Consider the following 55,090-nt stretch of genomic DNA (forward strand, 5'->3'; position numbering starts at 1 on the left):
GCTACATCAGCCCCATGGAGTTCGAGGCACGCGCTATGCTAGCTTAACCTGCTGTCCACGAAACCGGTAGCAGGCCAAGCGGGAAAGTCCGGTCAGCACCTCCACCGCAGGGCGGCAAAGAATCTTGCAATTAACCATGTGGTTAAGCCCTCTCCTTCGGGGCAAGCTGCCGGGACTTACTGACTACATCTTGTGCGTTCCGGTGTCAAGCACACTGCTGGCGAGCTATGGCAACCACCTTCCCGCCATCTTCGCCGCGAATGAAACGGCCCCAAGCCTCTGCCATGCCGCGCCGCCGCTCGATCATGTCCGAGCGCCGATAGGCCCGCTCCACTTCGCTGCCGACGGTATGGGCCAGCGCGATTTCGGCCATGTCGCGTTCATAGCCCCGTTCCGCCGCCCAATCGCGGAAGGTGCTGCGCAGCCCGTGCGGCACGGCTGGGCGTTTGTTGCGCGGATCAAGGAAGCCGTCGCGGCCCGCCTTCACCTCGGCTTCCTGCATCCGCCGCATGACTGCCGATAGCGTCATGTCGGACAGCATCCCCCCACGCGGGGCAGGAAAAACCAGCGCGCCCGCGTCGGGCCTTTGCCAATCGTCCGCATCGCCCGCGCCCGACACTTCGCGAAGGATTGCCACCGCCTCGGGGGTCAGCGGCACGCGATGTTCCCGGCCTGCTTTCATCCGTGAAGCCGGAACGGTCCAGACTGCTTGCCGTGTAGCAAGTGTAGCACGTGTAGCACCGGGGGCCGGTTCAAATTCGATTTCGCCCCACGTCATGCCGCGCACTTCGCCAGAGCGCGCGCAGGTCAGCGTCAGGAATTGCAGCGCCCGCGCCGCCATGCCTTCGCGGCGTGCCAGTTCCTGCCACCAGCGCGGCACGTCAGAGAGCGCCAGGGCGGGTTGATTTTCGGCCTTCGCCACCTTGGAAGGCTTTGCCAGCAGTTCGGACAGGTTGCCCGCCCAGCGGGCCGGATTGTCGCCCGTGCGATGCCCGGCCACGGTCGCCCAGCTTAGAACGGCCTCGATCCGCCCGCGCAGCCGGGATGCGGTTTCGTTCTTGTCCAACCAGATCGGTTCCAGCACGCGCAGGACGTCGTGCCTCTCGATTGCCTGCACCTTCATCTTGCCCAGCACCGGGGCGGCGTAGGTGTCCAAGGTCGCGCGCCATTGCTTCCGGTGTTTGTCGTTCCGAAACTCTGCCGATTTCTTCGCTAGGAAAGTTTCCATCGCTTCCGCGAAGGTCAGAGCGTCCCGGCCCTTGCGCTTTTCGGCCAGAGGGTCGCCCCCATCCAGCGCGATTTGCTTGTTCGCGGTCGCCTTGCGTCGTGCGGTCGCCAGGGACACAAGCGGGGGACTGCCCAAGCCGATTTCCCGCCGCTTGCCGTTCACGCTGATACGTTGCACCCAAAAGCGGGACCCGTTCGGTTCAACGCGAAGGTAAAGCCCGATGCCGCCGCCGTCGTGGTATTTGCCGGGGGCCAGGTCCGCGCCCAGCTTCGCCGCCGTGAGTGTGTTAGCCTTCCGCCGCTTCGGTTGATCCGACATTTAAACTTCCCCCTTTTCTTCCCCCAGTAAGGTCTAGAACAAGCTAGATTTTGCCGGAACAACTAGGACAATGAAAGCAGAAAAGCATTAATAAACATTGGCATGTTTGGCGTTGTCTGGAACGTGCGAGAATGCATTATGGCGGCCTCTCTCTCCGCCACTTACCCACCTCTACAGCTTTGATTCAGCTGGCAAGTCGTCGTCGCGGATGTCACACTGCTGTCGCCCTTAGGTCAGTTAGCCCATGCTGAATCGGCCGGAACAATCCAGCCAGGCGACGGTCCAAGATCTGAACATCTTCCAATTGCGCGTAATGTTCCGGAAACCCTCTGGCCGCGCCCCAGCATACGGCGCGCTCAAGGGAACCTTACACCTCCGCGTTCCCTTCATCGCGTAGCGAAAATCCTGACCTTACGAAGGCGAAGCGGCCTTGGGAGCTCTACTGGGCACCACCCTACAGGAAAGCGAAGCCAATACCGGCCCACCCCGCTGGACGCCTCAATCCCCGGCCAGCAGCGGGCGCAGGCTGGAATCGATCACGCGCTGGGTCACCGGGCCGGCAAAGCGGAACAGAACCGTGCCATCGCCATCGACGACAAAGGTTTCCGGCACGCCATAGACGCCCCAATCCAGCGCCATGCGCCCCGTCGCATCGGCGCCGATCGCCTGATAGGGGTTTCCAAGCTCGGCCAGAAAGCCCAGGGCCTTGTCCGGCTGGTCCTTGTAATTCACGCCATAGACCGCGATGCCCTCATCAGCCAGGGCCTGCAGATGCGGATGTTCCACCCGGCAGGGCGCGCACCAGCTGGCCCAGAAATTCACCAGCTTCAGATCGCCATCGCGCAGATCGGCATCGGTGAAGGGCGCGCCCTCGCCCAGGGCCGTCAGCTGCACCGGCGGGGCGGATTTGCCGGCAAACGCCGTTGGCAGCTGGTTCGGATCCTCGCGCCCCATGCCCCAGATAAACAGGCCCGCCAGCCCGGCAAAGACCAGCGGCGGCAGCAACATCAGCGGCTTAACCATCGCGCCGGCCCATCCGTTCTTCCTGCGCCTGCAACGCGCGTTTCACCCTTGCGCCCTGCCACAGGCTGACACCGACAAGCGCCACCAACAGCGCCAGTGTGGCGCCATATGAGCCCAGCACCGTAACCGCATATTTCCCCAGATCCGGCATCATGCCATCCGCTCCCTTGCTTCCAGCGCCTTCAGGCGACGGGCGCGGATCTCGGTCCGGGTGCGAACCAGAACCAGCGCCACGAACAACAGGATGAACCCGGCAATGCACACCAGAAGCGGCAGCCAATAGACATCCGAGATGTTTTCTTCCTTGTCCAGCGACAGCGTCGCACCCTGATGCAGGCCCTGGTTCCAGAAATTCACCGCATAGCGCGACAGCACCGCGAACACCGACCCCACAAGACACAGCACCCCGGTCAAATCGGCGGCCGTGTCGGGATTGTCGATCGCCCCCCACAGCGCGATATAGCCCAGATAGAACAGGAACAGGATCAGGAAGGACGTCAGCCGCGGGTCCCATTCCCACCAGGTGCCCCACATCGGCTGCCCCCAAAGCGCGCCGGTGATCAGCGCGATCAGCGTCATCACCATGCCCACGGGGGCGGCGGCCTTGGCTGCCAGCGCGCTGACATGGTGGCGCCGGATCAGCCAGACCAACGAGGTCACCAGCATCATCACCCAGATGTTGATCGCCATCATCGCGGCGGGCACATGCAGGTAGATGATCTTGACGGTGGACCCCTGCTTGTAGTCATCCGGCGTCAGGAAGAACCCCCAGACCAGCCCCGTGACCAGCGTCAGCGCCGCCAGCGCCGCCACCCAGGGCAGCAGCCAGGCAGAGGTTTCCATGAATTTTTTCGGGTTGGCATATTCCCAGATCGACATGGGTTCTCGCTACTTTCCTGTTACTTGGCGCTCAAGTCACTATCACGAGAGCGCCGCGCGTCTCTAGCGCAGATTGACGCGGATCGCCGCGGCCGAGGCGAAAGGCACCAGCGCCACGGTGGCCGCGGTGATCCCCCCCAGCATCAAAAGGGGCGTGGCGGTTGCCATGTCACCGGCACCGCGTCGGACCAACTCGGCCCCGAAGATCAGCGTGGGCACATAAAGCGGCAGCACCAGCAGCGACAGCAACAGCCCGCCGCGCTTCAACCCCACCGTCAGCGCCGCGCCGAACGTGCCCAGCACAGACAGCGCCGGCGTGCCAAGCGCCAGCGACAGCACCAGCCACCAGACCGCCGCCCCGTCCAGATGCAACAGCACACCAAAAACCGGCGCGGCCACCACCAGCGGCAGTCCCGTGGTGATCCAATGCGCCACCGCCTTCATCGTCACCACGCCTTCCAGCGGGATCGGCGCAGTGGCCAGCAGATCCAGCGAGCCATCCTCGAAATCCAGCGCAAAGATGCGGTCCAGCGACAACAGACAGGCCAGCAGCGCCCCCAGCCACAAAATCCCCGGCGCGATGCGGCCAAGCATGCCGCCCTCGGGGCCGACGCCAAAGGGCACCAGCGTGACCACGATCAGAAAGAACGCAAGCCCCAGACCAAAGCCGCCCCCCGCCCGCACCGCAAGCCGAAGATCCCGGAACAACAGCGCAATCATGCCCGCCCCCCGCCAAAGTCGCCACTGCCCGCTTCTTCTTGGCCCAAATACTCCCCGCGGAGCGTCCCGCCCCCGCCGCAGATCCCCCGCCCGGTCATGCGCCCATCACTCATGCAAATGCCTCATCAAAGCCGCCGGTGATGCCGCCCTCTTCGGGGCTGCGCGCCTTGTAGGGGGCCAGGTCCAGAACCTCGGCCTCGGGGATGCCCAGGTCGATATGCGTGGCCATCAGCGCCGAACCACCGCCCGCCAGATGCGCGCGCACCGCCTCTGCAAACAGCGCCACCGAATCGACATCCAGCGACACCGTCGGCTCATCCAGCACCCAGACCGGCCGCCCGGTCACCAGCAGCCGCGCCAGGCCCAGCCGGCGCTTTTGCCCGGCCGACAGGCTCATCGCCGCGCGGTCGGCCAGGGCGCGCAGGTTCATCCGCGCCAGCGCCGGGGCAATATCGCCCGTGCCATAGACCGCAGCCCAGAACCGCAGGTTTTCCGTCACGGTCAAGGTGGCCTTCAGCCCATCGGCATGGGCGGCATAGGCGATCGCCTCGGGCGGCACCGACACCTGCCCCGCCAGCGGCGGCTGCAGCCCCGCCAGCGTGCGCAACAACGTGGTCTTGCCAATGCCATTGGGCCCGCGCAACACCAGCGCCCGCCCCGGCTCCAGCCGGAAGCTCAGCCCCTCCAGAACGGGAAGGCCGCCACGGCTGACGGCAAGATCGGTCACGGTAAGCGCATTCATGCCTTTGCCTTATCGGATGCAGGCCGCGGCGGAAAGGGTCACGGCGCGGTTTCGCCCGGCATGGGATAAAGCGCCGCAGCCACGCGCCGGCCTTCGGACAACAGCACATTATAGGTGCGCGCCGCAGAAGGCGTGGACATCGGTTCCGCCATCAACCCGATGCCTTCCAGCGCCGCCACGAAAGTGCGCGGCAGATGGGCGATCTCAGGGCCCGTGCCAACGAAGACCACATCGACCAGCCCCTGCAGCGCGCGCAAAGGTTCCAGATCACCATAGCCCGCCCAGTCACAGGCCGCCTCGGCCCGGATCAACATGCCGCCGCGATGCACCTGCCCCGCGACCCGGAAGAACCCCGGCCCATAGCCGTCGATGGGCAGGGCCGCGCCGAAATTCGTCTCAATCAGCGGCATCGGTCTTTTCCGTGAAGAACCGCGCGTCGCCGTCGTCCTTCTTCTTCGGATCGCGGTTCAGGCCCAGGAACAGCACGATGTTCTTGGCCATGAAGACCGACGACCAGGTGCCGATGATCACGCCAAAAGTGATCGCAAAGACAAAGCCGCGGATCACATCGCCGCCCAGGATCAGCAGCGCGATCAGCGCGATCAGCGTGGTGCCCGAGGTCATCACCGTGCGCGACAGCGTTTCATTGACCGACAGGTTCATCACATCGCGCAGCGGCATCGTCTTGTATTTCATCAGATTTTCGCGAAGCCGGTCGAACACCACCACGGTGTCGTTGATCGAATAGCCCAAAATCGTCAGCAGCGCCGCGATGGTGGCCAGATCAAACCGGATCTGCAACAGCGCAAAGACCCCCATGGTCACGATGACATCATGCACCAGCGCCGCCACCGCGCCGATGCCGAACTGCCATTCGAAGCGCAGCCAGATATAGAACAGGATCGCCGCCATCGCCCCCAGCACCGCCAGGATCGCGGTCTGCACCAGTTCGCCCGACACTTTCGGCCCCACCGATTCGACCGAGGCGAAGCGGATCGACGGGTCCGCCCCCTGCAACGCCGCCTCGACCGCGGCGACCACCTGCGGCGTGACCGATTCCGCCCCCTCTTGCGCCTGAATGCGGATCATCGCCACATTCTGATCGGGGCCGAAGGTCGGGTCAAAGACCTCGGTGATGGACACATCGCCCAGGTCCAGCGGTGCGATCGCCTGGCGATAGCCGCCCACATCCACCGCCGCCGTGCTTTCGGTGCGGATCGTGGTGCCGCCGCGGAAATCGATGCCGAAGTTCAGCCCCATCACCAGCACCAGGATGACCGAGGCGATCATCGCCACGACCGAGATGCCAAAGGTCAGCCACTGGGCGCGGAAGAAATCCCAATTGGTGGTCTCGGGGACAAGTTTCAGACGGAATGCCATGGTCGTTGCCCCCTATACCGTGATCGTCTTGGGCCGGCGCCAGTCGAACCAGATCACCAGCAAAAGCCGTGTCACGAAGATCGCCGTGAAAACGGATGTGACGATGCCGATGCCCAGCGTCACCGCAAAGCCCCGCACCGGACCGGATCCGACCATGAACAGGATCGCCGCGGTCATGAAGGTGGTGAAGTTGGCGTCGAAAATCGCCGACATGGCTTTTTCATAGCCAAGTTCTATGGCGCGGGCCGGGCCCCGCGCGGTCTTCAGCTCTTCGCGGATGCGTTCGAAGACCAGCACATTGGCATCGACCGCCATGCCGATGGTCAGCACGATCCCCGCGATGCCCGGCAGCGTCAGCGTGCCGCCGATCATCGACAGGATGCCAAAGATCAGCGCGATGTTCAGCCCCAGCGCGACCGAGGCCATCGCCCCGAACAGCCCGTAGCTTGCGATGATGAAGACCACCACCGCGACCAGCCCGACCAGCGCCGCAACGCGCCCCGCGTCGATGCTGTCTTGCCCCAGCTCGGGGCCGATGGTGCGTTCCTCCAGGAAGGTCATTTCCGCCGGCAACGCGCCCGCGCGCAGCAGAACGGCCAGGTTAGTCGCCTCTTCCACGGTGAAATTGCCGGTGATGATGCCCGACCCGCCGGGGATGTGCGAATTGATCCGCGGCGCCGAAATCACCTTGTCATCCAGAACGATGGCGAACAGCTGGCCGATATTGTTGGCGGTATAGTCGCCAAAGGCCCGCGCCCCGGTGGGGTTGAAGCGGAAGGCCACGGCCGGAAAGCCGTTCTGGTCCACATCGGGGCGGGCATCGACCAGATCCTCGCCGGTGACGACGGGGCTGTCTTCCAGGATGTAGAAGGCGCCGTCGCGTTCGGCATCGGGCAGGATCACATTGCCCACGCCCGGATTGGCCGATCCGTCGCCGGTCGATCCGATCACCGGATGGAAGGTCAGCTTGGCGGTGGTGCCGATCAGCGCCTTCAGCTCTTCGGCGGACCCGATGCCGGGCACCTGGATCAGGATGCGGTCGCTGCCCTGGCGCTGGATCGTGGGTTCGCGGGTGCCCACCTCATCGACGCGGCGGCGGATGATCTCAAGGCTTTGCTGGATCGTGCGGTCGTCGCTGGCGGTGCGTTCCGCCTCGGACAAGGTTACAACAATCTGATCGCCCTCGGCACGCAGCACGATATCGGTCTGGCCCACCCCGGTCAGGGTGACGACCGGGCTGGCAAGGCCCCGGGCGATTTCCAGCGCGCGCGCCATCTGCGACGGCTCGCCGATCTGGATGCGCAGCTCATCAGGGGCTGAAGGGGCGCGGCGCACCGCGCCGATCGTGGCGCGTTCATCGGCCAGCGCGCGGCGCATCTCGGGCCACAGCCCGTCCATCCGCGCCTTGTAGACATCGGCCACCTGCACCTCGGCCAGAAGATGCGCGCCCCCGCGCAGATCCAGGCCCAGGTTCACCAACCCCGAGGGCAGCCAGTCGGGCCAGGCCGCGCGCGCCACTTCCTGTTCAGGCGTCAAAAAGCCTGCCCGTTCGGCGGCGGCGATGGCATCGTTATGCCCTTCAACGCGCGAATAGAACAGGTTCGGCGTGGCGGTGATCACGCCCAGAAGGCAGATCGCTATGATCAGCAGGCGCTTCCAAAGCGGAATTTGCAGCATGGCGCGGTCGGGTCCCCCGGTCGGTTCTGGTCGGTTCTGGTCGGATGCGTCAGGCTCGGTTCCCCGGCCGGCCCAGCCAGGCCGGCGCGGTCCGATCGTGTCAGCTCAGCCGGCGTTGGCGGCAGGCTCGGTCTTGCTCAGAACCTGGACGACGGTGGATTTCACCACGCGCACCTTGACGCCCTGAGCGATTTCCACTTCCAGCTCGCCATCTTCGCGCACATGGGTCACCTTGCCGATGATGCCGCCCTGCGTCACCACCTGATCGCCCCGGCGCAGCGCCTCGACCATGGCGCGGTGTTCCTTGACCTTCTTTTGCTGCGGACGGATCAGCAGGAAATACATGATCACGAAGATCAGGATCAGCGGGATGAACTGGCCGAAGGCAGCGGCGCCACCGGCGCCACCGGCGGCCTGGGCAAAAGCGGGGGATGCGAACATGGGTTTTCCTCTGTCGTTTTCTTGTCGTTAGGGGCGGTCTTGCGGTTGCCCAGTCAGCGGCCCGCGACCGGCCCGTCAATCCGGCGGCACCCTAGCCGCCCCCCTGCCCCTTGGCAAGGCATCCAAGGGCATCCGAGGGACCGGCCACAGGCCCGCGCGCGCGCCTTGTGCCAGATAGGAAGCGCGCCGCGCCACCGCAAGGCGCGAGGGCCCCCATCACCCCACCGGCAGCGCGCGTTCCACCAGCCGGGCAAAGAATGAGGCGCCCAGCGGCGCGGCCTCATCGTTGAAATCATAGGCCGGGTGATGCAGCCCCGCGCCGGGCCCCGTGCCCAGGAACAGATAGGCGCCGGGGCGGGCCTGCAGCATGTAGGAAAAATCCTCGGCCCCCATCTCGCGGCCCGCATTGTCCTGCACCGCATCCGGCCCCGAGATTTCGCGCGCCACCGCTGCGGCAAAGGCCGCGCGGTCGGGGTCGTTCACAGTGGGCGGATAGCCGCGGTCATATTCAATGCGCGCGCTGACGCCATAGGCCGCGGCATGGCCCTGCACGATTTCATGGAACCGCTTCTCGGCCATGTCGCGCACCTCGGGGGTAAAGGACCGGATCGTGGCGCAGAACCACCCCTCTTCGGGGATGATGTTCGAGGCCGTGCCGGTGTGGATCTGGGTGACGGAAATAACCAGTTCGTCCAGCGCGAACAGGTTGCGGCTGACGATGGTCTGCAGCGCGCCCACCATGCCGACGATGGCCACGACCGGATCGGTGCAGTCATGCGGCGTGGCCCCATGCCCGCCCTTGCCAGTCACGTAAACCCAGGCCGTATCGACCGCCGCCATCAAGGGCCCGGGCGTGGTGTGGAAATGTCCCAGCGGCACGTTCGGCGCATTGTGGATGCCATAGACCTGGGTGATGCCAAAGCGGTCCATGATGCCTTCGCGCACCATCACCTCACCGCCGCCGCCCTCTTCCTCGGCGGGTTGAAAGATCAGTGCAACTGTGCCCGCGAAGTTGCGGGTTTCACACAGATATTTTGCCGCGCCCAGCAGCATGGCGGTATGCCCGTCATGGCCGCAGGCATGCATCTTGCCGGGCCGGGTCGAGGCGTGATCGGCGCCCGTCGTCTCCTCGATCGGCAGCGCGTCCAAGTCGGCGCGCAGGCCGATCACCGGCCCCTCTGCCCGCCCGCGGATCAGCGCCACCACCCCCGAGGTCGCGATGCCCTGATGGATCTCATCCACCCCGAAGTCGCGCAGCCGCGCCACGACGAAGGCCGCCGTTTCATGGCAGTCGAATTCCAGTTCCGGGTGCTGGTGCAGATGGCGTCGCCAGGCGGTCATCTCGGGGGCGAGTGCAGCGATGCGGTTGATCACGGGCATTGTGGACTCTTGTCGTTGGGTCGGGCTAAGCCCAGATCATCCGAAAGCAGGGGCAAGGGCAATGGCGAAACCGATCGACCCGATCATCTTTGACGAAACCGGCGGGGCCGAACATCAGATCGCGCGGCTGGCACGGATCATGCAAGCGCTGCGCGACCCGCAGACCGGCTGCCCCTGGGATATCGAGCAGGATTTCGCCTCGATCGCGCCCTACACGATCGAAGAGGCGCATGAGGTCGCCGATGCCATCGCGCGCGAAGCCTGGGGGGAACTGGAGGGCGAGCTGGGCGATCTGCTGCTGCAGGTGATCTATCACACGCAGATGGGCGCCGAGGCGGGACGGTTCGATCTGGGGTCAGTCACGCGGGCGATCTGCGCCAAGATGGTGGCCCGCCATCCGCATGTCTTCGGCACCGACAGCCGCGACAAGACCGCCGCCCAGCAGACCGAGGATTGGGAAAAGATCAAGGCCGCCGAACGCGGCGCCGCGGGCGTGCTGGATGGCGTGGCGCTGGGGCTGCCGGCGCTGACGCGCGCGCTGAAGCTGCAAAAAAGGGCGGCACGGGTCGGGTTCGACTGGCCGTCCACCGATGAGGTTCTGGCCAAGATCGTCGAGGAAGCGGGCGAGTTGGTCGAGGCCCGCGAGCGGCTGGGCCCCGAAGCGGTGGCCGAGGAATTCGGCGATCTGATGTTTGTCATGGTGAATCTGGGCCGGCACCTGGGGGTCGATGCCGAGGCGGCCCTGCGCGCGGCGAATGGCAAATTCACCCATCGGTTCAAGTATATCGAGGATGAACTTCAAGCTATTGGCAAGGCGCCCGCCGACAGTGACCTGGCGGAAATGGACGCGCTTTGGAACGCCGCCAAGGCGCGCGGCATCCGCTGAGGCCGGGGGCTGCGCGCCCCCGGACCCCCCGGAGTATTTCGGCCAAGAAGAAGGGGCAATGGCGCGCGGGCAGCGTTTAGAACAGCGCCTTGCGCAGCATGTTCAGCGCGACGATGGCCAGAAAGCCCGCAAAGATGCGTTTCAGCGGCTTGGGGTTGAGCCGGTGTGCCAGCGCCGCGCCCCAGGGTGCGGTGATCGTGGTCATCGCGATCACGATCAGGAAGGCCGGGACATTGACCGCGCCCAGCGTATAGGGCGGGGCTTGGGGAACCGGGGTGATCAGGAAGGCGATCGCCGCGGGCAGCGCGATGGTGATGCCAAAGCCCGCCGCCGTCGCCACCGCGCGGTGGATGGCGATGCCATGCAGCGTCATCAGCGGCACCCCGAACGATCCCCCGCCGATGCCCATCAGCACCGACAGAAAGCCGATGACCGGCGCAATCGCGGCGCGGATCCCGCCCGTGGGCATCTGCGTTCCCAGCCGCCAATCGGCCCGGCCAAAGGCCATGTAAAGCGCGATCAGGAACACCAGCACGCCAAAGATCACCTGCAGCGTGGGCGTGCGCAGCTGCGCCACGACCATGACCCCCACCAGCGCGCCGATGGCGATGCCCGGCGCCCAGGCGCGCAGGATCGACCAATCCACCGCGCCCTTGCGGTGATGGGCCAGCACCGAGCGCGCCGAGGTCACGATGATCGTGGCCAGCGATGTCGCCAGGCACACCTGCATCAGCTGATCCGAGCCATGGCCCATGCCCTCGAACAGGTAGAAGAAGGCCGGCACCAGAACGATGCCGCCCCCCACCCCCAGAAGGCCCGCCAGCACGCCCGCGAAGGCGCCCACCGCCATCAGCGTCAGGACAAGGGGGGCAAGCGTGGCAAGATCGGGCATGGGAATCCTCTGGCGTGTTTCACGCAGCTTTAGCGTGCCGGCAGGACCTGGGCCAGAGCCTTGTCGTAAACCGCAAGATCCGCGCCCTCGCGCGTGGCGCCCTCGGACAGGACGCGCCGCCAGCCGCGCGCGCCGGGCATGCCGTGGAACAGGCCCAGCATGTGGCGCGTGATCTGATGCAGCCGCCCGCCCGCGGCCAGATGCGCCGCGATATGGGGCTGCATCGCCTGCGCCACCGCGAAGGGATCGGCGGGGCTTTCGTCGCCAAACAGGCGCGCATCGGCCTGACCGAGGATATGGAACGGCTCATGATAGGCGGCGCGCCCGATCATCACCCCGTCCAGCCCCTGCGCCAGCAGCGCCTCGGCCGCGTCAAGGCTGGTCACCCCACCGTTGAGCGAGATGTGAAGCTGGGGGAATTCCGCCTTCATCCGCAGCACAAGGTCATGATCCAGCGGCGGGATTTCGCGGTTTTCCCGCGGCGACAGGCCCTGCAGCCAGGCCTTGCGCGCATGGATGATGAAGCGGCTGATGCCTGCGGCAGCGACCGTGTCCAGAAACCGCGGCAGCACCGTTGCCGGGTCATCGTCATCGACCCCGATGCGGCATTTCACGGTCACCTCGACCGGGCTGTTGGCGATCATGGCGGAGACGCATTCGGCCACCAGATCGGGCGTCTTCATCAAGACCGCGCCGAAACAGCCCGATTGCACCCGGTCCGACGGGCAGCCGCAATTGAGGTTGATCTCATCATAGCCCCAATCAGCCGCGATCGCGGTGGCAGCCGCCAGTTCCGCCGGGTCAGAGCCGCCCAGTTGCAGCGCCACGGGATGTTCGGCAGGGCTGTAATCCAGCAACTGGGCGCGCTTGCCATGAACGATCGCAGGCGCCGTGACCATTTCGGTGTAAAGCAGCGCATGGCGGCTGATCTGGCGGTGAAACAGGCGACAGTTGCGGTCGGTCCAATCCATCATCGGCGCCACGGACAGCCGCGCCGCCTGCCGGACCGTGGCCTTGCGGGCCGATGCGTCTTTCACTGCTGTTGCCATCGTCCTTGCCCCCGGGGCCGCCCTGCTGCCTGATGCGCCCCATTTCGGGCCGCGGGTCTGGCGGGCTTCTAGCCGCGCGGGGGCGCAAGGTCAAACCCCGGCGGGGGGAACTGCGCCGCCGATCAGGGCGCGGGCGCCGGGCCGATCAGCTTGCGATAGATATCAACCAGCGCCTGCGCCTCGGCCCGGATGTCGAAATGCGTCAGCGTATGGTGCCGCGCCGCTTGGGCAAAGGCGGACCGGCGCGCGGGATCCGCGATCAGCCCGGCCACCGCGGCGGTGATCGCCGGGGCCGAGCCGGGGGGCACGACATGGCCGGTTTCCCCTTCGGCGATCAGTTCGCGAAAGGCGCCGACATCGGTGGCCACCACCGGCACACCGCAGGCCATCGCCTCAAGCGGGGTCAGGCCGAACCCTTCCCAGCGTTGCGGGGCGACATAGATATCCAGCGCGCGATACCATTCGGCCATGTCCCAGACGGGCACCTCGCCGGGAAAGACGATCCGGTCCGCCAAGCCCGCCGCGCGCACCCGCGCCTTCAGCCCCGCCAGGAAGGCCTGATCCTTTTCCGTGGCCCGGCCCAGCATGACCGCATGGACCGTGTCGAACCGCGCGCACAGATCGATCGCCGCCTCGACGAACAGATCGGTGCCCTTTTGCGCGCGGATGCGGCCATAGCAGCCCAGGATGATCCCGTCGCGCGGCAGGCCCAGCCGGTCGCGCAAAGCGCCGCGATCGGGGGCCGGGCTGAAGCTGTCGTTGTCGATGCCGTGATAGATCACCTGCGAGGGCCGTTCCAGATAGGCGGCCGTCTTTTCCGAGGTCGAAACCACCGCATCCATCCGCCCGATCAGCCAGCGCGTCAGCGCGGTGTGATGGCGCTGCGAGGCCGATGTGAACAAAAGCCGCAGCCGCTTGCGCAGCACATGGCGCAGGACCAGCCCGGCGATCATCTCGACATTGCGCCGCGCATGCCAGACGCGCCAGCCCGACGGGCCGCGCCGCGACATGGTCAACAGCGACCGGATCGGGATCTGCGGCACCTCGGGCGGCAGGTTGGGGGCGACGGCGGCGATGCGGATCATGCCCGCCTGGATCGGCACCAGCCGCACCACGGTGGCGGTCACGCCCGACAGGCGGCGCTTGAAATTCGGGACGATGACGTCAAGGTCGCGGGCATTGGTCATCAGGTCACCTTTCGGTCTGGTCCGGGCCACCGGGGGGCAGATAGCGGTCGATCAGCGCCAGGGCGGCCGCCGTGGCGCTGGGTTGGGCGCGCAGCACGGCGCGCGCGGACGCCGTCAGGGCGGCATGGGCCGCGCCGTCCTGCAAGGCGCGCAGATGATCGGCAATATCCTCGGGCGTGGCGGCGGACCGGGCCGCCACAGCAGCCGCCAGCTTGGCGTAGATGCCCGCGAAATTGAACACATGCGGGCCGTGGATGACCGCGCAATCCAGCAAGATCGGCTCATAGGGGTTGTGCCCGCCGACGCGCGCCAGCGATCCGCCCAGAAAACAGATATTGCACAGCCGATACCACAGCCCCATTTCCCCGATCGTATCGGCGATATAGATCGCGGTCTGCGCATCCGGCAGCTGCCCCGCGGATCGCAGCGCGACCGCCCTGCCCGCTTCGGCCAGCCGCGCGGCCAGCGCGGGGCCGCGTTCGGGGTGGCGCGGGGCGATGATCAGCACGGGCGCCTCGGGCCCGGTGCCAAAGGCCAGATCGTGGGCCCGCAGCAGCGGATCTTCCTCGCCCTCATGGGTGGAGGCCGCCAGCCAGCAGCCCCGCCCCGCCAGCGCCCTGCGCATCCGGTCCAGATCGGCGGGATGGGCGGCGGGGGGCGGCAGTTCCTCTTTCAACGAGCCGCTGACCTGCACCCGCGCAGCCTCAACCCCCAGATCGCGCATCAGCGCCGCGGTGCCCGCTTCCTGCACCAGAATGGCGTGAAACGGCGCCAGCAGCGCGCGCGCCGTGCGCGGCCAGCGCCGCCAGCGCGCCGCCGTCCGATCCGACACCCGCGCGTTCAGCAGCAGCATCGGCACCCCGCGCCGGTCGGTTTCCTGTAACAGCCGCGGCCACAGCTCGCTCTCGATCCAGATCGCCAGATCGGGACGCCAGTGATCCAGAAACCGGCGCACCGCGGCGGGCGTGTCAAAGGGGGAAAACTGATGGATCGCGCGGTCCGGCAGCCGCGTGGCCAGCAGCTGCGCCGAGGTCAGCGTGGTGCTGGTCACCAGAACGCGGGCGTTTGGCCGGTCAGCCAGCAGCCGGTCGATCAGGCCCAGGATCGACAGCGTTTCGCCGACGCTGGCGGCGTGAAACCAGATCAACGGCCCCGGGGTGCGCGGGATCGTGCTGATCCCCTGCCGTTCGGCGGCGCGATCGGCGCTTTCCTTGCCCTGACACAGGCGGCGGCGCTGCGCCAACCGATAAAGCGGCCCGGCAACGGCGCTGAGGCCGAGATAGGCCCACAGGGCGGGTGTCCTGGCTTTCATGCGCATCCCGTCGTTCCGGCTTTGGCAGCCTGCGCAATCTAGGCCCGAGCGGCGGGCGAGGCAACCTTTGCCCCGCCTTAAGAAGGCCGCGCCCCGGCGTCAACCCGCCGATCACGGCCCGGCCCTTCCCCGTCCCAGCCCGTCCCCGGCCCCGCCTTGTTAATGCCCGGCCCAGACCGCGCCGGGCACAAAGACCTCGCCCCGCGCCAAAAGCCGCGCGGTGCGCAGCACCCCGGCCGAGCGCAGCTGAAAGCCATCCGGTCCGTTGTCGTAATCGACCGTCACATCCATCACGCCTGCGGGATGTTCCAGCAGCACCAGCGCGGGCTGACCTTCGGGCGTGGTGAACAGCCCTTCGGCCACGGTGCCCGGCGTCAGCACGCAAGATGCCAGACATTGCGAGCCCGTCACCGCCAGCGTCGGGTGGCAGTTCCACGGCATGAAATAGCGCGTGGCGATGGTGCCGCCCGCGCGCGCCGGCGCCAGCAGGCCGAATTTCGGCGTGACCGATTTCGACACATCGCCCATCCCCATCAGCGCGCCGGCCTGCAGGCGGATCGCCTCCATCCGGGCAAAGAACGCGCGGTTGGCATCCAGTTCGGCCACGGTTTCATACCCCGTCAGCCCGAAATCCGCCGCGCGGGCGATGACCATCGGCATGGCGACATCCATGCAGGTGACCTCGATCCCGTCGATCCGGTCGCGCAGGTTTCCGGTCGGCAACAGCTTGCCGGTGGCCGATCCGACCACATCCATGAAATTCAGATAGATCGGCGCCGCCGTGCCCGGCACCCCGTCGATCGCGGCGGGGCCGTCATAGCGCATCTGCCCGCCGGGGGTCTGCACCACCGCCTCGACCAGCGCGCCGGTATTGACCGAATGGATGCGGATGCGCGTGGTGTCGCCGGTGGGCGCGACCAGCCCCATCTCGATCGCGGCGGGGCCCACACCCGACAGGATGTTGCCGCAGGTCGGCTTGAAATCGACCAGCCGATCCTCGACCGAGACCTGGGCGAAGAAATAATCGACATCGGCATCCGCCCGGTCGGACCGTGACAGCATCGCGACCTTGGTCGTCACCGCCGCGCCGCCGCCCAGCCCGTCGATGTTCAGCGGATGGCCCGATCCGGTGACCGCGATCAGCACCTGCGCCAGCGTGTCCAGATCCTGCGGCAGGTCGGCGCGGTTGAAATACGGCCCGCGCGAGGTGCCCCCGCGCAGAAAGTGAAAGGGCATGGCGGTCTGGGTCATCACGGAGTCTCTTTCAGCAGGGTGGCAAGATGGTCGGCAAAGGCGCGCGTTCCCAGCGCGCCGCCCAGATCGGGGGTGCGGGTTTCGGCCCGCGCCAGCGCCTGATCCAGCGCCGCGTCAATCGCTTCGGCGGCGGCGGGCTGGCCCAGATGGCGCAACAGCATCGCGGCCGACGCGATCAGCGAGGTCGGATTGGCCAGATCGCGGCCCGCAATGTCGGGGGCCGATCCGTGCTGCGCCTGCGCCACGGCGTAATCCGGGCCCAGGTTCAACGAGGCCGCCAGCCCCAGGCCCCCCGACAGTTCGGACGCCAGATCCGACAGGATATCGCCGAACATGTTGGTGGTGACGATCACGTCAAAGCGCGCGGGGTCACGCACCAGCAGCGCGGCGGCGGCATCGACCAGCACCTCTTCATAGGCGATCTGCGGATGGCGCGCGGCAACGGCGCGCACCTCATCCAGGAACAGCCCGTCCGACAGGCGCATCACATTGGCCTTGTGAATGGCCGCCACGCGCGGGCGCGCGCGCCCCGTCGCCAGCGCAAAGGCCGCCTCGGCAATCCGGCGCGAGGCCCGGGCCGTCACCTTGCGCAGCGCCAGCGCCACGCCCGGTTCGGGCATGAATTCGCCCCCGCCCTGATGCATGTTGCGATCGGCGTAGAACCCTTCAAGGTTTTCACGCACCACGATCAGATCGACCTCGGGGCGGATGGGGCGCGGCACGCCGGGGCGTGACCGCGCCGGGCGGATGTTGGCGTAAAGCTCCAGTTCGCGCCGCAGCACGCCCGAGGGGTTGCGCCCGCCCTCCGCTACCGGCGGGTAGGCATTGTGCGACACCGGCCCCAGGATCACGCCATCGGCCGCGCGGGCCGCCGCGATCACCGGCTCGGGGATGGTGGTGCCACTGGCCGCCAGCGCGGCAAACCCGATCTCGGCCCGGTCCACCTGCAGCGCCAGACCAAAGCGGTCGGCCACGGCGCGCAGCACGGTTTCGGTGGCGTCGGTGATTTCCGGACCGATGCCATCGCCGGGCAGGACAAGAAGTCGGATCATCGCATCACCGGAAGGGCCAGGGCAGATCGACCAGATCCTGCAACAGACCCGCGGGGAAGTTCAAGGCCAGCGCATTGGCCAGCACCAGAACGAAGCCCGCCGCACAGGCCGTCAGCACGCCCGTGCGCAGCCATCCCGCACCCGCCCGCACCCGCAGGAAGACCGCGAAAAAGCCGATCATCGCCAGGAAAAAGCCCACCAGCGCCGTGCCCGCAACCAGCCCGCCGATCCAGGCCAGACCGCCCCACAGGCTGCCGATGCCGGGCTGGCCGACATGATCGCCCGTCAGTTCGGCATCGAAATGCGAGACATGGCCGCGATGCCCGCGCCACAGTTCGGGCACCAGGATCGCCGACATCACCAGCCCGATCACCGCCACCGCGCCGGGGAAGACCGCGCCCAGGAAGCTGTGACCCAGCGCATCGGACAGCGCAAAGACGAACACCCCGGCAATGGCCAGCGCGAAGGCCAGCTGCGGCAGGCGCGATTTCACGCCGCCCTCGCCCTCGGGCAGATCGGCATCGGCGGACACGACATGGCCGGTGTCATCCACCCGCCGGCGCAGGCCGAACACCACCGACGCCAGCGTCAGCAGGCCGATGATGATGACGCCCGGGCGCGCCACGAAGCCCCAGTCGTAGAATTGCAGCGCCTGGTAAAAGAAGGTCTCGGCCTGCGGGGCCAGCACATAGCCGATCAGCAGCGCCGGGCGCGGCCAGCCAAAGCGCTTCATGAAGACGCCCAGCAGCCCCAGCGACAAAAGCGCCACCAGATCGGCCAGATCGCGCGTCGCCTGGAAGGCGGCAAAGGCGATCAGCGCGATCATGAACGGCGCCAACAGCTGGAACGGGATCTGCGTCAGCCGCGAAATCGGCAGCGCCAGCAACAGGCAGATGCCCGCGCCCATGATATTGGCCACCGCCAGCGACCAGATCACCGAATAGGTGATGTTCAGATCGGCGCCCACCATCGCCGGCCCGGGTTCAATCCCCAGCAGGACCATGCCGCCCAGGAACACCGCCATCGACCCCGACCCGGGGATACCGAACAGCATGGTGGGCAACAGCGCGCCGCCCTGCATCGCGTTGTTGGCGCTTTCGGGGGCCACGACGCCGCGGATATCGCCCTTGCCAAAGGTTTCGGGGTTCTTGCAGGTCTGCACCGCATGGCCATAGGCGATCCAGTCCACCACAGACCCGCCCAGACCCGGGATCGCGCCGATCATGCAGCCGATCCCCGAACAGCGCATCGACAGCCAGATATTGGCCCACCAGTCGCGGAACCCCATCAGCCAGCCCGCGCCCAGCGGCGGGCTGGACGAAATCGCCGCATTGCGCCGCAGCAGATCGGAAATCTCCGGGATCGCGAACAGACCCAGGCCGATGATCACCAGCGGAATGCCGTCATACAGATAGTCAAAGCCCAGGATCATGCGGAATTCGCCCGTCGCAGGCGCCCCGCCGATCGAACCGATCAGCAGCCCCACCGCACAGGCCGCAAGCCCCTTGGGCAGGCTGCGCCCGGCCAGAACCGCCACCATCGACAGGCCGAACAGCGCCAGCATGAACAATTCGGCCGAGCTGAACATCAAGATCAGCGGCCGCGCCACCAGCACAAAGCCCGTCAGCACGATCGCGCCAAAGATGCCGCCGAACATGGACGATATGAACGCCGCCGACAGCGCCCGCGCCGCCTGACCCTGGCGGGCCAGCGGAAAGCCGTCCTGCACCGTGGCCTGGCTGGCCGAAGAGCCCGGAATCCCCATCAGCACCGATGAGAACGTGTCCGAGGTGGGGATCACTGCGACCAGACCGATCAGCATCGCCAGCGCCGAAATCTCATCCATGCCATACAGGAACGGGATCAGCAGCGACAGGCCGGCAATGCCGCCCAGCCCCGGGATCACCCCGATGACAAGCCCGACGGACACGCCAAGCAGCATGTAAAGCAGGTGTTCAAAGCTCAATAGCGCGGAAAGCGCCGCCAACAGGGTCTCGGCCACGGGGTCCTCCGGGGTTGGTGGGGTCGAAATGCGAAGGGGCGGCCCGCAAGCCGCCCCGCCGCATCCGGGCTTAGTCGCCCAGTTTCACGCCATAATCGGCGGCCAGCAGGTCAACCACGCGCTGGCGGTTTTCGGGCGAAATGCTGGTGCCCTTTTCGAACAGCGCATCGGCCAGCGCGCCGGTGACCTGGCCATAGGTGCCCAGAACCGCTTCGGCATTGGCGATATAGTCGGGATCGGCCTTCATCGCCTCGAAGGCGGCCTGATAGGCGGCCACGATCTCATCCGAGGTGTCCTTGGGCAGGAACACCATCTTCTGCGCCGGGAAGCCCGCGGTGAAGAAGGCGAAATAGGCCTCATAATCGGGGCCTTCGGGGGCCTTGCCGGTCATCAACTGATAGGCTTCGCCGAAATGCGGCAGATCGGGGAAGGTCGGGTCGCGGACCAGATCGCCCGCCTCATTCAGCGCGCCCCAGGAAAACAGCGGAACCGCCTGGCCGGCCTCGACCAGCGGCACGACGTTCTTCAGATAGGCCGAAGAGGTCTGATAATCGATGTTGGTCTCGCCCCGTTCAAAGGCCAGACGGCCATCGCCCCGGCCCTTGAAGCCAAAGACGTGCTGCACATCCAGCCCCAGCAGGCGCAGGCCCAGCAGCGGCACCAGATCCAGCGAGGTCGCGCCCTGGCTGGCATAGACCAGCTTCTGACCGGCCAGCTTGGCGATATCCTCGGGCTTTTCCAGGCCCAGTTTCGGCGATGTGTAGACGACGCCGCCGGTGGGGCCGGCCATCGCGATCTTCCAGTCCTTGTATTCATAGCGCACGCGCGGATCGCCCAGCAGATAGGGGAACTGCGTCGACCCCGAGGTGCCCAGGATCGTCAGCCCGTCGGGCTTGGCGCGCGCGGCAAACAGGTTGGTGCCCTTGGTCGAGCCGCCACCCGGTTCGTTCACCACCACGACCACCGGATTGCCGGGCAGGTATTTCTGCAGCAGGGGCGCATTGAACCGCGCCCAGGTGTCCGAGCCGCCGCCCGCCGAGAAGGGGATGATCCATTCGATCGTCTTGCCCGCAAAGCTCACCTCGGCCTGTGCCGGGGCGGTCATGCCAAGGGCAGCCGCCGCGCCAAGCGCCAACGAAAGCGCGCCGCGGCGCGTCAGTGTGAAGATATTGGTCATGTGTCCTCCCAGACCGTTAAACCAGGGGGCGCCCTGCCGGACCGGCCCTGCCTGACACCGCAGCCCGCCCCCCCAATTCGACCGCACTTGAACTTTCCTCGATCGCGCGGCTTGATGGCCGTGCTTAGTTCACATTCCTGTCAGAAAGCTGTCGGAGTCAGAAAGATGCGTGTGGCCCTGATCGAGGATCACGAAAGCCTCGCCCGGGGCATCGAAAATGCCTTGCGCGATCAAGGCTATGCGGTGGATTGGCTGGCCGACGGGCTGGCCGGGGCGCAATTCCTGAAATCGGCCGGGGCGGATGTGGCGATCATCGACATCAACCTGCCGGGGATGAACGGGCTGGATCTGGTGCGCGAAATCCGCGCCCGCGGCGACAGTCTGCCGATCCTGATTCTGACCGCGCAGGGCAAGACATCGGATCGCGTGAAGGGGCTGGATGCGGGGGCCGATGACTATCTGGTCAAGCCCTTTGAAACGGCCGAACTGCTGGCCCGCATCCGTGCCCTGTCGCGCCGCAGGCCGGAGCTGTCACAGCCCGCCGAAACGGTGGGCCGACTGGTCTATGACCGCGCGGGCCGCATCCTGACCGGCCCAGACGGGCCCATCGACCTGCCCCGGCGCGAACGGGCGCTGTTTGAATGCCTGCTGGAGGCCAAGGGCCGCATCATCGACAAGGACCGTCTGGCCGACAGCCTCTATGGCACCGGCGCCGAGGTCGATACCAACGCGGTCGAGCTGCTGATCTCGCGCCTGCGCCGCAAGCTGGAGGGCAGCGGCGCCGCCATCCGCACCGCGCGGGGGCTGGGCTATATGCTGCATGATGACAGCACATGAACCGCTGGTCGCTGCGCACGCGGCTGTTCGCGCTGATCGTGGTGCCGCTGATCCTGGTGGCGGGGCTGACCGTCGTGGGCCGCCAAATCAGCGCCGAACGGCTGTCACAACGGCTGTATGACAACACCCTGCTGGCCGTCGCGCTGACGATTTCGCGCGATGTCGTGCTGAGCGAGGGCGACATCCTGACCGAGGATCTGCTTGAATCGCTGACCAATTCGCTGGGCGACGCGGTCTATTACCGCATCACCGGCCCCGATGGCGCCTTTGTCACCGGCTATTCCAACGCCCCGCGCGCCACCCAGGACATCGAGGTGCCCGGCGGCATCCCGCGGTTCTACAACGGCACCTATCAGGGCCTGCCGGTGCGGGTTGTGGCGCTGCGCGAATTCTTCAGCGAACCGGGGCTGGATGGCTGGGTCACGGTCGAGGTCTGGCAGACCACGCTGCAGCGCCGCGCGCTTAGCCGCGATCTGCTGCAACAATCGATCCTGCGCATGGGCGCGCTGGTGGCGACCGCGGCGGCGCTGGTCTGGTTCAGCATCAACCTCGGCCTGCGGCCGCTGTCGTCGCTGTGCGAGGCGGTGGAACGGCGCACCCCGGATGAGCTGCGCCCGATCCGGCGCTGGGTGCCGCGCGAATTGCAAAGCCTGTCGGGCGCGATCAACGGGCTGATCGGGCGGCTGTCGGCGGCGCTGCAGGTGCGCGACGCCTTCATCTCGGACGCCGCCCATCAGCTGCGCAACCCGATCGCCGCGATCCAGTCCCAGGCCGAAGCCGCGATGACCGCCCCCGATGAGGCCGAATTGCGCGCCCGCGTCGCGGCGCTGGCGACAACCGCGCGCGCGACGGGGCGGCTGACCAATCAGCTTTTGTCGATGGAAAAGGTGCGCGGGCGCGCGATCAAGCAGTTGCAGGCCCAGACCGATCTTGTGGCGCTGGTGACCGACCGGGTGCGCAGCTTCGCCGAGGCGCAGATGCCGCGCGGCGTGGCGGTGGGGCTGGACATCACCGGCCAGCCGCGCCCCGTGCAGGCCGATCCGGTGATGATCGAGGAGATGCTGCAAAACCTTCTGGACAATGCCGCGACCTATGGCGCGCCCCCGGATGTCTGCCCCGGGGCCGAGATTTCCGTGACGCTGGATTTCACCCCCGATCAGGTCCGCCTGATCGTGCGCGACACCGGCCCCGGCATTCCGGCGGCCCTGCGCGAGCGGGTCTTTGACCGTTTCTTCCGCGTCGATGACCGCGCCCCCGCAGGCAGCGGTCTGGGCCTTGCCATCGTGCGCGGCGTCGCCGAGGCGCATGGCGGCCACGCGCGCATCCTGGACACACAGACAGGCCTGGCACTAGAGGTCGTCCTGGCGATCTGAGCCGGGCCCAACGGCCACCACCCCGCCCCTGCGCCCCGGTCGCCCTGCAACACGACCGCCCTTGCACCGCCAAGGCAAGGTCGATTGGCTTCGATCATAGGAAACAGAACGACGGGGGGCGCTGCCCCCCTTTTGGCGCGGGCGCGCCAATTCACCCCCCGAGGTATTTGGGGCAAGATGAAAGGGCGCCGTTGCCTGGGCGCGGTCTTCAGGGGCGGTGGTTGCGGGTGATCTGGCGCAGCATGCCGTGCAGGGTTTGCACATCGGCGCGGGTGAAGGGCATACGCGACCACATGTTGCGCAGGTTCAGCTTCATGTTCGGGGCCTTTGCGGGGGGGAAGAAGAAGCCCGCCGCTTCCAGCCGCTGTTCGAAATGATCGCCCAGCTTTTCCACCTCAAGGCGGCTGGCGATATCGGCCCCGGCAAGGCCCGGGTCGATGGCGGGCTGCGCGGCCTGCGGACGGATCCATTCATAGCCCGTCAGCAGCACCGCCTGTGCCAGGTTGAGCGAGGGGAATTCCGGGTTGACGGGCACGGTGATGATCGCATTGGCGCGGCTGACATCGTCGTTTTCAAGGCCGGTGCGTTCGGGGCCGAACAGAACACCCACCCGCGCGCCCTGCCCGATCAGGGCCCGGGCGTGATCCATCGCGCTTTCGGGGGTGTAGATCGGCTTGGTCAGTTCACGGCTGCGGGCGGTGGTGGCGAAGACGAAATCGCAATCGCCGATCGCGGCGGGGACATCGGCAAAGACGCCGGCCCGGTCCAGCACCCGCCCCGCAGCACCCGAGGCCATGGCGACCGCGCGCGGGTTGGGCCAGCCGTCGCGCGGCGCGACAAGCCGCATCCGGTCCAGCCCGAAGTTCAGCATGGCGCGGGCGGCCGCGCCGATGTTTTCGCCCATCTGGGGCCGGACAAGGATGAAGACGGGTTGATCATGGGACATGGCGGTTCCTTTCGGGCGCCGCCATAAGCCCGCGCGGGGCCACTGGCAAGGGCGGGCGGCTTGCGCTAGGAAGGCATCAGACCTTGGAAAGGAGCCCCGAATGGCCGCCGAAGACCGCCCGCAGCTCTATCTGATCACCCCGCCCGCCTTTGAGGCCGAGGTCTTTGCCGACCGTCTGGCCCGGGTGCTGGACAGCGCCGAGGTGGCCTGTATCCGGCTGGCGCTGGCCACCCGGGATGAGGACCTGATCGGCCGGGCCGCCGATGCCTGCCGTGTCGTCGCCCATGAACGCGATGTGGCGGTGGTGATCGAGAACCATCTGAAGCTGGTGGAACGCCACGGGCTGGATGGGGTGCATCTGTCGGACGGGGCGCGCAACCTGCGCACCGCGCGCAAGGAGCTGGGGGCGGATGCGATCATCGGCGCCTATTGCGGCCAGTCGCGCCATGACGGGATAAACGCGGGCGAGGCGGGGGCGGATTACGTCTGCTTTGGCCCGGTGGGCGAAACCGTGCTGGGCACGGGCGCACGGGCGGAACGCGATCTGTTCGCCTGGTGGTCCGAGATGATCGAGGTGCCGGTGGTGGCCGAAGGCGCGCTGACGCCGGCGCTGGTGGCGGAGTTTGCCCCGGTCACCGATTTCTTCGCCATCGGCGAGGAAATCTGGTCCGCCGAAGACCCGGTGGCGGCCTTGCGCGCACTGACCGCGGCGATGGGGTGATGGCGTCCCGCGCCGCCGATGGGCGGCGCGGGACAAAGCCCTCAGGCGTTTTCCAGCGCGTTCACGATGGCGCCGAAATCGGCCGCCGTCAGGCTGGCGCCGCCCACCAGCGCGCCATCGACATTCGATGTGGCAAAGATCCCGGCGGCATTCACGGGCTTGACCGAGCCGCCGTAAAGGATGCGGATCTGCGTCCCCTCGGCGCCGAAGCGGCCCAGCAGTTCGGATCGGATGAAATCATGCACCTCGGCGATCTGGGCCAGCGTCGGGGTGCGCCCCGATCCGATCGCCCAGACCGGTTCATAGGCGATGACGGTGCTGTTGCCGGTCGCCCCGTCGGGGGTCGATCCGAACAGCTGGCGGCCGATCACCTCAAGCGTGGCGCCGCTGTCGCGTTCAGCCCCGGATTCGCCCACGCAGATCACCGCGACCAGCCCCGCGCCGCGCGCCGCCTGCGCCTTGGCGCGCACCATCGCATCGCTTTCGCCATGATCGGCGCGGCGTTCGGAATGACCGACGATCACATGGCTGGCGCCCGCATCCGCCAGCATCCGGGCCGAGATATCGCCGGTATGCGCGCCCGCCTCGGCCATGTGGCAATCCTGCCCGCCGATGCGGATGGGGGCGGCCCCGACCGCCGCGCAGGCGCGCGAAATCAGCGTGGCGGGCGGGCAGATCAGCACCTCGCATCCCGGTTCGGGATGGGCCCGCAGCAGCGCCGCAAGCTCGGCCAGGGTGTCGCCCGTGCCGTTCATCTTCCAATTGCCCGCCGCCAGCTTTCTGCGCATCGTCTGTCCCTTTGTTCTTGTCTGGCCCCGAGTCTGACCGCAGCGGCGCGCCGGTGCAAGGGGCCGGACGGCGCGCCGGGCCGGACCTTGTCTGGCAGATCGTTGCGGGAAGGCGGGGCCGCCCGGGTGGCCTCAGCCCCCGGTCGCGTCGCCGAATTTCACCGATTCGCCGCAGCCGCAGGATTCGGTGACATTGGGGTTGCGGAACCGGAAGCCCGATTCCAGCAGGCCCGTTTCATAGTCGATTTCCGTGCCCAGCAGGAACATCTGCGCCATCGGCGCGATCAGCACCCGGGCCGGGCCGTCCTCAACCACGATGTCCATCGGGCCCGCCTCGGCGGCCACTTCCATCGTGTATTCCATGCCCGCGCAGCCGCCCTTCTTGACGCCGATGCGGAAGCCGGCGGCATGTTCGCGTTCCATCAGCCGCGCGATCTGGGCGATGGCGGCGGGGGTCAGGGTGACAGGGGGTTTTCCGGGAATGGCAAACATCATCGGCTCCGGCAAATGAAGGGGGGCTTACATGAAGCCCAGTTCCAGACGCGCCTCATCGGACATCATATCCATGCCCCACTGCGGCTCAAACGTCATCTGGACATTGACCTGTTTCACCCCGTCCAGCGGCTCGACCGCATCGGCGACCCAGCCGGGCATTTCACCCGCCACCGGGCAGCCCGGCGCGGTCAGGGTCATGACGATGTCCACCTCATTCTGGGCATTGATGTCGATCGTGTAGATCAGGCCCAGGTCATAGATATTGACCGGAATTTCCGGGTCGAACACGGTCCGGCAGGCCTCGACCACGCTGTCATACAGCGGATGTTCGGTGCTTGAGGGGCGGATCAGCGGCGTGCCTTCAACGGGCGCGGCGGTATCTGGGGTCATGGCTATGTCTCGCGCGATTGTCGAGAAAACATATAGGGAATTCCGCGCCAAGGTCCAGAGGGGCGCGAAAATGCCGCGCAGATCGGGGCGCAAAGCGCGGGTTTTGCTTGGCAAGGGCCGCGAAATCTCTATTCAAGGCGGCTGATCGCGACAGGAGGCCCCGATGGTGCAACGGTTCGGTTTCGAGGTGAAGGCGCGCGACGGGCGGGCGCGCACGGGCGTGATTTCCACCCCGCGCGGGCAGATCCGCACGCCTGCCTTCATGCCGGTGGGCACCGCCGCCACGGTCAAGGCGATGCTGCCGGATTCGGTGCGCGCAACCGGGGCCGACATCCTGCTGGGCAACACCTACCACCTGATGCTGCGCCCCACCGCCGAACGCATCGCGCGGCTGGGGGGCCTGCACCGCTTCATGAACTGGGACCGGCCGATCCTGACCGACAGCGGCGGGTTTCAGGTCATGAGCCTGGCGGGCCTGCGCAAGCTGACCGAGGAAGGCGTGCGGTTTTCCTCGCATATCGACGGGTCGAAACACATGCTGACCCCCGAACGCAGCATGGAGATCCAGAAGCTTCTGGGCTCCGACATCGTGATGGCTTTTGACGAATGCCCCGCCCTGCCCGCCACGGATGAGGAGGTCGCCAAGTCGATGCGCCTGTCGATGCGTTGGGCGCAGCGGTCGCGCGACGCCTTTGGCGACCGGCCCGGATACGCGCTCTTCGGCATCATGCAAGGCGGCGTCACCCGCGACCTGCGCGAGGAATCGGCCACCGCCCTGAAACAGATCGGCTTTGACGGCTATGCCATTGGCGGGCTGGCCGTGGGCGAGGGGCAAGAGGCGATGTTCGGCGTGCTTGACTACGCCCCCGGTTTCCTGCCCGAAGACAAGCCGCGCTACCTGATGGGTGTGGGCAAGCCCGATGACATCGTCGGCGCGGTGGAACGCGGGGTGGACATGATGGATTGCGTCCTGCCCTCACGCTCGGGGCGCACGGGGCAGGCCTGGACGCGCCACGGCGTCGTCAACATCAAGAACGCCCGCCACCAGGATGACCCCCGCCCGCTGGATGCCGATTGCACCTGCCCGGCCTGCCGGAACTATTCGCGCGCCTATCTGCACCATGTCTATCGCAGCCAGGAAATTATCGCCTCGATGCTGATGACCTGGCACAACCTGCATTACTATCAGGAACTGATGGCGGGCCTGCGCGGCGCCATCGCGCAAGGCAGGCTGGCCGATTTCGTGCGCGAGTTTCACGCCACCCGCGCCGCGGGCGATATCGAACCGCTGTAGACCGCAGAAAGGGGCCCGCGATGCAGACGCTCTGGCAATCCCCGACGGACCCGGCCTTCGTGCAGGACCCCTACCCGTTCTACGAACGCCTGCGCGCCGCGGGGCCCTTCGTGCACTGGGGCGATTATGACCTGCCCGTCACCGCCAACGCCGCGGTGGTGGGCGCGGCGCTCCGCGACCGCCGGCTGGGGCGCGAGGCCCCGGCCGAACTGGCCCCCCCGATCCCCGAACACCTGGCGCCCTTCTACGCGGTCGAGGCCCATTCGATGCTGGAACTGGACCCGCCGCGCCACACAAGGCTGCGCGGGCTGGTGCTGCGCGCCTTCACCTCACGCCGGATCGCGGGGCTGGCGCCGGAAATCGCCACGCTTTGCCACCGGCTGATCGACGCCCTGCCCGCGGGCGGCTGCGATCTGATCACGGGCTTCGCCCAGCCCCTGCCCGTCATCGTGATCGCCCGCCTGCTGGGCGTGCCCGAGGATCGCGCGGGCGACCTGCTGACATGGTCCAATGCGATGGTGGGCATGTATCAGGCCCGCCGCAGCCGCGCCACCGAAGAGGCCGCCGTGGCCGCCACGCAGGACTTCGTGGCCTTCCTGACCGACTATATCGCCCACAAGCGCCGCCACCCCGCCGATGACCTGATCAGCCATCTGATCGCCGCCGAGGACAATGGCACCACCCTGTCGACCGAGGAACTGATCGCCACCTGCATCCTGCTGCTGAACGCGGGCCACGAAGCCACCGTGCACACCATCGGCAATGGCGTGAAAACCCTGCTGGAACAGCGCAGCCAAGCCGCCATCCTGACCGTCGACCAGATCCCGGGCACGGTCGAAGAAATCCTGCGCCACGACCCGGCCCTGCACCTGTTCACGCGCTGGGTCCATGCCGATCTGGACCTGTCGGGCCAGACCTTCCGCCGCGGCGATCGCATCGGGCTGCTGCTGGCCGCCGCCAACCGCGACCCGAACCTGTGGGACGCGCCCACCCGGTTTGACCCCACCCGCCCGGTCCGGACCCATTTCAGCTTTGGCGCAGGCACGCATTTCTGCATCGGCGCCCCGCTGGCCCGGCTGGAACTGCAAACCGCCCTGCCGATCCTGTTCCAGCGCCTTCCCGGCCTGCACCTGACCGCGCCACCGCGCTATGCGGACCTCTATCACTTCCACGGGCTCGAGCGGCTGGACATCGCCTGGTAAGGGCTGCTTCTTCTTGGTCCCAATACTCCGGGGGTCTGGGGGCAGCGCCCCCAGCCTTGGGCCTGCGGACAGGGGGGGGGGGGGGGGGGGGCCGGCCCGGCCCCCGCGCGGGGCGGAGGGGATGCAGGGAGGGGGGGGGGGCGGGCGGGGGCCCCCGGGGGGGTTGGCGGGGGGCTCCTCCGCCCCCCCCCCCGGGGGGGGGCGGGGGCCCCCCCCCCCCCCCCTTGGGCCTGCGGACAGGCCGGGGGGCCAGCCCCCCGGACCCCCCGGAGTATTTTTGCCAAGAAGAAAGGGTTACAGCGGCAGCAGTGTCGTGGACTTGATTTCCTCCATCGACAAAAGCGCGGTCACGTTGTGGATCTTCACCTCGGCAATCAGCGCCTGGTAGAATTGATCATAGGCGCGGGCGTTCTTGACGCGCACCTTCAGGATATAGTCGATGTCGCCCGCAAGACGGTGGGCCTCAAGCACTTCGGGGCGGGCGCGCAGGGTGGCCAGGAACTTGCGTTGCCACTCCGCCTCATGCTCCGAGGTGCGGATCAGCACGAAGAAACAGGCCTCCAGCCCCAGCGCCTCGGGGTCGAGCAGGACGGTCTGGCGACCGATCACGCCCATGTCCTTCATCTTGCGGATGCGATTCCACACTGGCGTCTTCGACGACCCCACCTTGCGCGCAATGTCGTCCAGCGACTGGCTGGCGTCTTCTTGTAGCTGGGTCAGGATTTTCCGATCCATGTCGTCAAGCCGGACAGTCATTCGCAAATCCTTGTCATTGCGGGAAACGGGTTTCTGATGGCCGGAATTATGGAACAGGGTTCCTTATTTGCAAGGGGGAATGGCCTGGATAGGGGAAAATTTCCTATACTGGGCGCAAGCAAAGGGGGCTATTCACATGGCGGAACGCGACAGATCGGCAGCGGGGCGGCAGCAGGCGCCGGGCCATGTGACCTTTGCCGGCGCGGGGCCGAGCGATCCCGATCTGCTGACGCTGGGCGTTGCGCGCGCGCTGGCGCAGGCGGATGTGATCTTGCATGACCGGCTGGTCAGCGCAGCGGTTCTGGCGTTGGCCGGGCCGCAGGCGGTGCTGGTGGAAACCGGCAAAGAGGGCTTCGGCCCCGGCATGGCGCAGGACGACATCACCGCGCTGATCCTGGGGTTTGCACGCGCGGGCCGCGATGTGCTGCGGCTGAAATCCGGCGATGCGGGGATTTTCGGGCGCCTGGGTGAAGAACTGGATGCGCTGGAGGCCGCGGGCACCGGCTTTACCGTCCTACCCGGCATAACCGCCGCCTCGGCCGCGGCTGCCGCCATCGGGCAAAGCCTGACGCAGCGCGGGCGCAATGCCGATCTGCGCATCATCACGGGCCATGACATGGCGGGCTTTGCCGAACAGGACTGGCGCGCGCTAGCCCGTCCCGGCGCGGTCGCCACGATCTACATGGGCAAGCGCGCCGCGCGGTTTCTGCAAGGCCGCCTTTTGATGCATGGCGCGGACCCCGCCACGGGGTTGAGCCTGGTGGAAAACGCCTCGCGCCCCGATCAGCGGGTGATCGCCACCACGCTGGCCCGCCTTCCCGCCGACAGTGCCGCGCTGACCGGCCCCGCCGTCATTCTGCTGGGCCTGGCGCCGCGTGCGGCCGCCCTGCCCGCCGCCCTGCCCCATTCCGCCTATCAGGAGACCGCCCGATGAGCCGCCGTTTCACCCCCAAGGTCGTCACCGCCAATGATCTGCGCGCAGGCGACGTGATTTACCTGACCGCCGATGGCCGCTGGTCGCGCCAGCATCATGAGGCCGAGTTGCTGGAGGATGAGGCCATCGCCGATCTGCGCCTTCTAATGGCGCTGGGGCATGGCGACCGCGTCGTGGGCGCCTATCTGGCCGATGCGAAACCCGGCCCGAACGGCCCCGAGCCCGTGCATTTCCGCGAGGCGTTCCGCACCCGTGGCCCGTCGAACTATGCCCACGGCAAGCAGGAGGCGGCCGCGAATGTATAACTATTCCGACTTCGACGAGGCCTTTGTCCGCGCCCGCGTGGCGCAATTCCGTGGCCAGGTGGAACGCCGCCTGGATGGCAGCCTGAGCGAGGAAGAATTCCGCCCGCTGCGGCTGATGAACGGGCTGTATCTGCAGCTGCATGCCTACATGCTGCGCGTGGCAATCCCCTATGGCACGCTGCGGTCCGACCAGATGCGCCAGCTGGCGATGATCGCGGATCGCTGGGACAAGGGCTATGGCCATTTCACCACCCGCCAGAACATCCAGTTCAACTGGCCGAAACTGACCGATGTGCCCGATATCCTGGGGGCGCTGGCCGATGTGCAGATGCATGCGATCCAGACCAGCGGCAACTGCATCCGCAACGTGACCGCCGACCATTTCGCGGGTGCTGCCGCCGATGAGGTCGCCGATCCCCGCCCCGTGGCCGAGCTGATCCGGCAATGGTCCACCGATCATGCCGAATTCCAGTTCCTGCCGCGCAAGTTCAAGATCGCCATCACCGGGGCCGCCGCCGACCGCGCCGTCATCCGCGCCCATGACATCGGGCTGCAGATCGTGCGCGAAGGCGACCAGATCGGATACCGGGTGCTGGTCGGCGGCGGGCTTGGCCGCACGCCGCTGATCGGTCAGGTGATCCGCGCGTTTTTGCCCAAGGCCGACCTGCTGCCCTACCTTGAGGCGATCGTGGCGACCTACAACCTGCTGGGACGGCGCGACAACAAATACAAGGCGCGCATCAAGATCACCGTCTTCGAAAACGGGATCGAGGCGTTCCGCGCCGCCACCGAGGCGGAATTCGCCCGCATCCGCCCCGAATTCACCGGCGTCGATCAGGACATCCTGGCGGGGATCGAGGCGCAATTCGCCCCGCCCGCCTTCCGCAACACCGACCCTGCCCCGTTCGCCGCCGCGCTGGCCGTCGATCCGCTGCTGCGCGCCTGGGCGGAGCGCAGCCTGGCGCCGCACAAGCGGGACAATCACGCCATCGTCACCGTCAGCCTGAAGGCGCATGGCGCAACACCGGGCGATGCGACCTCGGACCAGATGCGGGTGCTGGCGGATCTGGCCGACCGCTATGGCTATGGCGAATTGCGCATCAGCCATGAACAGAACGTCATCCTGCCGCATGTCGCCAAGGCCGACCTGCCAAACGTGCATGCCGAACTGCTGCGCGCGGGGCTGGCCACCGCCAATGTGGGCCTTCTGTCCGACATCATCGCCTGCCCCGGCATGGATTACTGCGCGCTGGCCACGGCCCGGTCGATCCCCGTGGCGCAGGGTCTGGCCACGCATTTCAAGGCGATCGGCCTTGAGGACGAGATCGGCAAGCTGAAGATCAAGATCTCTGGCTGCATCAATGCCTGCGGGCATCACCATGTGGGGCATATCGGGATCCTCGGCCTCGACCGCGCGGGGGTCGAGAACTACCAGATCACGCTGGGCGGCGACGGCAGCGAACAGGCCGCGATCGGCGAACGCGCGGGCCCCGGCTTTGCCTATGACGAGGTGATCCCCGCGATCGAGCGGCTTTTGCGCGCCTATCTGGCCCTGCGCCAGTCGCGCGGCGAAAGCTTTATCGATGCCTATCGCCGCCTGGGCCCCGCGCCCTTCAAGGCCGCGCTTTATCCGCAAGAGGCCCGCGATGCAGCCTGACATCGCCGCCCGGGTGGCGGATCTGAACGACCGCTACCGCCACCACGCCGCCGTGGCGGTGATGGAACGCGCGCTGAAGGACGCGGCGGTGGGCAATGTCGCGCTGGTGTCGTCCTTTGGGGCGGAATCGGTGGTGCTGTTGCACATGGTCTCGGTCATCGCGCCGGGCACGCCGGTTCTGTTCATCGACACGCTGATGCTGTTCCCTGAAACGCTGGCCTATCAGCAGAATCTGGCGCAGCGGCTGAAGCTGACCGACATCCGCCGGATCACCGCCGCCGATGCGGCGCTGCGGCTGGACGACCCGGACGGCACCCTGCATCAATTCGACACCGATGCCTGCTGCACCCTGCGGAAAACCATCCCGCTGGAAGGCGCGCTGGCGGGGTTTGACGCCTGGATCACCGGGCGCAAGCGCTATCAGGGATCGACCCGCGCGGCGCTGGATTTCTTTGAGGTGGAAACCCCCAGCCGGATGAAGATCAACCCACTGGCGCATTGGGGCCGCGAGGATCTGGAGGAATATATCATCCAGAACCGCCTGCCGCGCCACCCGCTGGTGGCCAAGGGCTACCCCTCAATCGGCTGCGCGCCCTGCACCAGCCCGGTGGCCCCCGGCGAAGACCCGCGCGCGGGGCGCTGGCGCAATTCGGCCAAGACCGAATGCGGCATCCATTTCATCGGCGGCAAGGCCGTGCGCGTGAAGGCCGACGCGCAAGCAACTGAGAAAACGGAGAAAGTGGCATGAGCGTGATCGTCCGCGACGACGGCTTCCACCCCGAGGACTGGGACGGCCCGATCACCGATCTGGCCCCCGACACCGACCCCGCCGCGCTGCCCGCGCTGGCCGATGGGACGGGCCTGATCCGCATCGCCTTTCCCGCCTTCAGCGACGGGCGCGGCTTTACGCTGGCGCGCCGCCTGCGCGCGGCGGGCTTTGCGGGGCGGCTGCGCGCCGCGGGTCACGTTCTGGCCGATCAATATGCGATGGCGCGCCGGTCGGGCTTTGACGAGGTGGAAATCCCCGCCGATCTGGCCGCGCGCCAACCGGCAGACCAGTGGCAAGCCCGCGCCGATTGGGGTCGGCATGACTATCGCGCGCGGCTGAAGGGTTGATTTCCCTTCCGGCCGCGCCCAATGGGGCGTAAAACAGCCACCAAGCCCCGCGCGGGTTTGATACCGATCAAGGACGGCCCCCGGCCAATCCGGTATCCGCGCCACATCTTTTCCCCGGCCCCCGAGGAGACCGCCCGTGACCGAAGCCGCCACTATCCCGCCCGTCAAGACCCTGCCCGACGCCCAGACCGTGACCGCGGTCACGCATTGGACCGACACGCTGTTTTCCTTCCGCGTGACGCGCCCCGCCTCGTTGCGGTTCCGCTCGGGCGAATTCGTGATGATCGGTCTCTTGGATGACCGCGGCAAGCCGCTACTGCGGGCCTATTCCATCGCCTCGCCCAACTGGGATGAGGAACTGGAATTCTATTCAATCAAGGTGCCCGACGGCCCGCTGACCAGCCGCCTGCAGCATATCCAGCCGGGCGATCAGATCATCCTGCGCCCGAAACCCGTGGGCACGCTGGTGCATGATGCGCTGCTGCCCGGCAAGCGGGTGTGGTTCCTGGCCACCGGCACCGGCATCGCGCCCTTTGCGTCGCTGATGCGCGACCCCGAAACCTATGAGAAATACGATCAGGTCATCATGATGCACACCTGCCGCACGGTGGCCGAACTGGAATACGGTCGCCAGCTGGTCGAGGGCCTGAAGGACGACGAGCTGATCGGCGAGATGGTCGAAGGCAAGCTGCTGTATTACCCCACCACCACGCGCGAGGATTTCCACCACACCGGCCGGATCACCGACAACCTGACCTCGGGCAAGGTCTTTGCCGATCTGGGGCTGATGCCGATGGACCCGGCCAGCGATCGCGCGATGGTCTGTGGCAGCCTGGCCTTCAACATCGACGTCAAGAAGGTGCTGGAGGATTTCGGCCTGCGTGAGGGCGCCAATTCCGAGCCGCGCGAATATGTGGTGGAAAAGGCCTTTGTCGGCGACGGGATCTAACCCGGGGTCCGGCCTGTCACGCTGGCCTTTCACATTGACCACGAACATGAAAAGGCCGCCGGAAACCGGCGGCCTTTGGCAATAATGGCGGGTGGGCTTACTGGCCCAGGGCCTTCTTCACCTCTTCCACGACCTGATCGGTCAGCGCGGGATTGGCGCGGGCCGAGTCGATCAGCGCCTGAAGCGAGCCTTTCAGCGCCGGATCGATCGCGGCGGCCTCGATCATGGCCGCGGCCTGATCCAGCGGGCCGGGCGCGGTCTCGGTGGTGGCTTCGGCGGTGGCGGCCTCGGTCGTGCCCTCGGTCACGGCGGTGGCGGCTTCGCTGACGGCTTCAACGGCGGCCTCGGTCGCGGCTTCGGCGGCTTCGGCAGCCTCGGTCGCGGCTTCGGTCGCCGCGTCAACGGCGGCCTCGGTCGCGGCGGCGGCGGCTTCGCCTGCGGCCTCAACGGCGGTGCTGGCAGCCTCGGTCGCGGCCTCGGCGGCCTCGGTCGCCGCATCCGTTGCGGCTTCGACGGCGGCTTCGGTGGCCACCGCTGCGGCCTCGGCGGCCTCGGTCGCGGCCTGTTCCGCGGCCTTGGCGGCATCAGCCGCGGCCTGCTCGGCCTGCTCGGCCGCCTGCTGGGCCTGTTGCGAATTCATGTAGAAATAGGCGCCCGCCGCAATTGCTGCGACGATCACCACCAGAGCCAATATCTTGTTCATTTCCCACTCCTTTTGTCAGGAGACCATTGTCTGCGCGCGTTGTATGGCATCCGCGGCCCCGAATGAAAAGCCACAATGCCGCGATGCAGAATCCGCGATTGTTGCGCCTGCGCGCGAATCCGGTTGAAAGCGGGGGCCAGCAGGCTTATTTTGCGCGCCATTCTTGGAATGGCCATAGAAGGAGTGCCACCATAGCCCGCAGACCGCACAATGCCCCGCCACAGCGCGACACCGGTCCCCGCGTCAACGACCGCATCCGCGCGCCCGAAATCCGCCTGATCGGGGCGGACGGCGAAAATGTCGGGGTGGTGACCCCGGCCCGCGCTCTGATGATGGCCGAGGAGGCCGGGCTGGATCTGGTGGAGATCTCGCCCACGGCCGTGCCGCCCGTGTGCAAGATCATGGACTACGGCAAGTTCAAGTATGAACAGCAAAAGCGCGAGGCCGAAGCGCGCAAGAAGCAGCACATCATCGAGATCAAGGAAGTCAAATTCCGTCCCGGCACCGATACGCATGACTATGAGGTCAAGATGCGTGCGGTGATGCGCTTCCTGGAAGAAGGCGACAAGGTCAAGGTCACGCTGCGCTTCCGCGGGCGCGAAATGGCGCACCAGGATCTGGGTCTGGAACTTCTCAACCGCGTCAAGGCGGATGTGGGTGAGGCCGGCAAGGTGGAATCCATGCCCAAGCTGGAAGGCCGCCAGATGGTGATGATGATCGCCCCGAAATAGGTCTTGCGGCAGAACCGCAACCGAACCCTCCCCCTGCGGGGAGGGTTTTTTTTATCGCCCGATCAACTCTTTGTGGGCAAACGTCATTTGCCCGATGCCCCGGCCTGTGGGACCAAGGCCCCGATCCGCAGACAGGAGAGGGACATGCCCGACACCAACCGTTTTACCCGCCGCCGTTTCGCCGCCCTGACCACGGGGATGACCGCCGGGCTGATTGCCGCGCCGGGCCTGCTGGCCGCCGAAACCGCCCGCCCGCAGGGCACCGAAGGCGATGCGGTGACGCGGCGCAACACCTCGGCCTTCCGGGCGCAACGCTGGCAGGATCATTTCGACAGCCTTGGCCCGGCGACGATCCTAGCCGATACCGTATCGCGCGCGCTGCATTTCTGGGCCGGGGATGGCAGCGATTACCGGATCTATCCGACCTCGGTGCCGCTGACCGAAGAACTGACCAAGCGTGGCTATACCAAGATCGTGCGCAAGCGCGTGGGCCCAGACTGGACGCCGACGCCGTCAATGATGGAGCGCAACCCGGAGCTACGTTACATGCCCCCCGGGCCCGACAACCCGCTGGGCACCCATGCGATGTATCTGTCCTGGCCCGCCTATATCATCCACGGCACCCATGACACGCGCAAGATCGGCCGACGGTCGTCGGACGGGTGCATCGGGCTTTACAATGAGATGATTGCCGAACTGTTCACCCTGGCCCCCGTGGGCACGCAGGTCCGCATCATCTGACCCCGAACCCCACCCCCGAAAATTAGAAGCGCTGCGGGAGGGAGGCCCGCAGCGCTTTGGGGATCTTGCGAGGGAGAGCGCATCGATCCTCGGGCAGGTTCCGGCGGCGGGAGGGCCGCGTTTCAGGGAGATTGGAACCTGTTGAAGCCTGTTTAGGCCGCAGGGCCCGCAGCGACCTTGACCTAGGTCAAGTTGCCCCGCGCACGGGGTGCGACAAAATGGCAGCGGCAGATGGCGGACGAAATCCACCGCCCCTTGCCGCGGCGCGCGGATACGGGCAACGTGGCGCCATGCGTTATCTTGCGATCCTGACGGTCAAGAACGAAGCCGCTTTCCTGCTGGATTGGCTGGCCCATCACCGCGCCGTGGGGTTCACGGATTTTCTTGTCTTTTCCAACGATTGCAGCGACGGCACCGATGCGATGCTGGACCGGCTGCAGGATCTGGGCCAGCTGACCCACCTGCCCAACCCCGGCCCCTGGCCGCGCGGGCCGCAATGGGCCGCGCTGAAGGCGGCCGAGCGTCACCCGCTGATGGCCACGGCGGATTGGGTTCTGGTGCTGGACATTGACGAATACGTCAACATCCACGCGGGCGACGGCACGCTTGAAGCGCTGCGCGCCGCCCTGCCGATGGCGAGTGCGATTCCGCTGACCTGGCGGTTGTTTGGCAATTGCGGCGTGGTGCGCCATGTCGATCAGCCAGTGACCACGCAATTCACCCGCGCCGCCCCACGGCAGATGATCTGGCCCTGGCGGGCGGCGCTGTTCAAGACGCTGTTTCGCAACGATGGCAGCTATCGCAAGCTGGGCGTGCACCGCCCGCGCAACCCCGACCCCGCGCGCCTGCCCGCGCAGCGCTGGTTTGGCGGATCGGGGCGCGAACTGCCCGCGCTATATCACCGCGGGCGGCTGTTTTCGCCCTTGGGCGAGGACAATTACACCCTGGCGCAGCTGAACCATTACGCCTTGGGCGCGATGGACAGCTATGTGCTGAAATGCGACCGCGGCCGCGCCAACCGCGAGGCCGGGGCCTTTGATCTGTCCTACTGGGTCGAGCGCAATTTCTGCGCCGAGGAAGACCACACAATCGCGCGCCTGACCGATGCCGCCGCCGCCCTGCGCGCCGATCTGCGCGCCGATCCGGTGCTGGGCGCGCTGCACGATTCTGCGCTGCATTGGCGGCTCGCGCGATTCGAGGCGCTGATGGCGCACGAAGACTACCGCGGCCTGTTCGGCCGGCTGCTGATGACCCCGCCCAGCCGCCCGCTTGCACCCGCCGCGGCGCGCTTCATCACCGACCACGCCCGGCGCGCGGCGGAACGGGATGCGGAAACAAACCCCGACGCGCCCGAGGATTGAGAAGGCCTGCGGAACAATCCATCACAATTCCGAGCAAACTCCGCAATTCCGCCCGCTTTGGGGTATGATCGGATAGTGTCATCAGACCGACATCATCTTGACCTGCAGGACCGCAATCCGCTGATGGAAGACAACACGATGCCCATGCGCGCGCCCGGCCTGGACGCCTGGCAGGCCCGGATCGAAGAGATCGGCGAGGACGAGGGTTATTACCAACGCCTCGGCCCGGCCCATGCGGCGCTGTTTGCCGATGCCGCGCCCGTGCTGCTGGTCAGTTTCGAAAGCCGCGACGCGATCCGCGCGGGGGGCGGCGATCAGCTGCCTTTCGGCCTGCGGGCTGCGCAGAAGGCGGGCTGGTCCAGCCTGACGCTGATCGCCGATCACGACAGCTGGTTCCGTGATCCCAAGGTCTATGGCTATTTCGATCGCCTGGTCGATGAGGCCTTCTTTGAGGATTTCGACCGCGTCGTATTCTATGGCGCGGGTCCGGGCGGCTATGCGGCGGCGGCCTTTTCGGTCGCGGCGCCGGGATGCACGGTGGTAGCGCTGCAACCGCAGGCGACGCTGGACCCGCGGCTGGCGGGCTGGGACACGCGGTTTTCCCGCCAGCGGCGCGCCGATTTCACCACCCGCTACGGCTATGCCCCCGACATGATCGAGGCGGCGGCGCGGGTTCTGCTGATCCATGACCCGCTGTCACGGCTGGATGCGATGCATGCCGCGCTGTTCCGCCGCCCCCATGTCATCACCCTGCCCTGCCCGGGCCTGGGCGATCCGGTCGATGTGATGCTGGCGGAAATGGGTGTGCTGGAACCGCTTCTGGCGCTTGCGATGCAGGATCAGGCCGATGCGGCGGCGTTCTGGCGGCTGTATCGCGCGCGCCGTGACCTGCCGCGCTATCTGCGCGCGCTGTCGGCGCGGCTGGATGCGGGGGGGCGGATCTGGCTGAATGCGCTGTTGTGCCGCAATGCCGCGCATCGGCTTGACGCGCCGCGCTTTCGCGCGCGGCTGGCAACGCTGGAAGAGGCGCTGGCGCAACAGGGCCGCAGCCTGCCCCCGATGCGCGGCCCGGGCACCTGACATCCAGGGCCGTGCGGTCCGCCGCAATCAGGCGTTTGAGGCAGGCGGCACGCCCTCGGACTCATCGGGCTCATCCTCATCATCGGTGTGCAGATGCGCCACGTGATGCTGGACCTGACGGCGGCCATGATGCGCGTCAACCGGGGCGAACAGCGGCGCCGGCGTAAAGGATTCGGCCACGGTCCGCACCCGAAGGCCCAACGCCCCCAGCGCACGCAGCAATTCTTCATTGGCGCGCACCAGCAGACGATCATCCTCGATCTGGCAGGGCGCGCGGAACTGCCCGATGCAAAGCGCCGCCAGCACCAGATCACCGCGCACTTCGGTCAGGGTCAGCATTTCGGATTTGTCGGGCATCTTGCCTCCTTGCCGCATATCACGGGCCCGGCCACCGGGCTGGTGCGGCAAGTATCGGCGGGGCGCGGTCCTTGGGCAAGGGCAAAGCGAGGATCGACGATCCAACCCGCTTGCCCGGTCACGCGCCCCGGACCACAGTCAGACGGCCCCGCCCGCCTGCGCGGGCCGGGCCAGAATTGGCGCGCCTTAGCGGTGCATCAGATCGCGCAGCACATGCGGCACGATCAGATCGCGGGTCAGGCCCATGCGCGCCAGTTCGGCATCGCTCAGCGCCTCAAGACGCGCGATTTCTGCGCTGCGGCGTGCCGCCTGACGCTCGACCGAGGCCATCATCGCGCCCCAGATGCGGGCCGGGACCGACAGGACCGGCGAAAGGATCGAAAGGGCGCTTTTTTCCTTGGGCGCAAGGGCAGATGTGAAAGCCATGACGACTGTCTCCTGATAATCAACTTGCGGGCTAGTGGCCCGCGTTGACGCTCAGATAGGATAGGCTTGGCGGCGGTTCCAGCGCCAATGCTGCAACGCAGCTATGCGCCTGCGGCATTGCCGGTAAAGAAGGGGTCAACGCACTACGGACAGCGATAGGCGTCGGCGCGCACCAGATAGACATCCTGCCCCGGCTCGACCCGTTCAAAGACCACATGACTGGCGCCATCCTGCCGGGCCTGATCCATGATCTTGTTGCGCGCATAGCGCAGGCCCTGGTCGGCCAGAAGCGGGCCATAGACCTCCGGCTTCATCGAGATGCGCGAAACCAGCGTGCAACCGGCCACCTCGGTCGCATCCGCCGCGCGCACACCGGCCACCCCGGTGAAACCCGGGTCGTTGCAGGCGGCCAGGAGGAACAGGGGCAGGATCAGGGCGGGAACGGGGCGCATGGCAACCTCTGGCAGGACATGTGGCGCGATGCTGCCGCGCCCGCCCGCCGCCCGCAAGACCCAAGGCGCGCATCGGGCCGGATTGGGCGCAATTCCGCCTCTGGATTCGCATCCGCGCCCGGTGTAGGGCAAGGACATGACCCAGATCACGCTTCGCCGCCCCGACGACTGGCACCTGCACCTGCGCGATGGCGCCATGCTGCAGGCTGTCCTGCCCGAAACCACGCGCCATTTCGCGCGCGCGATCATCATGCCGAACCTTGTGCCGCCGGTGGTGACCGGGGCGCAGGCAGCCGCCTATCGCGACCGCATCCTGGCCGCCCTGCCCGAAGGCGCGGTGTTTGAACCGCTGATGACGCTTTACCTGACCGAGGATACCGACCCGGCCGATGTCGCGGCTGCCGCGGCCTCTGGTCTGGTCAAGGCGGTCAAGCTCTATCCGGCAGGGGCCACGACCAATTCCCATTCCGGAGTGCGCGATTTCGACAAGGTCCGCGGCGTGCTGGACAAGATGGCCGAAATCGGCCTGCCGCTCTGCGTGCATGGCGAGGTGACCACCCCCGAGGTCGACATCTTCGACCGCGAGGCGGTCTTCATCGACACCGTGCTGGACCCGCTGCGCCGCGCCACACCGGGGCTGCGCGTGGTAATGGAACATGTCACCACCCGCGACGGCGTGGACTATGCCCGCAGCCAGGGCGATGATCTGGGCGCCACGATCACCACGCACCACCTGATCATCAACCGCAACCACATCCTGGTGGGCGGGATCAAGCCGCATTACTACTGCCTGCCCGTCGCCAAGCGCGAGGAACACCGGCTGGCGCTCCGCGCCGCCGCCACCTCGGGCGAGGCACGCTTTTTCCTGGGCACCGATTCCGCGCCGCACCCCGACCACCTGAAGGAACACCCCTGCGGCTGCGCCGGTTGCTTCACCGCGACCAACACGATGCAGCTTCTGGCGCATGTCTTCGAAGAGGAAGGCGCGCTCGACCGGCTGGAGGCCTTCAGCAGCCTGAACGGCCCCGCCTTCTACCGCCTGCCCGTGAATGACGCCCGCCTGACGCTGGAAAAGACCGACGCCCCCGCGCACTGGCCCGACAAGATCGAAACCGGCGCGGGCCCCGTCACCGTCTTCAACCCGGGCTTCCCGGTCCATTGGCATGTGAAAGGATGAGGCTTCTTCTTGGCTGAAATACTCCCCGCGGAGCGGCCAACGGTTGGGCCAGGAGCCTCCGGCGGGAGTATTTGGACCAAGAAGACGCGCAGATCCGCTAAGACAAAGGTATGACCATGATCCCCTCCGCCTACCCCGCCAAGGAAGAAATCGCCCGGCTGACCGCGCGCGCGCTGCTGGAAATCAAGGCGGTGCATTTCAACGCGGCAGAGCCTTTCACGCTGGCCTCGGGCCTGCCCTCGCCGACCTATATCGACTGCCGCAAGCTGATCAGCTATCCGCGCATCCGGTCCACCCTGATGGATTTCCTGGCCGTCACCGTGATGCGCGAGGCCGGGTTCGAGGCGTTTGACAACATCGCGGGCGGCGAAACCGCAGGCATTCCCTTTGCGGCAATGGTGGCCGAACGGCTGGCCCTGCCCATGACCTATGTGCGCAAGAAGCCCAAAGGCTATGGCCGCAACGCCCGCATCGAGGGCGCCATGACCGAGGGGCAGCGGGTGCTGCTGGTCGAGGATCTGACGACCGATGGCGGATCGAAACTGTCCTTTGTCGATGCGATCCGCGAAACCGGGGCCAGCTGCGGCCATACGGCGGTGATCTTTTACTATGGCATCTTCCCCGAAACGATTCCGACGCTGGAAAACCACGGGGTCAAGCTGCATCACCTGTGCACCTGGTGGGACGTTCTGGCCGAAGCGCGCGCGCAAGGCGCCTTTGATGCGGCCACGCTGGATGAGGTCGAGGCTTTCCTGACCGCCCCGCGCCCCTGGCAAGAGGCGCGCCGCAAGGCCTGAACCGCAGGCCTTCGCCCCCGCCCGGCGCCGCTGGCCGGGGGTGATTTTCCCGGGGACAGGTCTGTGGACAAACTGGGGATGGTTGCGCACCCGAATCGCGCGCGCCGCCCCCGGATCGACAGGACACCACGACATGTGGTAGCTTGCGTGAAACAAACAGCTAAAACGCCGGTCAACCGGGGGCGGTCAGGCGGCCTTTTCCCCCAAGTTATCCCGATAGGCACCATCCACCGATTGGGCTATGGGATCGACCAGGCGAGACAAGAGGCAGAGCATGAACGACATCGGCACGATCAGCACCGCCCCCACGCTTCCGGCCAATGCCGACACGCTTCCCCACAACATCGAGGCCGAACAGCAGCTGCTGGGCGCGATCCTGACCAACAACGACCTCTACGACCGCATCGCCGCGATCGTGCGGGCGGAACATTTCTTCGAGCCCGTGCACCAGCGCATCTTCGAGGTGGCCGTGGCACGCATCCAGAAGAACGCGCTGGCCTCGCCGGTGACGCTCAAGGCCTTCCTGGAAGATGATCCCGGGCTGAAGGAACTGGGCGGGCCGGCCTATCTGGCGCGCCTGGCGGGGGCGGCGATCGCAGCCTATGCGGCGCGCGATTATGCGCAGATGATCTATGAACTGGCGGTGCGGCGTGAACTGATCCGGCTGGGCGCCGACATTTCCGCCCGCGCAGCCCAGGTGGTGGTGCAGGACGATCCGAAGGAACAGATCGTCGCCGCCGAACAGGCGCTCTACAAGCTGGCCGAACAGGGGCAAAGCGAAAAGGGTTTCGTCAGCTTTCTCAAGGCCGTGACCGAAGCCGTGCAATCGGCCAATGCCGCCTATCAGCGCGAGGGCGGGTTGTCGGGCGTGTCCACCGGGCTGCGCGATCTGGACAAGAAACTGGGCGGGCTGCACCCCTCGGACCTGCTGATCCTTGCCGGGCGCCCCTCGATGGGCAAGACCTCGCTGGCCACCAACATCGCCTTCAACATCGCCAAGGCGTTCAAGCGCGGCCAGCGCCATGACGGCACCGAAGGCGCGGTCGAGGGTGGCGTCGTGGGCTTCTTCAGCCTGGAAATGAGCGCCGAACAGCTGGCCGCGCGGATCCTGTCCGAAGCCTCCGAGGTGCCGTCCGAACAAATCCGCCGCGGCGACATGACCGAGGCGGAATTCCGCCGCTTTGTCGAGGCGGCCAAGGCGCTGGAAACCTGCCCGCTTTATATCGACGACACGCCTGCCCTGCCGATCAGCCAGGTGGCGGCGCGCTGCCGGCGGCTGAAACGGACGCATGGGCTGGATGTGGTCTTCGTCGACTACCTGCAGCTGTTGCGCGGCACCGGCAAGGGCGAGAACCGGGTGCAGGAAATCGCGGAAATCTCGATGGGGCTCAAGGCGCTGGCCAAGGAACTGAGCATCCCGGTGGTGGCATTGTCACAGCTGAGCCGGACCGTGGAAAGCCGCGAAGACAAGCGCCCGCAGCTCTCGGACCTGCGCGAATCGGGCTCGATCGAACAGGATGCGGACGTCGTGATGTTCGTCTATCGCGACGAATATTATCACGAACGGATGAAGCCTTCCGAAGACGATCCGAAATTCGCGGAATGGATGCAAAAGGCCGAACGCGTGCATGGCAAGGCCGAAATCATCCTGGGCAAGCAACGTCACGGCCCGATCGGCACGGTCGAAGTGGCCTTCGAAAGCCGCTTCACCCGGTTCTCGGATCTGGCCAAGGCCTGGCAAGGCGACGGCGCCGACGGGTTCTGAGCGCAAGGGGGCTCTGCCCCCGCCCTTCGGGCCCCCCCGAGGTATTTTCGGCAAGATGAAGGCATCGTTTCATCTTGCCCGAAATACCTCGGGGGTGAATGGCCGCAGGCCAGAGGGGGCAGCGCCCCCTGTGCCACATCCGCCGCGTGGCGAGGCGTCGCCGGATAATTGCGCTTGACCTTGGCGGGCGCGCGCACAAGAAAGCGGCATGGCTACTGCATCGCTTCGCATCGATCTGGACGCAATCCTTGCCAACTGGCGGGCGCTGGACGCGTTATCCGCGGCCAGCACCGAAACTGCGGCCGTGGTAAAGGCCGACAGCTACGGTCTTGGCGCGGCACGGGTGGCGCGGACGCTGGCGCGGGCCGGGGTGCGCAAGTTCTTTGTGGCCGCTGCCGAGGAAGGCGCGGCCCTGCGTCAGGCCCTGGGCGAGGGCCCCGAGATCCTTGTCTTTTCCGGGCACATGGCTGGCGATACCGAAATGATCGGCGCGCTTGGCCTGACCCCGATGCTGAATTCGCTGGCACAGGTCACACGCCATTTCGAAACCCTGGCCGGGGCGCCCTTTGGCATTCAACTTGATACCGGAATGAACCGGCTTGGGATGGAGGCCGCGGAATGGGCCGCAGTGGCGGGCATCGTCACCGGATCGGCGCCGCGCCTGATCATGAGCCATCTGGCCTGCGCCGATGAACCCGACCACCCGATGAACGCCCGCCAGCTGGCCGAATTCCGCCGCATGACCGATGGCCTGTCGGTTCCGCGCTCGCTCTCGGCGACGGGGGGCATCCTCTTGGGGCGCGACTATCATTTTGACGTCACCCGCCCCGGCATCGGCCTTTATGGCGGTCTGCCCTTCGAGGCGGCGCGCCCGGTCGTGCGGTTGTCGCTGCCCGTGGTGCAGGTGCGTGAGGTCGCGGCGGGCGAGACGGTGGGCTATTCCAACACCTGGCAGGCCGAAACCGACGCCCGGATCGCAACCGTCGCCGCCGGCTACGCCGATGGCCTGCTGCGCAGCCTGTCGGGCCGCGCGACGCTTTGGGCCGAGGGCACGCCCTGCCCCGTGGTCGGGCGCGTGTCGATGGACCTGATCACCGTCGATGTCAGCCACCTGCCGCAAGAACCGCGCAGTCTGGACATCCTGTGCCCCGAACAGGGCGTGGATGATCTGGCGGATGTGGCGGGCACGATCGGCTATGAAATCCTGACCTCGCTGGGCAACCGCTATCAGCGCGACTACGCCGGGGGCCAGGCGTGATCGTCACCGCCCCGCTGGCGGCGCTGGGTCGGTTCGTTCTGGGCGCGCTGGCCCTTGCCGGACGGATCGCGCTCTTCGCCGCCGAGGCGCTGTCGCATCTGCTGCGCCCCCCGTTCTATACGCGGGAATTCCTGCATGCCTGCCTGCAGATCGGCTGGCTGTCGCTGCCGGTGGTGGGCCTTACGGCGGTCTTCACGGGCGGCGCGCTCGCGCTACAGATCTATTCGGGGGGCGCGCGCTTCTCGGCGGAATCGGTCGTGCCCTCGATCGTGGCCATCGGCATGACGCGCGAATTGGGCCCGGTGCTGGGCGGGCTGATGGTGGCGGCGCGCGTCGCCTCATCCATCGCGGCGGAAATCGGCACGATGAAGGTGACCGAGCAGATCGACGCGCTGGTGACCCTGTCCACCAACCCGATGAAATATCTGACCGTTCCGCGCGTCCTGGCGGCTACGCTGACGGTGCCGCTGCTGGTGGGCGTGGGCGATGTGATCGGCATCATGGGCGGCTGGATCGTGGGCGTCAGCCGGCTGGATTTCAACTCGGCCACCTATATCAAGAACACCTGGGACTTCCTGGAGTTCTGGGATGTGGGCTCGGGCCTGGTCAAGGGCGCGGCTTTTGGCTTCATCGTGGCGGTCATGGGCTGCTATCACGGCATGCAGTCGGGCCGCGGCGCGCAGGGCGTGGGACGGGCCACGAAATCGGCGGTCGTGGGCGCCTCGATTCTGATCCTGGGGGCCAATTACCTGCTGACAGAGGCGTTCTTTTCGGCATGATTGACCTGCGCGATGTTCACAAGGCCTTTGGCACCAACCAGGTGCTGCGCGGGATCGACCTGACCATCCCGACCGGCGAAAGCATGGTGATCATCGGCGGGTCCGGCACCGGAAAATCCGTTCTTCTCAAATGCATCCTGGGCCTTGTTCATCCAGATCGCGGCACCATAACGCTGGACGGTGAAGATGTGGCCACGGCGGCGCGCGATGCCTTTCTGGCGCGCTTTGGCATGTTGTTTCAGGGCGGCGCGCTGTTCGACAGCCTGCCGGTCTGGCAAAACGTGGCCTTCCGGCTGCTGCGCGGCGCGCGCAAGCTGCCCAAGGACCAGGCGCGCGAGGTCGCGATCGAGAAGCTCCGCCGCGTCGGCCTGAAACCCGAAGTCGCCGATCTGTTCCCCGCCGAACTGTCGGGCGGCATGCAGAAACGCGTGGGCCTTGCCCGCGCCATCGCCGCCGAACCCGAGGTGATCTTTTTCGACGAACCCACCACCGGGCTTGATCCGATCATGTCCGGCGTCATCAACGAGTTGATCCGTGAAATCGTGGTGGAAATGGGCGCCACCGCCATGACCATCACCCATGACATGACCTCGGTCCGCGCCATTGCCGACAAGGTGGCGATGATCCACGGCGGCCGCGTACGCTGGACCGGCCCGATCGCGGAAATGGACACGACCCCAGACCCTTACGTGCAACAATTCATCCACGGCCGGGCCGAGGGGCCGATCGAATCGGTGCGCTGAATGCTGCGCCTGGCCAATCTGGCGCTGCTGGTCCTGTTCCCCATCGCCTGGACCGCGCCGCTGCTGCATGCGGGGCTTTTGCCGTTTTTTGACCTCGACTCGATCTCGGTCTTCTCGGGCCTCGCGGCCCTGTGGGACAAGGATATCCCGCTCGCGCTTCTGGTCGCACTTCTGGCGCTGGTGGCGCCGCTGGCCAAGACGCTTGGCCTTGCGCTGGTGCAGTTCGGCCTGGCGCCCTTGCGCCTGCTGCCCGCGCTGCAGACCCTGGGCCGGCTGGCGATGGCCGACATCTTCCTGATCGCGCTCTACATTGTTCTGGCAAAGGGCGTAGGCGTCGGCCGGATCGAGACTGGCTGGGGCCTTTATCTGCTGACCTTCTGCACTGGCGCCAGCCTGATCCTGTCGCACCTGTCGGACCGCCCGCACCGCTGACCCTTTCATCTTGCCGAAAATACCTCGGGGGTCCGGGGGCGGCGCCCCCGGCCTTGAACCGGCGCGGTGGATCGGGCAGGAAGGGCCATGGCCAAGACGACCTCCTCCTTCACCTGCACCGCCTGCGGCGCCGCCCACAAGAAATGGGGCGGCAAATGCGATGCCTGCGGCGCCTGGAACACCATCCAGGAAGAGGCCCCCCTGTCCACCGGCCCCGCCAGCAAGACGTTGGGCGCCGCCAAGGGCCGGGTGATCCCGCTGACGACGCTGGCCACCGCCGAGGCGCCGCCGCCGCGCACAAGATCGGGGATGGATGAGCTTGACCGCGTCCTGGGCGGTGGCCTGGTGCCGGCCTCGGCAATCCTTGTGGGCGGCGATCCGGGTATCGGCAAATCCACGCTGCTGCTGCAGGGTGCTGCAAGTTTTGCCCGCAATGGACTGAAATGCCTTTATATTTCCGGCGAAGAGGCCGCGGCGCAGGTGCGTATGCGCGCACAGCGCCTGGGCCTGGCCGATGCGCCGGTGCAGCTGGGCGCGGAAACCAACCTGCGCGACATCCTGACCACGCTGGATGCCGAACGCCCCGATCTTGCCATTATCGATTCGATTCAGACGATGTGGGCCGACATGGTCGACAGCGCGCCGGGGTCCGTCGCCCAGGTCCGCGCCGCCAGTCACGAACTGGTGACCTTCGCCAAGACGCGCGGCTGCGCGATCATCCTGGTGGGCCATGTCACGAAAGAGGGCCAGATCGCCGGCCCCCGCGTCGTGGAACACATGGTCGACACGGTCCTGTATTTTGAGGGCGAACGCGGCCATCAGTTCCGCATCCTGCGCGCGGTGAAAAACCGCTTTGGCCCCGCCGACGAAATCGGCGTGTTTGAAATGACCGGCGGCGGCCTGTCCGAGGTCACCAACCCCTCGGCGCTGTTTTTGTCCGAACGCGGCCAGGCCGCCCCCGGATCCGCCGTCTTCGCCGGGATCGAGGGCACGCGCCCCGTGCTGACCGAAATCCAGGCCCTTGTCGCGCCCTCGTCGCTGGCCTCGCCCCGGCGCACGGTGGTGGGGCTCGACTCGGGCCGCGTCTCGACGATCCTGGCGGTGCTGGAAAGCCGCTGCGGCATCCCCTTTGCGGGGCTGGATGTGTTCCTGAACGTCGCGGGCGGGATGAAGGTTCAGGAACCCGCCGCCGATCTGGCACTGGCCGCAGCCCTTCTGTCGGCGCGCGAAGACGTGGCCCTGCCCCCCGACATGGTGATTTTCGGCGAAATCAGCCTGTCGGGCGCGCTGCGCCCGGTGGGTCAGGCGGAAAACAGGTTGAAAGAGGCCGAGAAACTTGGTTTCTCACAAGCCATTGCCCCGGAACGGACAAAGGCCGAAGGGGGCGGCGGGATGGCGCTGCGCAAGCTGCCCGATCTTGTGACATTCGTGGGTGAGATGTTCGGCGCGGGCTGACGCGCAGGCACGGAAGGGAACGCATGGAAGGCTTTACCATCATCGACGCCATCGTGGCGGCCATCATCGTCCTGTCGGCGATCCTCGCCTACAGCCGCGGCTTCGTGCGCGAGGGGCTGTCGATCGCGGGCTGGATCGCGGCCGCCGTCCTGGCCTATCTTTTCGCCAATGTGGCCCGCCCGCTGGTGGCGCAGATCCCGGTTCTGGACAAGTTCCTGGGCGACAGCTGCGAACTGGGCATGATCGCGGGCTTCGCCACGGTCTTCGCGCTGGCGCTGGTGGTGTTTTCCATCGTCACGCCGCTGTTTGCCTCGGTCGTGCAGCGCTCGGCGCTGGGGGGCATCGATCAGGGACTGGGCTTTCTGTTCGGCGTGCTGCGCGGCGTCGTCCTGGTGGCCGTGGCCTTCGTGGTCTATGATCGCGTCATGGTCAATGAGGCGCTTCCCGTGGTGGATAATTCGCGCTCGGCCACGGTGTTCGAGCGGGTGACCGGCTCGCTGGATGACTCGGTTCCCGATGACGCGCCCGGCTGGATCGTCGCACGCTATGAACAGCTGGTCAGCACCTGCACGGCGCCCGCGGGCAACTGATCCGCGCCCGATGTGACGGCGAAGTGACGGTTTTGATGGCGGGGGGGCGTGACAGCCCCCCCGTTTCGCATTACATGACCCCCAAACACCCCCACACGTCGGAGCCCCCCCATGACCCGCCCCGCCCGCACGTTCCTGTCTCACCCGTTCGATGACGACAAGCTGAAGGAGGAATGCGGCGTCTTTGGCGTGATCGGCGTGACGGATGCGGCCAATTTCGTGGCGCTTGGCCTGCACGCGCTGCAACACCGCGGGCAGGAAGCCGGCGGCATCGTCGCCCATGATCCCGACAAGGGCTTCAACTCGGCCCACAGGTTCGGCTATGTGCGTGACAATTTCACCAAGGCCTCGCTGATGGAAACCCTGCCCGGCGCGCTGGCCATCGGGCATGTGCGCTACTCCACCGCCGGGTCCAAGGCGGCCGTGATCCGCGATGTGCAGCCCTTCTTCGGCGAATTTTCGATGGGCGGCTGCGCGATCGCGCATAACGGCAACCTGACCAATGCCGATGCGCTGCGCCGCGAACTGATCGAACGGGGCGCGATCTTCCAGTCCAGTTCAGACAGCGAATGCATCATCCACCTGATGGCGCGCTCGATCCAGAAACACCATGCCGACCGCATCGCCGATGCTTTGCGCCGCGTCGAAGGGGCGTTTTCCGTCGTGGCAATGACGCGCACAAAGCTGATCGGTGTGCGCGATCCGCTGGGCGTGCGCCCGCTGGTGCTGGGCCGGCTGGGCGACAACGGCTATGTGCTCAGCTCGGAAACCTGCGCGCTTGACATCATCGGGGCGGATTTCGTGCGCGAAATCGACCCGGGCGAAATGGTGGTGATCCAGGACGGTCGGATCGAAAGCTCGCGCCCCTTCGGCGCCTCGACGGGGCGGTTCTGCATCTTCGAACATGTCTATTTCTCGCGCCCCGACAGCATCATCGGCGGCCGCTCGGTCTATGAAACCCGCTTCCAGATCGGGGTGGAACTGGCCCGCGAAGCCCCGGTCGAGGCCGATCTGGTCTGCCCCGTCCCCGACAGCGGCACCCCCGCCGCGATCGGCTACAGCCATGAAAGCGGCATCCCCTTCGCGCTTGGCATCGTGCGCAACCAATACATGGGCCGCACCTTCATCGAGCCGACCGAACAGATCCGCAACATGGGCGTGCGGCTGAAGCTGAACGTGAACAAGAGCCTGATCAAGGGCAAGCGCGTGGTGCTGGTCGACGATTCGGTCGTGCGCGGCACCACCAGCCGCAAGATCAAGGAAATGATCCTTGATGCCGGCGCCGCCGAGGTGCATTTCCGCATCGCCAGCCCGCCGACCGCCTGGCCCTGCTTTTACGGCGTCGACACGCCCGATCGCACGAAACTGCTGGCCGCGCGCATGACCGAAGATGAAATGCGCGACTGGATCGGGGTGAACAGCCTCAAGTTCATCTCGCTTGACGGCCTTTACCGCGCCGCGGGCGAGGCGCAGGGCCGTGACGCCGCCTGCCCGCAATATTGCGATGCCTGCTTCTCGGGCGAATACCCGATCGCGCCTTCGGATCAGCTGGAAAAAGGCTTTCAGATGAAGGCGGCGGAATAGGTCGGGCACGCCCTGCCCTGCCCAAAACCAGGCCTGCTTCTTCTTGGCAAAAATACTCAAGATCCCGCGCCCCACAGGTGCGGGCGTCGGTCAGGGCCGCGCGGCGGACACGCGCCGCCCCTGAAGCTTTGCCTGCGACCTACAGCGCATCTTCGACGCGGTCGGCCAGCGCCTCGGCGCGGGCTGCGATCTCGGCCAGCGACTCGGTGACCTCGGCGGGGATCACGGGCACCTCGGCGCGGATCGGATTGGCGCGCGCTTCGACCAGGGCGGCTTCGGCGGCGGCCGCGCGGGCCTCGGCCTCGCGCAGCTGGTCTTCCATCCCGGCGGTCTTGTCGGCCAGCATCAGGCCCGCCATCAGCAGCATCCGCGCCTCGGGCATGCGGCCGATCTGGCCGATCAGCACCGAGGCCTCGGCATCCAGCATCCCGGCAGCGGTGCGCAGAAAATGTTCCTCGCCGTCCTGACAGGCAACCTCAAACTCGCGCCCGCCGATGGTGATCTTCAGTTCAGCCATGATCGGCACCTTCTTCTGCAGTTGCAGCCCCGGCTTCGGCATTGGCCAGGATCGGCTCCAGCGTGCCCAGGATGTCGTTCAATTCCGCCAGTTCTGCCGCGCGCGCGGCGCGCAGGCCTTCCAGTTCGGCCTGAAGCGCGCGGTTGACCAGATGCGGCTCCACCCGTTCGGCCGCGTCCAGCAGCGCGCGGTTGGCCGCCATCAGATCGGCATTGGCCTGTTTCAGCCGCGCTGCTTCGGCCTCGGCCACCTCCAGCGCGCGGCTGGCCTGTGCCAGCCGCCGTTCCAGCGCCGACAGCGTCGTTTCCTGCTTGTCGCGGATCGCGCGGACGCGGTCGGACAGCTGGGCATTGGCGCTGCGTTCAGCCTCTAGCGCCTCACGCAGGCGGGCCAGTTCGGCGAGGCTTTCGGCATCGGGCAGCGGCGGGGCCGCGGGCGCGGCTACGGGTTCGGGCGCGGTCACGGGACGCGCGGCCAGCGCATCCACCCCGCGCCCGATGCGTTCCAGCGCAAAGCTGATGCGGCGTTCGTATTCGGCGATATCGCTCATTCTGCCTGCCTCCGGTTCTTGGTGCGGGCCGCCCGCGCGGCCCGTTTCACGCAGGACAGGGCGCGAATCGCGTCCCACCCATTCAACCGCGATCTTACCCAATCTGCACCAGTGAAGCCCACCCTTTTGCATCAAGCACTTGGGGGGCGCGCTTGATCTTGCGCGACAGGCTGCTATCAGGGGGCAACCCTGAATGATCAGCCGAAAGGTCACCGCCTTGGATATCGCCCAGCTTCGCGCCGCCCATCCCGACCATTGGAGCCTTGCCGCCGCCATTCGCGCGCTGGCGATGGATGCGGTGCAGGCCGCCAATTCCGGCCATCCCGGCATGCCGATGGGCATGGCCGATGTCGCGACCGTCCTGTTCCGCAACCACCTGAAATTCGACGCAAGCGCCCCGAACTGGGCCGACCGTGACCGCTTTGTGCTGTCGGCGGGCCACGGCTCGATGCTGCTTTATGCGCTCTTGCACCTGACCGGCTATCGCCAGACCACGCTGGAGGAGGTCAAGAACTTCCGCCAGTGGGGCGCGCGCACTGCGGGCCACCCGGAATATGGGCACCTGGAAGGGGTTGAAACCACCACCGGCCCGCTGGGTCAGGGCATTGCCACCGCCGTCGGCATGGCGATCGCGGAACAGTCGCTGCAGGCGCGCTTTGGCAAGAAGATCGTCGACCACCGCACCTGGGTGATCGCGGGCGACGGCTGCCTGATGGAGGGCATCAGCCAGGAGGCCATCGGCCTGGCCGGCATGCAGCAGCTGTCGAACCTGATCGTGCTGTGGGACAATAACGACATCACCATCGATGGCCGCGTGTCGATCGCCGATCGCACCGATCAGCGCGCGCGCTTTGCCGCCTCGGGCTGGACGGTGCTGTCCTGCGACGGCCATGACCCCGCCGATATCGACCGCGCCCTGACCGCGGCAAAGGCCGCCAAGGGCCCGGTTCTGGTCGATTGCAAGACCATCATCGGCTTTGGCGCGCCGACCAAGGCCGACAGCTATTCGGTCCACGGATCGCCCTTGGGTGACAGCGAACTGGCCGCAACCAAGGAAATCTACGGCTGGGCGCATGGCCCCTTCGTGATCCCCGCGGAGATCAAGGCCGAATGGGAAAAGATCGGCGCCCGCGGCGGCGCCGCCCGCGCCGAATGGGAAACGCGTCTGGCCACCCTGCCCGCCGGCAAGCGCGCCGAATTCGAGCGCCAGATGGCCGGTGAGCCGTCGAAAAAGCTCGTCGCCGCGATCCGCGCCTTCAAGAAGGCCCAGTCCGAGGCCGCGCCGAAGGTCGCCACCCGCAAGGCCAGCGAAATGGTGCTGGCCGCGATCAACCCGGTCGTGCCGGAAACCCTGGGCGGGTCCGCCGACCTGACCGGATCAAACCTGACCAAGACCGCCGATCTGGGCGTCTTTGGCCCCGACAACCGCAAGGGCCGCTACATCCACTATGGCATCCGCGAACATGCGATGGCGGCGGCGATGAACGGGCTGTGGCTGCATGGCGGCGCGCGGCCCTATGGCGGCACCTTCTTCTGCTTTACCGATTATGCGCGTGGCGCGATGCGGCTGTCGGCGCTGATGGGGGTTCCGGCGGTCTATGTGATGACGCATGACAGCATCGGCCTGGGCGAAGATGGCCCGACCCACCAGCCGGTGGAACATCTGGCGATCTGCCGCGCCACGCCCAATACCTGGACCTTCCGCCCCGCCGATGTGGTGGAAACCGCAGAGGCCTGGGAGCTGGCACTGACCACCGGGTCCACGCCTTCGGTGCTGGCGCTGTCGCGGCAGAACCTGCCCACGCTGCGCAAGACCCATTCCAACGCCAACCTGACCGCGCGCGGCGCCTATGTCATCGAGGAAGCGGCGGGCAAGCGCCAGGCGATCCTGATGGCCTCGGGCTCCGAGGTGGAAATCGCGCTGAAGGCCCGCGACATCCTGCAGGCGCAGGCGATCGGCACCCGGGTGGTGTCGGTGCCCTGCATGGAGCTGTTCGCCGCGCAGGACGAAGCCTACCGCCGCAAGATCCTGCCCGCGGGCCCGGTGCGCGTGGCCGTTGAGGCCGCCGTGCGCCAGCCCTGGGACCGCTGGCTGCTGGGCGAGCGGGGGCGCGAATCGAAGGCCGATTTCGTCGGCATGAACAGCTTTGGCGCCTCGGCCCCGGCAGACCGGCTTTACGCCGAATTCGGCATCACCCCCGAAGCCATCGCCGAAAAGGTCAAGGCGCTGCTGTGAGGCCGCCAAAATCGTCACATGACCAGAGGGGGCTGGAACCAGCCCCCTCTTTCATGCAAGGTCGCCTGTCGGCGGTGGCGGCGGGCATTCTGTTCTGCCTCGCGGCGGTGCTGACCTTCACGCTGATGGATGCGCTGGCCAAGCATCTTTCGGCCAGCTATGCGCCGCTGCAGGTGGTCTGGGCGCGCTATGCGGGCCAGGCCCTGCTGGTGTTCCTGATCCTGTTGCCCAAGGGCACGGCGCTGCTGCGCACGCGGTTCCCGCTGCTGCAGGCGGCGCGGTCGGTGCTGCAATTCGGCGCGACCGCCTGTTTCTTCCTGTCGCTGCCCTTCATCGGCCTGGCCGAGGCGACCGCGATCACCGACATCAACCCGGTGCTGATCACGCTGGGCGCGGCGCTGTTTCTGGGCGAACGGATCGGCCCCCGGCGTGCCTTTGGCGTGGCCGCCGCGCTGATCGGCGCGTTGATCGTGATCCGGCCCGGGATGGGGGTATTTCAGCCCGCCGCCCTGCTGCCGCTGGCCACGGCCTTTTGCTATGCGGGCTTTGCGCTGCTGACGCGGGTGGTGGGCGACCGGGAAAGCCTGTGGACCTCATTGTTCTATACCGCGCTGTTCGGCACGGTGATCGGCACGGCGCTGCTGCCGTCGCTGTGGCGACCGATCGCGATGGGCGATCTGTGGGGATTTGTGGCGGTGGGGCTGCTGGGCACCTTGGCGCAGCTGTGCCTGATCCGGGCCTTTTCGCTGGTCCCCGCCTCGGTCATCGCGCCGTTCGGCTATGTCGGGCTGATCTTTGCAAGTCTTTGGGGCTGGCTGTTTTTCGACCAGCTGCCCGATCGCTGGACGGTGCTGGGCGCCACGATCATCGTGGCGGCGGGGCTCTATGTCTGGGCGCGCGAAACCGCCGAAGGCCGCGCCCGGGCCCGCGCGGGAGCCGGGCCTGCCTGACCCCTGGCTCCGGCGCGCGCTAGTTCAGCCGCCCCGCCGACAGG

Annotated in this window: 59 protein-coding genes (1 of these 59 cut by a window edge); 28 read left to right on the forward strand and 31 right to left on the reverse strand. The window is 66.9% G+C overall.

Annotated features, from left to right (window positions below):
• Positions 1–205: 205 nt before the first annotated feature.
• The 11 genes from MXB90_RS13105 to MXB90_RS13155 form a co-directional block, all read right to left on the reverse strand.
• Positions 206–1,546 carry a tyrosine-type recombinase/integrase gene (locus tag MXB90_RS13105; RefSeq protein WP_250045616.1) on the reverse strand — a complete coding sequence of 447 codons (1,341 nt, stop codon included), beginning with the start codon at positions 1,544–1,546 and terminating at the stop codon, positions 206–208.
• 498 nt (positions 1,547–2,044) lie between these two features.
• Positions 2,045–2,569 (reverse strand): DsbE family thiol:disulfide interchange protein, encoded by a 525-nt coding sequence (locus MXB90_RS13110; protein ID WP_250045617.1) that lies wholly within the window; start codon positions 2,567–2,569, stop codon positions 2,045–2,047.
• On the reverse strand, positions 2,562–2,723 hold the full coding sequence (gene ccmD, locus MXB90_RS13115) for a heme exporter protein CcmD (RefSeq protein ID WP_250045618.1): 162 nt from the start codon (positions 2,721–2,723) through the stop codon (positions 2,562–2,564). The genes MXB90_RS13110 and ccmD overlap by 8 nt, the downstream gene beginning before the upstream one ends.
• Positions 2,720–3,448 (reverse strand): heme ABC transporter permease, encoded by a 729-nt coding sequence (locus MXB90_RS13120; RefSeq protein WP_250045619.1) that lies wholly within the window; start codon positions 3,446–3,448, stop codon positions 2,720–2,722. The genes ccmD and MXB90_RS13120 overlap by 4 nt, the downstream gene beginning before the upstream one ends.
• 63 nt (positions 3,449–3,511) lie before the next feature.
• Positions 3,512–4,168 carry a heme exporter protein CcmB gene (gene ccmB, locus MXB90_RS13125; protein ID WP_250045620.1) on the reverse strand — a complete coding sequence of 219 codons (657 nt, stop codon included), beginning with the start codon at positions 4,166–4,168 and terminating at the stop codon, positions 3,512–3,514.
• A 109-nt stretch (positions 4,169–4,277) separates the two neighbouring features.
• Positions 4,278–4,910, reverse strand: coding sequence for a heme ABC exporter ATP-binding protein CcmA (gene ccmA / locus MXB90_RS13130; protein WP_250045623.1), 633 nt, complete (start codon positions 4,908–4,910; stop codon positions 4,278–4,280).
• Between the two features lie 38 nt (positions 4,911–4,948).
• A complete protein-coding gene (locus tag MXB90_RS13135; RefSeq protein WP_250045625.1) occupies positions 4,949–5,320 on the reverse strand; it encodes an Mth938-like domain-containing protein in 372 nt (123 codons plus the stop codon).
• Positions 5,307–6,290, reverse strand: coding sequence for a protein translocase subunit SecF (gene secF, locus MXB90_RS13140; protein WP_250045629.1), 984 nt, complete (start codon positions 6,288–6,290; stop codon positions 5,307–5,309). The genes MXB90_RS13135 and secF overlap by 14 nt, the downstream gene beginning before the upstream one ends.
• A gap of 12 nt (positions 6,291–6,302) precedes the next feature.
• Complete coding sequence (gene secD, locus MXB90_RS13145) at positions 6,303–7,967, reverse strand: protein translocase subunit SecD (RefSeq protein ID WP_250045631.1); 1,665 nt, start codon at positions 7,965–7,967, stop codon at positions 6,303–6,305.
• A 105-nt stretch (positions 7,968–8,072) separates the two neighbouring features.
• Positions 8,073–8,408 carry a preprotein translocase subunit YajC gene (gene yajC / locus MXB90_RS13150; RefSeq protein ID WP_250045635.1) on the reverse strand — a complete coding sequence of 112 codons (336 nt, stop codon included), beginning with the start codon at positions 8,406–8,408 and terminating at the stop codon, positions 8,073–8,075.
• 216 nt (positions 8,409–8,624) lie between these two features.
• On the reverse strand, positions 8,625–9,788 hold the full coding sequence (locus MXB90_RS13155; RefSeq protein ID WP_250045636.1) for a M20 aminoacylase family protein: 1,164 nt from the start codon (positions 9,786–9,788) through the stop codon (positions 8,625–8,627).
• A gap of 61 nt (positions 9,789–9,849) precedes the next feature.
• On the opposite strand from MXB90_RS13155, the gene mazG reads away from it, so the two are divergent.
• A complete protein-coding gene (gene mazG / locus MXB90_RS13160) occupies positions 9,850–10,674 on the forward strand; it encodes a nucleoside triphosphate pyrophosphohydrolase (protein ID WP_250045638.1) in 825 nt (274 codons plus the stop codon).
• 76 nt (positions 10,675–10,750) lie between these two features.
• Here mazG and MXB90_RS13165 read toward each other — a convergent pair whose 3' ends face one another.
• From MXB90_RS13165 to MXB90_RS13200, 8 genes are all read right to left on the reverse strand, one after another.
• A complete protein-coding gene (locus tag MXB90_RS13165; protein ID WP_250045639.1) occupies positions 10,751–11,566 on the reverse strand; it encodes a sulfite exporter TauE/SafE family protein in 816 nt (271 codons plus the stop codon).
• A gap of 29 nt (positions 11,567–11,595) precedes the next feature.
• Positions 11,596–12,615, reverse strand: coding sequence for a tRNA dihydrouridine(20/20a) synthase DusA (gene dusA / locus MXB90_RS13170; RefSeq protein ID WP_284040835.1), 1,020 nt, complete (start codon positions 12,613–12,615; stop codon positions 11,596–11,598).
• 122 nt (positions 12,616–12,737) lie between these two features.
• Complete coding sequence (locus MXB90_RS13175; RefSeq protein WP_250045641.1) at positions 12,738–13,802, reverse strand: glycosyltransferase family 4 protein; 1,065 nt, start codon at positions 13,800–13,802, stop codon at positions 12,738–12,740.
• A gap of 4 nt (positions 13,803–13,806) precedes the next feature.
• Complete coding sequence (locus tag MXB90_RS13180) at positions 13,807–15,114, reverse strand: 3-deoxy-D-manno-octulosonic acid transferase (protein ID WP_250045642.1); 1,308 nt, start codon at positions 15,112–15,114, stop codon at positions 13,807–13,809.
• 159 nt (positions 15,115–15,273) lie between these two features.
• Positions 15,274–16,365 (reverse strand): 4-oxalomesaconate tautomerase, encoded by a 1,092-nt coding sequence (locus MXB90_RS13185; RefSeq protein ID WP_250045643.1) that lies wholly within the window; start codon positions 16,363–16,365, stop codon positions 15,274–15,276.
• Entirely contained in the window at positions 16,365–17,420 is a 1,056-nt protein-coding gene (locus MXB90_RS13190) for an isocitrate/isopropylmalate dehydrogenase family protein (RefSeq protein WP_250045645.1), read from the reverse strand. Before MXB90_RS13190 ends, MXB90_RS13185 begins: the two co-directional genes overlap by 1 nt.
• Before the next feature lie 4 nt (positions 17,421–17,424).
• Entirely contained in the window at positions 17,425–19,362 is a 1,938-nt protein-coding gene (locus MXB90_RS13195; protein ID WP_284040837.1) for a tripartite tricarboxylate transporter permease, read from the reverse strand.
• 130 nt (positions 19,363–19,492) lie between these two features.
• Positions 19,493–20,599: a type 2 periplasmic-binding domain-containing protein gene (locus MXB90_RS13200; RefSeq protein ID WP_250045651.1), complete on the reverse strand. Its 1,107-nt coding sequence runs from the start codon at positions 20,597–20,599 to the stop codon at positions 19,493–19,495.
• A gap of 165 nt (positions 20,600–20,764) precedes the next feature.
• On the opposite strand from MXB90_RS13200, the gene MXB90_RS13205 reads away from it, so the two are divergent.
• Together MXB90_RS13205 and MXB90_RS13210 are read left to right on the forward strand one after the other, a co-directional pair.
• A complete protein-coding gene (locus tag MXB90_RS13205; protein ID WP_250045652.1) occupies positions 20,765–21,436 on the forward strand; it encodes a response regulator transcription factor in 672 nt (223 codons plus the stop codon).
• A complete protein-coding gene (locus tag MXB90_RS13210) occupies positions 21,433–22,809 on the forward strand; it encodes a sensor histidine kinase (RefSeq protein WP_250045653.1) in 1,377 nt (458 codons plus the stop codon). The genes MXB90_RS13205 and MXB90_RS13210 overlap by 4 nt, the downstream gene beginning before the upstream one ends.
• A 208-nt stretch (positions 22,810–23,017) precedes the next feature.
• Here MXB90_RS13210 and MXB90_RS13215 read toward each other — a convergent pair whose 3' ends face one another.
• Positions 23,018–23,755 (reverse strand): RNA methyltransferase, encoded by a 738-nt coding sequence (locus MXB90_RS13215; RefSeq protein ID WP_250045655.1) that lies wholly within the window; start codon positions 23,753–23,755, stop codon positions 23,018–23,020.
• Positions 23,756–23,855: 100 nt separating this feature from the next.
• Between MXB90_RS13215 and MXB90_RS13220 the strand changes: the two genes are divergently transcribed.
• Positions 23,856–24,476 carry a thiamine phosphate synthase gene (locus MXB90_RS13220; protein ID WP_250045656.1) on the forward strand — a complete coding sequence of 207 codons (621 nt, stop codon included), beginning with the start codon at positions 23,856–23,858 and terminating at the stop codon, positions 24,474–24,476.
• Between the two features lie 41 nt (positions 24,477–24,517).
• On the opposite strand, the gene tpiA is transcribed toward MXB90_RS13220, so the two are convergent.
• The 3 genes from tpiA to MXB90_RS13235 form a co-directional block, all read right to left on the reverse strand.
• Positions 24,518–25,264 carry a triose-phosphate isomerase gene (tpiA, locus tag MXB90_RS13225; protein WP_250045658.1) on the reverse strand — a complete coding sequence of 249 codons (747 nt, stop codon included), beginning with the start codon at positions 25,262–25,264 and terminating at the stop codon, positions 24,518–24,520.
• Positions 25,265–25,396: 132 nt separating this feature from the next.
• Positions 25,397–25,756 carry a HesB/IscA family protein gene (locus MXB90_RS13230; RefSeq protein ID WP_250045659.1) on the reverse strand — a complete coding sequence of 120 codons (360 nt, stop codon included), beginning with the start codon at positions 25,754–25,756 and terminating at the stop codon, positions 25,397–25,399.
• 27 nt (positions 25,757–25,783) lie between these two features.
• Positions 25,784–26,149, reverse strand: coding sequence for an SUF system Fe-S cluster assembly protein (locus MXB90_RS13235; protein WP_250045661.1), 366 nt, complete (start codon positions 26,147–26,149; stop codon positions 25,784–25,786).
• Between the two features lie 163 nt (positions 26,150–26,312).
• Between MXB90_RS13235 and tgt the strand changes: the two genes are divergently transcribed.
• Together tgt and MXB90_RS13245 are read left to right on the forward strand one after the other, a co-directional pair.
• Entirely contained in the window at positions 26,313–27,443 is a 1,131-nt protein-coding gene (tgt, locus tag MXB90_RS13240) for a tRNA guanosine(34) transglycosylase Tgt (protein WP_250045665.1), read from the forward strand.
• Positions 27,444–27,463: 20 nt separating this feature from the next.
• Entirely contained in the window at positions 27,464–28,645 is a 1,182-nt protein-coding gene (locus tag MXB90_RS13245) for a cytochrome P450 (RefSeq protein WP_250045666.1), read from the forward strand.
• Positions 28,646–28,939: 294 nt separating this feature from the next.
• On the opposite strand, the gene MXB90_RS13250 is transcribed toward MXB90_RS13245, so the two are convergent.
• Positions 28,940–29,401 carry an Lrp/AsnC family transcriptional regulator gene (locus tag MXB90_RS13250; RefSeq protein WP_250045668.1) on the reverse strand — a complete coding sequence of 154 codons (462 nt, stop codon included), beginning with the start codon at positions 29,399–29,401 and terminating at the stop codon, positions 28,940–28,942.
• Positions 29,402–29,537: 136 nt separating this feature from the next.
• On the opposite strand from MXB90_RS13250, the gene cobA reads away from it, so the two are divergent.
• From cobA to MXB90_RS13280, 6 genes are all read left to right on the forward strand, one after another.
• Positions 29,538–30,335 carry a uroporphyrinogen-III C-methyltransferase gene (cobA, locus tag MXB90_RS13255; protein WP_250045670.1) on the forward strand — a complete coding sequence of 266 codons (798 nt, stop codon included), beginning with the start codon at positions 29,538–29,540 and terminating at the stop codon, positions 30,333–30,335.
• Positions 30,332–30,640, forward strand: coding sequence for a DUF2849 domain-containing protein (locus tag MXB90_RS13260; protein ID WP_250045672.1), 309 nt, complete (start codon positions 30,332–30,334; stop codon positions 30,638–30,640). The genes cobA and MXB90_RS13260 overlap by 4 nt, the downstream gene beginning before the upstream one ends.
• Positions 30,633–32,297, forward strand: a complete 1,665-nt coding sequence (locus MXB90_RS13265; RefSeq protein ID WP_250045674.1) for a nitrite/sulfite reductase — start codon at positions 30,633–30,635, stop codon at positions 32,295–32,297. Before MXB90_RS13260 ends, MXB90_RS13265 begins: the two co-directional genes overlap by 8 nt.
• Positions 32,287–33,045: a phosphoadenylyl-sulfate reductase gene (locus MXB90_RS13270; protein ID WP_250045678.1), complete on the forward strand. Its 759-nt coding sequence runs from the start codon at positions 32,287–32,289 to the stop codon at positions 33,043–33,045. The genes MXB90_RS13265 and MXB90_RS13270 overlap by 11 nt, the downstream gene beginning before the upstream one ends.
• Entirely contained in the window at positions 33,042–33,413 is a 372-nt protein-coding gene (locus tag MXB90_RS13275) for a DUF934 domain-containing protein (RefSeq protein WP_250045680.1), read from the forward strand. The genes MXB90_RS13270 and MXB90_RS13275 overlap by 4 nt, the downstream gene beginning before the upstream one ends.
• A gap of 136 nt (positions 33,414–33,549) precedes the next feature.
• Complete coding sequence (locus tag MXB90_RS13280) at positions 33,550–34,362, forward strand: ferredoxin--NADP reductase (RefSeq protein ID WP_250045681.1); 813 nt, start codon at positions 33,550–33,552, stop codon at positions 34,360–34,362.
• A gap of 97 nt (positions 34,363–34,459) precedes the next feature.
• Here the strand turns inward: MXB90_RS13280 and MXB90_RS13285 are convergent, their stop codons facing one another.
• Positions 34,460–35,065, reverse strand: coding sequence for a hypothetical protein (locus MXB90_RS13285; RefSeq protein ID WP_250045682.1), 606 nt, complete (start codon positions 35,063–35,065; stop codon positions 34,460–34,462).
• Between the two features lie 83 nt (positions 35,066–35,148).
• On the opposite strand from MXB90_RS13285, the gene infC reads away from it, so the two are divergent.
• The 4 genes from infC (at position 35,149) to MXB90_RS13305 (ending at position 38,978) form a co-directional block, all read left to right on the forward strand.
• A complete protein-coding gene (gene infC, locus MXB90_RS13290) occupies positions 35,149–35,796 on the forward strand; it encodes a translation initiation factor IF-3 (RefSeq protein ID WP_250045685.1) in 648 nt (215 codons plus the stop codon).
• A 144-nt stretch (positions 35,797–35,940) separates the two neighbouring features.
• Positions 35,941–36,537 carry a L,D-transpeptidase gene (locus MXB90_RS13295; RefSeq protein ID WP_462982306.1) on the forward strand — a complete coding sequence of 199 codons (597 nt, stop codon included), beginning with the start codon at positions 35,941–35,943 and terminating at the stop codon, positions 36,535–36,537.
• Between the two features lie 290 nt (positions 36,538–36,827).
• Complete coding sequence (locus MXB90_RS13300) at positions 36,828–37,898, forward strand: glycosyltransferase family 2 protein (RefSeq protein WP_250045687.1); 1,071 nt, start codon at positions 36,828–36,830, stop codon at positions 37,896–37,898.
• Between the two features lie 123 nt (positions 37,899–38,021).
• Complete coding sequence (locus MXB90_RS13305; protein ID WP_250045688.1) at positions 38,022–38,978, forward strand: phosphoadenosine phosphosulfate reductase; 957 nt, start codon at positions 38,022–38,024, stop codon at positions 38,976–38,978.
• Between the two features lie 27 nt (positions 38,979–39,005).
• Here MXB90_RS13305 and MXB90_RS13310 read toward each other — a convergent pair whose 3' ends face one another.
• The 3 genes from MXB90_RS13310 to MXB90_RS13320 form a co-directional block, all read right to left on the reverse strand.
• Positions 39,006–39,335, reverse strand: a complete 330-nt coding sequence (locus tag MXB90_RS13310; protein WP_250045689.1) for a hypothetical protein — start codon at positions 39,333–39,335, stop codon at positions 39,006–39,008.
• A 186-nt stretch (positions 39,336–39,521) separates the two neighbouring features.
• Entirely contained in the window at positions 39,522–39,761 is a 240-nt protein-coding gene (locus tag MXB90_RS13315; protein WP_250045691.1) for a hypothetical protein, read from the reverse strand.
• Between the two features lie 143 nt (positions 39,762–39,904).
• Positions 39,905–40,213 carry a hypothetical protein gene (locus MXB90_RS13320; protein ID WP_250045693.1) on the reverse strand — a complete coding sequence of 103 codons (309 nt, stop codon included), beginning with the start codon at positions 40,211–40,213 and terminating at the stop codon, positions 39,905–39,907.
• Between the two features lie 136 nt (positions 40,214–40,349).
• Here MXB90_RS13320 and pyrC point away from each other — a divergent pair, with 136 nt between their 5' ends.
• From pyrC to purF, 10 genes are all read left to right on the forward strand, one after another.
• On the forward strand, positions 40,350–41,390 hold the full coding sequence (gene pyrC / locus MXB90_RS13325) for a dihydroorotase (protein WP_250045694.1): 1,041 nt from the start codon (positions 40,350–40,352) through the stop codon (positions 41,388–41,390).
• A gap of 116 nt (positions 41,391–41,506) precedes the next feature.
• Entirely contained in the window at positions 41,507–42,187 is a 681-nt protein-coding gene (locus tag MXB90_RS13330) for an orotate phosphoribosyltransferase (RefSeq protein WP_250045731.1), read from the forward strand.
• 274 nt (positions 42,188–42,461) lie between these two features.
• A complete protein-coding gene (locus tag MXB90_RS13335; protein WP_250045696.1) occupies positions 42,462–43,952 on the forward strand; it encodes a replicative DNA helicase in 1,491 nt (496 codons plus the stop codon).
• Positions 43,953–44,160: 208 nt separating this feature from the next.
• Positions 44,161–45,210, forward strand: a complete 1,050-nt coding sequence (gene alr / locus MXB90_RS13340) for an alanine racemase (RefSeq protein WP_250045697.1) — start codon at positions 44,161–44,163, stop codon at positions 45,208–45,210.
• Complete coding sequence (locus tag MXB90_RS13345; protein ID WP_250045699.1) at positions 45,207–45,989, forward strand: MlaE family ABC transporter permease; 783 nt, start codon at positions 45,207–45,209, stop codon at positions 45,987–45,989. The genes alr and MXB90_RS13345 overlap by 4 nt, the downstream gene beginning before the upstream one ends.
• Positions 45,986–46,732 (forward strand): ABC transporter ATP-binding protein, encoded by a 747-nt coding sequence (locus MXB90_RS13350; protein WP_250045703.1) that lies wholly within the window; start codon positions 45,986–45,988, stop codon positions 46,730–46,732. The genes MXB90_RS13345 and MXB90_RS13350 overlap by 4 nt, the downstream gene beginning before the upstream one ends.
• On the forward strand, positions 46,733–47,164 hold the full coding sequence (locus MXB90_RS13355) for a paraquat-inducible protein A (protein WP_250045705.1): 432 nt from the start codon (positions 46,733–46,735) through the stop codon (positions 47,162–47,164).
• Positions 47,165–47,251: 87 nt separating this feature from the next.
• Positions 47,252–48,619 (forward strand): DNA repair protein RadA, encoded by a 1,368-nt coding sequence (gene radA / locus MXB90_RS13360; protein ID WP_250045707.1) that lies wholly within the window; start codon positions 47,252–47,254, stop codon positions 48,617–48,619.
• 23 nt (positions 48,620–48,642) lie between these two features.
• Positions 48,643–49,209 (forward strand): CvpA family protein, encoded by a 567-nt coding sequence (locus MXB90_RS13365; protein ID WP_250045708.1) that lies wholly within the window; start codon positions 48,643–48,645, stop codon positions 49,207–49,209.
• A 111-nt stretch (positions 49,210–49,320) separates the two neighbouring features.
• Positions 49,321–50,793, forward strand: a complete 1,473-nt coding sequence (gene purF, locus MXB90_RS13370; protein ID WP_250045710.1) for an amidophosphoribosyltransferase — start codon at positions 49,321–49,323, stop codon at positions 50,791–50,793.
• A gap of 139 nt (positions 50,794–50,932) precedes the next feature.
• Here the strand turns inward: purF and MXB90_RS13375 are convergent, their stop codons facing one another.
• Positions 50,933–51,310 carry a cell division protein ZapA gene (locus MXB90_RS13375; protein ID WP_250045711.1) on the reverse strand — a complete coding sequence of 126 codons (378 nt, stop codon included), beginning with the start codon at positions 51,308–51,310 and terminating at the stop codon, positions 50,933–50,935.
• A complete protein-coding gene (locus MXB90_RS13380) occupies positions 51,303–51,860 on the reverse strand; it encodes a hypothetical protein (RefSeq protein WP_250045713.1) in 558 nt (185 codons plus the stop codon). Before MXB90_RS13380 ends, MXB90_RS13375 begins: the two co-directional genes overlap by 8 nt.
• 217 nt (positions 51,861–52,077) lie before the next feature.
• On the opposite strand from MXB90_RS13380, the gene tkt reads away from it, so the two are divergent.
• Positions 52,078–54,096, forward strand: coding sequence for a transketolase (gene tkt / locus MXB90_RS13385; protein ID WP_250045732.1), 2,019 nt, complete (start codon positions 52,078–52,080; stop codon positions 54,094–54,096).
• Between the two features lie 53 nt (positions 54,097–54,149).
• On the forward strand, positions 54,150–55,046 hold the full coding sequence (locus tag MXB90_RS13390; protein WP_250045714.1) for a DMT family transporter: 897 nt from the start codon (positions 54,150–54,152) through the stop codon (positions 55,044–55,046).
• 19 nt (positions 55,047–55,065) lie between these two features.
• On the opposite strand, the gene MXB90_RS13395 is transcribed toward MXB90_RS13390, so the two are convergent.
• Positions 55,066–55,090, reverse strand: the final stretch of a protein-coding gene (locus MXB90_RS13395; RefSeq protein WP_250045716.1) for a DUF1223 domain-containing protein. 1,004 nt of this gene lie beyond the right edge of the window; the window shows 25 of its 1,029 coding nt (coding positions 1,005–1,029); the start codon falls outside the window, past its right edge; the stop codon is at positions 55,066–55,068.

The sequence above is a fragment of the Phaeovulum molybdatiresistens genome, from assembly GCF_023544865.1.
GTDB lineage: Bacteria > Pseudomonadota > Alphaproteobacteria > Rhodobacterales > Rhodobacteraceae > Pontitalea.

Excerpts from the sequence above, each read along its gene's own strand:
- MXB90_RS13105 (WP_250045616.1), bottom strand. The coding sequence starts at position 1,546 with ATGTCGGATCAACCGAAGCGGCGGAAGGCTAACACACTCACGGCGGCG.
- MXB90_RS13110 (WP_250045617.1), bottom strand. The coding sequence starts at position 2,569 with ATGGTTAAGCCGCTGATGTTGCTGCCGCCGCTGGTCTTTGCCGGGCTG.
- ccmD (WP_250045618.1), bottom strand. The coding sequence starts at position 2,723 with ATGATGCCGGATCTGGGGAAATATGCGGTTACGGTGCTGGGCTCATAT.
- MXB90_RS13120 (WP_250045619.1), bottom strand. The coding sequence starts at position 3,448 with ATGTCGATCTGGGAATATGCCAACCCGAAAAAATTCATGGAAACCTCT.
- ccmB (WP_250045620.1), bottom strand. The coding sequence starts at position 4,168 with ATGATTGCGCTGTTGTTCCGGGATCTTCGGCTTGCGGTGCGGGCGGGG.
- ccmA (WP_250045623.1), bottom strand. The coding sequence starts at position 4,910 with ATGAATGCGCTTACCGTGACCGATCTTGCCGTCAGCCGTGGCGGCCTT.
- MXB90_RS13135 (WP_250045625.1), bottom strand. The coding sequence starts at position 5,320 with ATGCCGCTGATTGAGACGAATTTCGGCGCGGCCCTGCCCATCGACGGC.
- secF (WP_250045629.1), bottom strand. The coding sequence starts at position 6,290 with ATGGCATTCCGTCTGAAACTTGTCCCCGAGACCACCAATTGGGATTTC.
- secD (WP_250045631.1), bottom strand. The coding sequence starts at position 7,967 with ATGCTGCAAATTCCGCTTTGGAAGCGCCTGCTGATCATAGCGATCTGC.
- yajC (WP_250045635.1), bottom strand. The coding sequence starts at position 8,408 with ATGTTCGCATCCCCCGCTTTTGCCCAGGCCGCCGGTGGCGCCGGTGGC.
- MXB90_RS13155 (WP_250045636.1), bottom strand. The coding sequence starts at position 9,788 with ATGCCCGTGATCAACCGCATCGCTGCACTCGCCCCCGAGATGACCGCC.
- mazG (WP_250045638.1), top strand. The coding sequence starts at position 9,850 with ATGGCGAAACCGATCGACCCGATCATCTTTGACGAAACCGGCGGGGCC.
- MXB90_RS13165 (WP_250045639.1), bottom strand. The coding sequence starts at position 11,566 with ATGCCCGATCTTGCCACGCTTGCCCCCCTTGTCCTGACGCTGATGGCG.
- dusA (WP_284040835.1), bottom strand. The coding sequence starts at position 12,615 with ATGGCAACAGCAGTGAAAGACGCATCGGCCCGCAAGGCCACGGTCCGG.
- MXB90_RS13175 (WP_250045641.1), bottom strand. The coding sequence starts at position 13,802 with ATGACCAATGCCCGCGACCTTGACGTCATCGTCCCGAATTTCAAGCGC.
- MXB90_RS13180 (WP_250045642.1), bottom strand. The coding sequence starts at position 15,114 with ATGAAAGCCAGGACACCCGCCCTGTGGGCCTATCTCGGCCTCAGCGCC.
- MXB90_RS13185 (WP_250045643.1), bottom strand. The coding sequence starts at position 16,365 with ATGACCCAGACCGCCATGCCCTTTCACTTTCTGCGCGGGGGCACCTCG.
- MXB90_RS13190 (WP_250045645.1), bottom strand. The coding sequence starts at position 17,420 with ATGATCCGACTTCTTGTCCTGCCCGGCGATGGCATCGGTCCGGAAATC.
- MXB90_RS13195 (WP_284040837.1), bottom strand. The coding sequence starts at position 19,362 with ATGCTGCTTGGCGTGTCCGTCGGGCTTGTCATCGGGGTGATCCCGGGG.
- MXB90_RS13200 (WP_250045651.1), bottom strand. The coding sequence starts at position 20,599 with ATGACCAATATCTTCACACTGACGCGCCGCGGCGCGCTTTCGTTGGCG.
- MXB90_RS13205 (WP_250045652.1), top strand. The coding sequence starts at position 20,765 with ATGCGTGTGGCCCTGATCGAGGATCACGAAAGCCTCGCCCGGGGCATC.
- MXB90_RS13210 (WP_250045653.1), top strand. The coding sequence starts at position 21,433 with ATGAACCGCTGGTCGCTGCGCACGCGGCTGTTCGCGCTGATCGTGGTG.
- MXB90_RS13215 (WP_250045655.1), bottom strand. The coding sequence starts at position 23,755 with ATGTCCCATGATCAACCCGTCTTCATCCTTGTCCGGCCCCAGATGGGC.
- MXB90_RS13220 (WP_250045656.1), top strand. The coding sequence starts at position 23,856 with ATGGCCGCCGAAGACCGCCCGCAGCTCTATCTGATCACCCCGCCCGCC.
- tpiA (WP_250045658.1), bottom strand. The coding sequence starts at position 25,264 with ATGCGCAGAAAGCTGGCGGCGGGCAATTGGAAGATGAACGGCACGGGC.
- MXB90_RS13230 (WP_250045659.1), bottom strand. The coding sequence starts at position 25,756 with ATGTTTGCCATTCCCGGAAAACCCCCTGTCACCCTGACCCCCGCCGCC.
- MXB90_RS13235 (WP_250045661.1), bottom strand. The coding sequence starts at position 26,149 with ATGACCCCAGATACCGCCGCGCCCGTTGAAGGCACGCCGCTGATCCGC.
- tgt (WP_250045665.1), top strand. The coding sequence starts at position 26,313 with ATGGTGCAACGGTTCGGTTTCGAGGTGAAGGCGCGCGACGGGCGGGCG.
- MXB90_RS13245 (WP_250045666.1), top strand. The coding sequence starts at position 27,464 with ATGCAGACGCTCTGGCAATCCCCGACGGACCCGGCCTTCGTGCAGGAC.
- MXB90_RS13250 (WP_250045668.1), bottom strand. The coding sequence starts at position 29,401 with ATGACTGTCCGGCTTGACGACATGGATCGGAAAATCCTGACCCAGCTA.
- cobA (WP_250045670.1), top strand. The coding sequence starts at position 29,538 with ATGGCGGAACGCGACAGATCGGCAGCGGGGCGGCAGCAGGCGCCGGGC.
- MXB90_RS13260 (WP_250045672.1), top strand. The coding sequence starts at position 30,332 with ATGAGCCGCCGTTTCACCCCCAAGGTCGTCACCGCCAATGATCTGCGC.
- MXB90_RS13265 (WP_250045674.1), top strand. The coding sequence starts at position 30,633 with ATGTATAACTATTCCGACTTCGACGAGGCCTTTGTCCGCGCCCGCGTG.
- MXB90_RS13270 (WP_250045678.1), top strand. The coding sequence starts at position 32,287 with ATGCAGCCTGACATCGCCGCCCGGGTGGCGGATCTGAACGACCGCTAC.
- MXB90_RS13275 (WP_250045680.1), top strand. The coding sequence starts at position 33,042 with ATGAGCGTGATCGTCCGCGACGACGGCTTCCACCCCGAGGACTGGGAC.
- MXB90_RS13285 (WP_250045682.1), bottom strand. The coding sequence starts at position 35,065 with ATGAACAAGATATTGGCTCTGGTGGTGATCGTCGCAGCAATTGCGGCG.
- infC (WP_250045685.1), top strand. The coding sequence starts at position 35,149 with ATGCAGAATCCGCGATTGTTGCGCCTGCGCGCGAATCCGGTTGAAAGC.
- MXB90_RS13295 (WP_462982306.1), top strand. The coding sequence starts at position 35,941 with ATGCCCGACACCAACCGTTTTACCCGCCGCCGTTTCGCCGCCCTGACC.
- MXB90_RS13300 (WP_250045687.1), top strand. The coding sequence starts at position 36,828 with ATGCGTTATCTTGCGATCCTGACGGTCAAGAACGAAGCCGCTTTCCTG.
- MXB90_RS13305 (WP_250045688.1), top strand. The coding sequence starts at position 38,022 with ATGGAAGACAACACGATGCCCATGCGCGCGCCCGGCCTGGACGCCTGG.
- MXB90_RS13310 (WP_250045689.1), bottom strand. The coding sequence starts at position 39,335 with ATGCCCGACAAATCCGAAATGCTGACCCTGACCGAAGTGCGCGGTGAT.
- MXB90_RS13315 (WP_250045691.1), bottom strand. The coding sequence starts at position 39,761 with ATGGCTTTCACATCTGCCCTTGCGCCCAAGGAAAAAAGCGCCCTTTCG.
- MXB90_RS13320 (WP_250045693.1), bottom strand. The coding sequence starts at position 40,213 with ATGCGCCCCGTTCCCGCCCTGATCCTGCCCCTGTTCCTCCTGGCCGCC.
- pyrC (WP_250045694.1), top strand. The coding sequence starts at position 40,350 with ATGACCCAGATCACGCTTCGCCGCCCCGACGACTGGCACCTGCACCTG.
- MXB90_RS13330 (WP_250045731.1), top strand. The coding sequence starts at position 41,507 with ATGATCCCCTCCGCCTACCCCGCCAAGGAAGAAATCGCCCGGCTGACC.
- MXB90_RS13335 (WP_250045696.1), top strand. The coding sequence starts at position 42,462 with ATGAACGACATCGGCACGATCAGCACCGCCCCCACGCTTCCGGCCAAT.
- alr (WP_250045697.1), top strand. The coding sequence starts at position 44,161 with ATGGCTACTGCATCGCTTCGCATCGATCTGGACGCAATCCTTGCCAAC.
- MXB90_RS13350 (WP_250045703.1), top strand. The coding sequence starts at position 45,986 with ATGATTGACCTGCGCGATGTTCACAAGGCCTTTGGCACCAACCAGGTG.
- MXB90_RS13355 (WP_250045705.1), top strand. The coding sequence starts at position 46,733 with ATGCTGCGCCTGGCCAATCTGGCGCTGCTGGTCCTGTTCCCCATCGCC.
- radA (WP_250045707.1), top strand. The coding sequence starts at position 47,252 with ATGGCCAAGACGACCTCCTCCTTCACCTGCACCGCCTGCGGCGCCGCC.
- MXB90_RS13365 (WP_250045708.1), top strand. The coding sequence starts at position 48,643 with ATGGAAGGCTTTACCATCATCGACGCCATCGTGGCGGCCATCATCGTC.
- purF (WP_250045710.1), top strand. The coding sequence starts at position 49,321 with ATGACCCGCCCCGCCCGCACGTTCCTGTCTCACCCGTTCGATGACGAC.
- MXB90_RS13375 (WP_250045711.1), bottom strand. The coding sequence starts at position 51,310 with ATGGCTGAACTGAAGATCACCATCGGCGGGCGCGAGTTTGAGGTTGCC.
- MXB90_RS13380 (WP_250045713.1), bottom strand. The coding sequence starts at position 51,860 with ATGAGCGATATCGCCGAATACGAACGCCGCATCAGCTTTGCGCTGGAA.
- MXB90_RS13390 (WP_250045714.1), top strand. The coding sequence starts at position 54,150 with ATGCAAGGTCGCCTGTCGGCGGTGGCGGCGGGCATTCTGTTCTGCCTC.